This is a genomic window from Streptomyces sp. NPDC031670, assembly GCF_055580545.1.
This window is the reverse complement of record NZ_JBVILC010000013.1, coordinates 56,817-113,004: the sequence shown is the minus strand read 5'-3', so window position 1 is coordinate 113,004 and position 56,188 is coordinate 56,817. Positions and strand designations below refer to the sequence as shown.

General features: G+C 69.9%; 50 protein-coding genes and 2 pseudogenes (1 of these 52 running past the window's edge). 27 read left to right on the top strand and 25 right to left on the bottom strand.

The window, feature by feature from the left end:
- The 9 genes from ACZ5ID_RS23850 to ACZ5ID_RS23810 all read left to right on the top strand — a co-directional run.
- Positions 1-2,713: the 3' portion of an ATP-binding protein gene (locus ACZ5ID_RS23850; protein ID WP_468901376.1), read on the top strand. Its footprint begins 56 nt before the window's first position; the window shows 2,713 of its 2,769 coding nt (coding positions 57-2,769); its start codon lies beyond the left edge, outside the window; the stop codon is at positions 2,711-2,713.
- A gap of 134 nt (positions 2,714-2,847) precedes the next feature.
- A complete protein-coding gene (locus tag ACZ5ID_RS23845) occupies positions 2,848-3,684 on the top strand; it encodes an alpha/beta fold hydrolase (protein WP_468901373.1) in 837 nt (278 codons plus the stop codon).
- 104 nt (positions 3,685-3,788) lie between these two features.
- A complete protein-coding gene (locus ACZ5ID_RS23840; RefSeq protein WP_468901371.1) occupies positions 3,789-4,874 on the top strand; it encodes an LLM class flavin-dependent oxidoreductase in 1,086 nt (361 codons plus the stop codon).
- Positions 4,871-5,485, top strand: coding sequence for an FMN reductase (locus tag ACZ5ID_RS23835; RefSeq protein ID WP_468901368.1), 615 nt, complete (start codon positions 4,871-4,873; stop codon positions 5,483-5,485). The genes ACZ5ID_RS23840 and ACZ5ID_RS23835 overlap by 4 nt, the downstream gene beginning before the upstream one ends.
- 119 nt (positions 5,486-5,604) lie before the next feature.
- Complete coding sequence (locus ACZ5ID_RS23830) at positions 5,605-8,436, top strand: helix-turn-helix transcriptional regulator (RefSeq protein ID WP_468901365.1); 2,832 nt, start codon at positions 5,605-5,607, stop codon at positions 8,434-8,436.
- Positions 8,437-8,572: 136 nt separating this feature from the next.
- Entirely contained in the window at positions 8,573-9,820 is a 1,248-nt protein-coding gene (locus ACZ5ID_RS23825) for a PucR family transcriptional regulator (protein ID WP_468901362.1), read from the top strand.
- 139 nt (positions 9,821-9,959) lie between these two features.
- A complete protein-coding gene (locus tag ACZ5ID_RS23820) occupies positions 9,960-10,811 on the top strand; it encodes an alpha/beta fold hydrolase (protein ID WP_468901359.1) in 852 nt (283 codons plus the stop codon).
- Between the two features lie 149 nt (positions 10,812-10,960).
- A complete protein-coding gene (locus ACZ5ID_RS23815; RefSeq protein WP_468901357.1) occupies positions 10,961-11,782 on the top strand; it encodes a helix-turn-helix domain-containing protein in 822 nt (273 codons plus the stop codon).
- Positions 11,783-11,932: 150 nt separating this feature from the next.
- Positions 11,933-12,646: an alpha/beta fold hydrolase gene (locus ACZ5ID_RS23810; RefSeq protein WP_468901354.1), complete on the top strand. Its 714-nt coding sequence runs from the start codon at positions 11,933-11,935 to the stop codon at positions 12,644-12,646.
- A gap of 56 nt (positions 12,647-12,702) precedes the next feature.
- Here the strand turns inward: ACZ5ID_RS23810 and ACZ5ID_RS23805 are convergent, their stop codons facing one another.
- The 9 genes from ACZ5ID_RS23805 to ACZ5ID_RS23765 form a co-directional block, all read right to left on the bottom strand.
- On the bottom strand, positions 12,703-14,322 hold the full coding sequence (locus tag ACZ5ID_RS23805; protein ID WP_468901351.1) for an ABC-F family ATP-binding cassette domain-containing protein: 1,620 nt from the start codon (positions 14,320-14,322) through the stop codon (positions 12,703-12,705).
- A gap of 101 nt (positions 14,323-14,423) precedes the next feature.
- On the bottom strand, positions 14,424-15,725 hold the full coding sequence (locus ACZ5ID_RS23800) for an MFS transporter (RefSeq protein ID WP_468901348.1): 1,302 nt from the start codon (positions 15,723-15,725) through the stop codon (positions 14,424-14,426).
- Between the two features lie 67 nt (positions 15,726-15,792).
- Positions 15,793-16,956, bottom strand: a complete 1,164-nt coding sequence (locus tag ACZ5ID_RS23795; RefSeq protein ID WP_468901345.1) for a DegT/DnrJ/EryC1/StrS family aminotransferase — start codon at positions 16,954-16,956, stop codon at positions 15,793-15,795.
- 51 nt (positions 16,957-17,007) lie between these two features.
- Positions 17,008-17,946: a CGA synthase-related protein gene (gene blsF / locus ACZ5ID_RS23790; RefSeq protein WP_468901342.1), complete on the bottom strand. Its 939-nt coding sequence runs from the start codon at positions 17,944-17,946 to the stop codon at positions 17,008-17,010.
- Between the two features lie 55 nt (positions 17,947-18,001).
- Entirely contained in the window at positions 18,002-18,994 is a 993-nt protein-coding gene (blsE, locus tag ACZ5ID_RS23785) for a cytosylglucuronate decarboxylase (RefSeq protein ID WP_468901339.1), read from the bottom strand.
- Between the two features lie 14 nt (positions 18,995-19,008).
- Positions 19,009-20,295, bottom strand: a complete 1,287-nt coding sequence (locus ACZ5ID_RS23780) for a hydroxymethylcytosylglucuronate/cytosylglucuronate synthase (RefSeq protein ID WP_468901336.1) — start codon at positions 20,293-20,295, stop codon at positions 19,009-19,011.
- The gene (locus ACZ5ID_RS23775) at positions 20,292-20,966 is read right to left on the bottom strand and encodes a hypothetical protein (RefSeq protein WP_468901333.1); all 675 of its coding nucleotides are present in this window, start codon (positions 20,964-20,966) and stop codon (positions 20,292-20,294) included. The genes ACZ5ID_RS23780 and ACZ5ID_RS23775 overlap by 4 nt, the downstream gene beginning before the upstream one ends.
- Positions 20,963-21,340: a nucleotide pyrophosphohydrolase gene (locus ACZ5ID_RS23770; RefSeq protein WP_468901330.1), complete on the bottom strand. Its 378-nt coding sequence runs from the start codon at positions 21,338-21,340 to the stop codon at positions 20,963-20,965. The genes ACZ5ID_RS23775 and ACZ5ID_RS23770 overlap by 4 nt, the downstream gene beginning before the upstream one ends.
- Entirely contained in the window at positions 21,333-22,403 is a 1,071-nt protein-coding gene (locus ACZ5ID_RS23765) for a GNAT family N-acetyltransferase (protein WP_468901327.1), read from the bottom strand. Before ACZ5ID_RS23765 ends, ACZ5ID_RS23770 begins: the two co-directional genes overlap by 8 nt.
- A gap of 508 nt (positions 22,404-22,911) precedes the next feature.
- Between ACZ5ID_RS23765 and ACZ5ID_RS23760 the strand changes: the two genes are divergently transcribed.
- The 3 genes from ACZ5ID_RS23760 (at position 22,912) to ACZ5ID_RS23750 (ending at position 26,715) form a co-directional block, all read left to right on the top strand.
- A complete protein-coding gene (locus tag ACZ5ID_RS23760; protein WP_468901324.1) occupies positions 22,912-23,109 on the top strand; it encodes a hypothetical protein in 198 nt (65 codons plus the stop codon).
- Positions 23,110-23,374: 265 nt separating this feature from the next.
- Complete coding sequence (locus tag ACZ5ID_RS23755) at positions 23,375-24,640, top strand: helix-turn-helix domain-containing protein (protein ID WP_468901321.1); 1,266 nt, start codon at positions 23,375-23,377, stop codon at positions 24,638-24,640.
- Positions 24,640-26,715, top strand: coding sequence for a hypothetical protein (locus ACZ5ID_RS23750; protein ID WP_468901318.1), 2,076 nt, complete (start codon positions 24,640-24,642; stop codon positions 26,713-26,715). The genes ACZ5ID_RS23755 and ACZ5ID_RS23750 overlap by 1 nt, the downstream gene beginning before the upstream one ends.
- Positions 26,716-26,880: 165 nt before the next feature.
- On the opposite strand, the gene ACZ5ID_RS23745 is transcribed toward ACZ5ID_RS23750, so the two are convergent.
- A complete protein-coding gene (locus ACZ5ID_RS23745; RefSeq protein ID WP_468901315.1) occupies positions 26,881-28,101 on the bottom strand; it encodes a helix-turn-helix domain-containing protein in 1,221 nt (406 codons plus the stop codon).
- 667 nt (positions 28,102-28,768) lie between these two features.
- On the opposite strand from ACZ5ID_RS23745, the gene ACZ5ID_RS23740 reads away from it, so the two are divergent.
- Together ACZ5ID_RS23740 and gntD are read left to right on the top strand one after the other, a co-directional pair.
- Positions 28,769-31,381, top strand: a complete 2,613-nt coding sequence (locus ACZ5ID_RS23740; protein ID WP_468901312.1) for an amino acid adenylation domain-containing protein — start codon at positions 28,769-28,771, stop codon at positions 31,379-31,381.
- Positions 31,382-31,398: 17 nt separating this feature from the next.
- On the top strand, positions 31,399-32,406 hold the full coding sequence (gene gntD / locus ACZ5ID_RS23735; protein WP_468901309.1) for a guanitoxin biosynthesis L-enduracididine beta-hydroxylase GntD: 1,008 nt from the start codon (positions 31,399-31,401) through the stop codon (positions 32,404-32,406).
- Between the two features lie 187 nt (positions 32,407-32,593).
- Here the strand turns inward: gntD and ACZ5ID_RS23730 are convergent, their stop codons facing one another.
- Positions 32,594-32,842, bottom strand: a complete 249-nt coding sequence (locus ACZ5ID_RS23730; RefSeq protein WP_468901306.1) for a hypothetical protein — start codon at positions 32,840-32,842, stop codon at positions 32,594-32,596.
- On the opposite strand from ACZ5ID_RS23730, the gene ACZ5ID_RS23725 reads away from it, so the two are divergent.
- The 4 genes from ACZ5ID_RS23725 to ACZ5ID_RS23710 all read left to right on the top strand — a co-directional run bounded on the left by ACZ5ID_RS23725 (position 32,825) and on the right by ACZ5ID_RS23710 (position 36,136).
- Complete coding sequence (locus ACZ5ID_RS23725; RefSeq protein WP_468901303.1) at positions 32,825-33,958, top strand: ATP-grasp domain-containing protein; 1,134 nt, start codon at positions 32,825-32,827, stop codon at positions 33,956-33,958. The genes ACZ5ID_RS23730 and ACZ5ID_RS23725 overlap by 18 nt on opposite strands.
- A 119-nt stretch (positions 33,959-34,077) precedes the next feature.
- Entirely contained in the window at positions 34,078-35,121 is a 1,044-nt protein-coding gene (locus ACZ5ID_RS23720; RefSeq protein WP_468901300.1) for a GNAT family N-acetyltransferase, read from the top strand.
- Positions 35,118-35,384, top strand: a complete 267-nt coding sequence (locus ACZ5ID_RS23715) for a hypothetical protein (RefSeq protein WP_468901297.1) — start codon at positions 35,118-35,120, stop codon at positions 35,382-35,384. The genes ACZ5ID_RS23720 and ACZ5ID_RS23715 overlap by 4 nt, the downstream gene beginning before the upstream one ends.
- A gap of 56 nt (positions 35,385-35,440) precedes the next feature.
- Positions 35,441-36,136 carry a thioesterase II family protein gene (locus tag ACZ5ID_RS23710; RefSeq protein WP_468901294.1) on the top strand — a complete coding sequence of 232 codons (696 nt, stop codon included), beginning with the start codon at positions 35,441-35,443 and terminating at the stop codon, positions 36,134-36,136.
- Positions 36,137-36,152: 16 nt separating this feature from the next.
- On the opposite strand, the gene ACZ5ID_RS23705 is transcribed toward ACZ5ID_RS23710, so the two are convergent.
- Together ACZ5ID_RS23705 and ACZ5ID_RS23700 are read right to left on the bottom strand one after the other, a co-directional pair.
- Positions 36,153-37,076, bottom strand: a complete 924-nt coding sequence (locus ACZ5ID_RS23705; RefSeq protein ID WP_468901291.1) for a GNAT family N-acetyltransferase — start codon at positions 37,074-37,076, stop codon at positions 36,153-36,155.
- A 163-nt stretch (positions 37,077-37,239) separates the two neighbouring features.
- The gene (locus ACZ5ID_RS23700; protein WP_468901288.1) at positions 37,240-37,680 is read right to left on the bottom strand and encodes a hypothetical protein; all 441 of its coding nucleotides are present in this window, start codon (positions 37,678-37,680) and stop codon (positions 37,240-37,242) included.
- A gap of 463 nt (positions 37,681-38,143) precedes the next feature.
- Here ACZ5ID_RS23700 and ACZ5ID_RS23695 point away from each other — a divergent pair, with 463 nt between their 5' ends.
- Both ACZ5ID_RS23695 and ACZ5ID_RS23690 read left to right on the top strand, forming a co-directional pair.
- Positions 38,144-38,959, top strand: coding sequence for a MerR family transcriptional regulator (locus ACZ5ID_RS23695; RefSeq protein ID WP_468901286.1), 816 nt, complete (start codon positions 38,144-38,146; stop codon positions 38,957-38,959).
- Between the two features lie 4 nt (positions 38,960-38,963).
- Positions 38,964-40,172 carry a glycosyltransferase gene (locus ACZ5ID_RS23690; protein ID WP_468901703.1) on the top strand — a complete coding sequence of 403 codons (1,209 nt, stop codon included), beginning with the start codon at positions 38,964-38,966 and terminating at the stop codon, positions 40,170-40,172.
- A 117-nt stretch (positions 40,173-40,289) separates the two neighbouring features.
- Here ACZ5ID_RS23690 and ACZ5ID_RS23685 read toward each other — a convergent pair whose 3' ends face one another.
- Positions 40,290-41,156, bottom strand: a complete 867-nt coding sequence (locus ACZ5ID_RS23685) for an alpha/beta fold hydrolase (RefSeq protein ID WP_468901283.1) — start codon at positions 41,154-41,156, stop codon at positions 40,290-40,292.
- A gap of 104 nt (positions 41,157-41,260) precedes the next feature.
- Between ACZ5ID_RS23685 and ACZ5ID_RS23680 the strand changes: the two genes are divergently transcribed.
- Positions 41,261-41,740: a CGNR zinc finger domain-containing protein gene (locus tag ACZ5ID_RS23680; protein WP_468901280.1), complete on the top strand. Its 480-nt coding sequence runs from the start codon at positions 41,261-41,263 to the stop codon at positions 41,738-41,740.
- Between the two features lie 92 nt (positions 41,741-41,832).
- Here the strand turns inward: ACZ5ID_RS23680 and ACZ5ID_RS23675 are convergent, their stop codons facing one another.
- Positions 41,833-42,210, bottom strand: a complete 378-nt coding sequence (locus ACZ5ID_RS23675; protein WP_468901277.1) for a TetR family transcriptional regulator C-terminal domain-containing protein — start codon at positions 42,208-42,210, stop codon at positions 41,833-41,835.
- A 317-nt stretch (positions 42,211-42,527) separates the two neighbouring features.
- On the opposite strand from ACZ5ID_RS23675, the pseudogene ACZ5ID_RS23670 reads away from it, so the two are divergent.
- A pseudogene (locus tag ACZ5ID_RS23670) lies at positions 42,528-42,989 on the top strand (MMPL family transporter); the annotation flags it as partial.
- A 229-nt stretch (positions 42,990-43,218) separates the two neighbouring features.
- Here ACZ5ID_RS23670 and ACZ5ID_RS23665 read toward each other — a convergent pair.
- On the bottom strand, positions 43,219-43,830 hold the full coding sequence (locus tag ACZ5ID_RS23665; RefSeq protein WP_468901274.1) for a TetR/AcrR family transcriptional regulator: 612 nt from the start codon (positions 43,828-43,830) through the stop codon (positions 43,219-43,221).
- 255 nt (positions 43,831-44,085) lie between these two features.
- On the opposite strand from ACZ5ID_RS23665, the gene ACZ5ID_RS23660 reads away from it, so the two are divergent.
- Positions 44,086-45,054, top strand: coding sequence for an alpha/beta fold hydrolase (locus ACZ5ID_RS23660; RefSeq protein WP_468901272.1), 969 nt, complete (start codon positions 44,086-44,088; stop codon positions 45,052-45,054).
- Between the two features lie 130 nt (positions 45,055-45,184).
- Here the strand turns inward: ACZ5ID_RS23660 and ACZ5ID_RS23655 are convergent.
- Together ACZ5ID_RS23655 and ACZ5ID_RS23650 are read right to left on the bottom strand one after the other, a co-directional pair.
- Positions 45,185-45,313 (bottom strand): annotated as a pseudogene (locus ACZ5ID_RS23655) (IS630 family transposase); the annotation flags it as partial.
- 7 nt (positions 45,314-45,320) lie between these two features.
- Entirely contained in the window at positions 45,321-45,593 is a 273-nt protein-coding gene (locus ACZ5ID_RS23650; RefSeq protein WP_468901721.1) for a hypothetical protein, read from the bottom strand.
- On the opposite strand from ACZ5ID_RS23650, the gene ACZ5ID_RS23645 reads away from it, so the two are divergent.
- Positions 45,535-45,825 carry a helix-turn-helix transcriptional regulator gene (locus tag ACZ5ID_RS23645; RefSeq protein ID WP_468901269.1) on the top strand — a complete coding sequence of 97 codons (291 nt, stop codon included), beginning with the start codon at positions 45,535-45,537 and terminating at the stop codon, positions 45,823-45,825. The two genes, ACZ5ID_RS23650 and ACZ5ID_RS23645, sit on opposite strands and share 59 nt — an antisense overlap.
- 218 nt (positions 45,826-46,043) lie before the next feature.
- On the opposite strand, the gene ACZ5ID_RS23640 is transcribed toward ACZ5ID_RS23645, so the two are convergent.
- The 4 genes from ACZ5ID_RS23640 to ACZ5ID_RS23625 form a co-directional block, all read right to left on the bottom strand.
- On the bottom strand, positions 46,044-46,646 hold the full coding sequence (locus tag ACZ5ID_RS23640; RefSeq protein ID WP_468901266.1) for a hypothetical protein: 603 nt from the start codon (positions 46,644-46,646) through the stop codon (positions 46,044-46,046).
- Between the two features lie 320 nt (positions 46,647-46,966).
- Positions 46,967-47,098 (bottom strand): hypothetical protein, encoded by a 132-nt coding sequence (locus ACZ5ID_RS23635; RefSeq protein ID WP_468901263.1) that lies wholly within the window; start codon positions 47,096-47,098, stop codon positions 46,967-46,969.
- A gap of 212 nt (positions 47,099-47,310) precedes the next feature.
- Positions 47,311-48,477 (bottom strand): serine hydrolase domain-containing protein, encoded by a 1,167-nt coding sequence (locus ACZ5ID_RS23630; protein ID WP_468901260.1) that lies wholly within the window; start codon positions 48,475-48,477, stop codon positions 47,311-47,313.
- 288 nt (positions 48,478-48,765) lie between these two features.
- A complete protein-coding gene (locus ACZ5ID_RS23625; protein ID WP_468901257.1) occupies positions 48,766-49,140 on the bottom strand; it encodes a winged helix-turn-helix transcriptional regulator in 375 nt (124 codons plus the stop codon).
- Between the two features lie 96 nt (positions 49,141-49,236).
- On the opposite strand from ACZ5ID_RS23625, the gene ACZ5ID_RS23620 reads away from it, so the two are divergent.
- Positions 49,237-50,118: an NAD(P)-dependent oxidoreductase gene (locus ACZ5ID_RS23620; protein ID WP_468901255.1), complete on the top strand. Its 882-nt coding sequence runs from the start codon at positions 49,237-49,239 to the stop codon at positions 50,116-50,118.
- Positions 50,119-50,201: 83 nt separating this feature from the next.
- On the opposite strand, the gene ACZ5ID_RS23615 is transcribed toward ACZ5ID_RS23620, so the two are convergent.
- Positions 50,202-50,624, bottom strand: coding sequence for a WHG domain-containing protein (locus ACZ5ID_RS23615; protein WP_468901253.1), 423 nt, complete (start codon positions 50,622-50,624; stop codon positions 50,202-50,204).
- 402 nt (positions 50,625-51,026) lie between these two features.
- Positions 51,027-51,599 (bottom strand): hypothetical protein, encoded by a 573-nt coding sequence (locus ACZ5ID_RS23610; protein ID WP_468901251.1) that lies wholly within the window; start codon positions 51,597-51,599, stop codon positions 51,027-51,029.
- A 1,847-nt stretch (positions 51,600-53,446) separates the two neighbouring features.
- On the opposite strand from ACZ5ID_RS23610, the gene ACZ5ID_RS23605 reads away from it, so the two are divergent.
- Positions 53,447-53,995: a putative immunity protein gene (locus ACZ5ID_RS23605; protein WP_468901249.1), complete on the top strand. Its 549-nt coding sequence runs from the start codon at positions 53,447-53,449 to the stop codon at positions 53,993-53,995.
- Positions 53,996-54,052: 57 nt separating this feature from the next.
- Here ACZ5ID_RS23605 and ACZ5ID_RS23600 read toward each other — a convergent pair whose 3' ends face one another.
- Positions 54,053-54,382 carry a hypothetical protein gene (locus ACZ5ID_RS23600; protein WP_468901247.1) on the bottom strand — a complete coding sequence of 110 codons (330 nt, stop codon included), beginning with the start codon at positions 54,380-54,382 and terminating at the stop codon, positions 54,053-54,055.
- 277 nt (positions 54,383-54,659) lie between these two features.
- On the opposite strand from ACZ5ID_RS23600, the gene ACZ5ID_RS23595 reads away from it, so the two are divergent.
- Positions 54,660-55,646, top strand: coding sequence for an LLM class flavin-dependent oxidoreductase (locus ACZ5ID_RS23595; protein WP_468901245.1), 987 nt, complete (start codon positions 54,660-54,662; stop codon positions 55,644-55,646).
- The last annotated feature ends 542 nt before the right edge of the window (positions 55,647-56,188 follow it).

Genomic DNA, 56,188 nt, shown 5'->3' with positions numbered 1-56,188 from the left:
CAGCCGGCCCGGGCTGCGGGGCCGCGAAGCCGAGCTGGAAAAGCTGCGCGCCCTGGTCGAGGCGGTGCGCCGCGGCGGGGCAGGAGCGATCGCGCTCCTGCTGGGCGAGTCCGGCATCGGCAAGACCGCACTGCTGCGGGAAGCCGTCTCGCTCGCCCGGGCCCACGGATTCGTCGTCAGCCATGGACGCGCCGAGGAACTGCACGAACTGGCACCGCTGGCCTCACTGGCCTCGGGCCTGTTGCACGGCGAGACGCCGTTGCTGGCCCGTGGGGACTTCGCCGACCTCGCCGTCCACCACGACCAGCGCATCTGGCTCGTCGAACGGCTGGCCCAGCTGATCGAGGAGCGCGCGGCGGGCAAGCCCGTACTGATCGCGGTCGACGATGTGCAATGGGCCGACCCGCTGAGCCGGCTCGCCCTGAGCCTCCTGCCCGCACGGCTGCTCGCCTCCCCCGTCCTGTGGCTGCTCACGGGCAGGCAGGACCCGCAACTGTACGGGCAGGGGCCGCGGGCGACGACCCTTGCTCTGCGTCCGCTGTCCGAGACCGCCCTTGCCGAGCTGGCACGCGACGTCCTGGGCGCGCGGGTGCCGGCGCGGGTCGCGGAGCTCCTCGGCGGGGCGGGCGGCAACCCCTTCCTGGCGACCGAGATGCTCTCGGGCATCGCGACGCCGGGCGGGGACGGGCCGGAAGTGCCCGAGCGGCTGGTCCTGGGCGTCCGCGGCCGGCTGGCCGACCTGCGGCCGGACACCCTGCACTTCCTGCGGATCGGCTCGGTACTCGGCCGCGCGTTCTCGCTCGCGGACGCCGCCGCCCTGTGCGCCCGGCCCGCCTCCACCCTCAGCGCCGCAGTGGAGGAGGCGATCGCCGCGGCCCTCCTGGACGACGACGGCGAACGCCTGCTGTTCCGCCACGACCTGCTCCGGGAGGCCGTGTACGCCGACCTCGCCCCCTCCGTACGCCGGGCGCTGCACCGGGAGGCCGCACGCCGGCTCGTCGCGGCCGGCCGGAGCACCATCGACGCGGTCCCCCATCTGCTGAAGAGCGCCGAACCCGGCGACATGGAGGCGGTCGGACTGCTCGGCACGGCCGCCACGGACGTGATCGCCGTCATGCCCGACCTCGCCGCCGACCTGTCCGTACGCGCTCTGGAACTCGTACCGCCCCATGCGCCCATGCTGTTCGACGTGGGCGAGCGGGCCATCGTCGCGCTGACCCGCGCGGGCCGGTACACGCAGGCACGGGAGACCGGCGACGCGCTGCTCGCCCGGCAGCCGTCCCTGGACGTCTTCGCCCGTCTGCAGTGCGTACTGGGCGACGCGCTCTGGCACCTCGACGACGTCCACGAGCTGACCCGCCGCTCGACGGCGGCGCTGGCAGCCGTCACCGACCCGGTGGTCCGGGCCCGGCTCACCGCCCGGCAGGCCCTGGCCCGCTCCCGAGGCCGCGACCTGGGGGCCGCTCGCGAGAGCGGCGAACAGGCGCTCGCCGAGGCGGAGCGGGCCGGTGACCGCGAGGCCCGCGTCCTCGCGCTGTGGGGGCTCGGCGAGACCGCCCTCAACGCGGGCGACTGCGCAGCCGCCTTCGAACACCACACGGCGCTGAGCGTGTTCGACACGGCCTTCCTTCCCGAGGAGGCCGTCGCACGGATCCACCTGGACGACTTCGCCACCGTAGCGCGACTGCTCCGGACGGCGGACGACGCTCCCTTGCGCCCCGCCATGCTGATCTGGGCCCAGGCAACCCTGAACATGGGGCTGGGCCGGCTCGACGACGCGGACGCCGACTTCGTCACCGCCGAGCGGCTCGAAGCGGACCTTCGCGTGCCCGGCAACCTGGTCAACATCCGCGTCAACCGCGGTCTCCTCGCGCTGCTGCGTGGTGACCGCGAAGCAGCGCGTGCACACCTGGATGTCGTGAGAGCGACCGTGGCCGACCGGCCGAACACGGGCAACCACGCCGCGCACCAGTACTTCGAGGCCGTCATCGCCGACGCCGACGGCGACCACGCGGCTGCGTCCGAACGAATCCGCTCCGTGCAACGGGACCACCCCTTCCTGCGGTGGCGTCTCCTGCGCCCTCACATCGCCCAGGCCGTGCGCATCGCCCTGAACGGCGGAGACCGGAAGCTGGCCGAGGACCTCGCGGCCCAGGCCGGCGACCACGCCACCCGCAACCCCACCGTGCCGACCGCCCAGGGAACGGCCGCCCACACAGCCGCCCTGGTGAGCGCCGACCACCAACTCCTGGAGCGCGCGGTCCACATCCTCTCCACCGGCCCCCGGCCCCTGCCCCTCGCCGCCGCGTCCGCCGACCTCGGGCGCGCGCTGCTGACCGTGAGCGACGCCGCTGCGACACCTCCCCTGACCAGGGCGTACGACATCTACGCCCAGGCGGGCGCCGACGCCGAGGCCGACCGGGTCCGGGCCGATCTGGAACGGGCCACAAGCCGCCCCAACCGGCGCACCGGACGCCTGCGGCCACGCGCCGACCAGGGCTGGGACGCACTCACGGCCTCGGAACGCAAGGTGGCCCGGCTGATCGCCGCGGGTCACACCAACCGGTCGGCCGCGCAGGCCCTCGTCGTCTCCCCGCACACCGTCAACACCCATCTGGCATCGATCTTCCGCAAGCTCGCGGTGCGCTCCAGGGTCCACCTGGCCCGGATCGTCCTGGCGGAGGACGACACCGCGACAACCCCCGGCGGCTGAGTACCCTCTGCACCCCCGTGCAAGGTGTGGTGCGCGGGAGGACAACAGCAGGTGCGCGGCCGGTCCTAGCGTGACGGGCATACCGCGCCGCTTCGACGCGCGGACCAGTCGACCCGAATAGAGGAAGCGCCCCCATGCCGTACATCACCGTGGGCCAGGAGAACACCAACCCCGTCGAGCTGTACTTCGAAGACCAGGGGAGTGGGCAGCCGGTCGTCCTCATCCACGGCTTCCCGCTCGACGGCCACTCCTGGGAGCGCCAGCGCGGCGCCCTGCTCGACGCCGGCTACCGCGTCATCACGTACGACCGCCGCGGCTTCGGGCAGTCCTCGCAGCCGACCACCGGATACGACTACGACACCTTCGCCGCCGATCTGAACACCGTGATGGAGACCCTCGACCTGAACGACGCCGTCCTCGTCGGCTTCTCCATGGGCACCGGCGAGGTCGCCCGCTACCTCTCCACCTACGGCTCGGGCCGGGTCGCCAAGGCCGCCTTCCTGGCCTCGCTGGAACCCTGCCTGCTCAAGAGCGACGACAACCCGCAGGGCGTTGCTCCGCAGGAGTTCTTCGACGGCGTCGTCGCCGCCGTCAAGGCCGACCGCTACGCCTACTACACGGCCTTCTTCAACGACTTCTACAACCTCGACGAGAACCTGGGCACCCGCATCAGCGAGGAGGCCGTCCGCAACAGCTGGAACACCGCGGCCCGCGGCGGCTCCTTCGCCGCGTCGGCCGCGCCGGCGACCTGGTACACCGACTTCCGCGCCGACATCCCCACCGTCGACGTGCCGGCCCTGATCCTGCACGGCACCGCCGACCGCATCCTGCCGGCCGAGGGCACCGCGCGCCCCTTCCACCAGGCGCTTCCGTCGGCCGACTACGTCGAGATCGAGGGCGCCCCGCACGGTCTGCTGTGGACCCACGCCGAGGAGGTCAACACGGCCCTCCTCGCCTTCCTGGCGAAGTGACGCCGCACCGTTGACCCGCCGGGGTGATACCGGAGTCCCCGGCGTCACCCCGCCCCCCGGTTCCCGGCACGGGAACCGGATGAGCTCAGGAGAGCAGACACCCCATGCAGTTCGGCATCTTCACCGTCGGGGACCTCACCCCCGACCCCACCGACGGTCGCACCCCGACCGAAAGCGAGCGCATCAAGGCGATGGTCGCCATCGCGCTCAAGGCCGAGGAGGTCGGCCTGGACGTCTTCGCCACCGGCGAGCACCACAACCCGCCGTTCGTGCCGTCGTCGCCGACCACCCTGCTCGGCTACATCGCCGCCCGCACCGAGAAACTGATCCTGTCCACGTCCACGACGCTGATCACCACCAACGACCCGGTGAAGATCGCCGAGGACTTCGCGATGCTGCAGCACCTGGCCGACGGCCGCGTCGACGTCATGCTGGGGCGCGGCAACACCGGCCCGGTGTACCCGTGGTTCGGCCAGGACATCCGTCAGGGCATAAACCTCGCCAAGGAGAACTACGCACTGCTGCGCCGGCTGTGGCGCGAGGACGTCGTGGACTGGGAGGGCACGTTCCGTACGCCGCTCCAGGCCTTCACCTCGACACCGCGGCCCCTGGACGGCGTCCCGCCCTTCGTCTGGCACGGATCCATCAGGTCCCCCGAGATCGCGGAACAGGCCGCCTTCTACGGCGACGGCTTCTTCCACAACAACATCTTCTGGCCGGCCGACCACACCCGGCGCATGGTGCAGCTGTACCGGCGCCGGTTCGCGCACCACGGTCACGGCCGGCCGGAGGACGCCGTCGTCGGACTGGGCGGCCAGGTCTTCATGCGCAAGAACTCCCAGGACGCCGTACGGGAGTTCCGTCCCTACTTCGACAACGCGCCGGTGTACGGCCACGGCCCGTCGCTGGAGGAGTTCACCGAGCAGACCCCGCTGACGGTGGGCTCTCCCCAGCAGGTCATCGAGCGGACTCTGTCGTTCCGGGAGAGTGTCGGCGACTATCAGCGTCAGCTGTTCCTGATGGACCATGCGGGCCTGCCCCTGAAGACCGTCCTGGAACAGCTCGACATCCTCGGTGAAGAGGTCGTGCCCGTGCTGCGCAGGGAGTTCGCGAAGGGACGTCCGGCCGACGTGCGGCAGGCTCCCACGCACGCGTCCCTGCGAGCCGGCCGGGAGGTGTCCGCCGCGTGAAGCTGACCGTCGTCTCCGCGGGGCTGAGCACCCCCTCTTCCACCCGGCTGCTCGCCGACCGGCTGGCCGAGTCGGCCCGCGACGAACTCACCGCCCTGGGACAGACGGCGTCGACCGACGTGGTGGAGCTGCGCGAACTGGCCGGCGACATCGCCAACCACCTGGTGACGGGCTTCCCGCCGCCGCGGTTGAACGCCGCGATCGAGGCCGTGACGGCGGCCGACGGTCTGATCGTCGTGACTCCCGTGTTCGCGGCTTCCTACAGTGGTCTGTTCAAGTCCTTCTTCGACGTGATCGATCCGGATGCCGTCACCGGGAAACCGGTCCTGATCGCGGCGACGGGCGGTACCGCCCGCCATTCGCTGGTCCTGGAGCACGCCCTGCGTCCGCTCTTCGCCTACCTCCGCGCAGTCGCCGTCCCCACCGCCGTGTTCGCGGCGTCTGAGGACTGGGGCTCGGGCGGGGACGAGTACACCGACGGTCTGCCGGGCCGCATCCGCCGGGCAGCCGCCGAACTCGCCGCGCTCATGGCGGCGCGCCCGGTCGCGGAGGAGCCCGAGGACGACGTCACGGCCCTCGAACGGCAACTCGCCGACCTGCGCTTCGACTGAGACGGGCCGCAGGCCGCACGACGGCGGGACCGTTCATATGGTTCATACTGTTCCGCCGTACCGCATGAGGACCGAGCCCGTCCCGTGCGGCCCAGGCCGGCGGAGTGAGCGTGAACCAAGTGACGACGAGGACCGCTCGCGAGGAGCGCGACGGCCTGCGGGTACCCCTGCGCGGCAGGGACACCGAAATGGCGTTCATCGAGGCGCGGCTCGACGCGCTTGAGCGGGGCGAAGGCGGGATCGTCCGGGTCGGGGGTCCCGCCGGCATCGGCAGGTCCAGGATCCTCACCGAGGCCGCAGGGGCCGCGAGGCGGCGCGGGATGCGGGTGTTCGAGGGGGCGGCGGACCGCGACGAACAGTTCGTACCGCTCGGCCCGCTCCTCGCATGCGTACTCGGTGGCGAGGAACCGCTGTCGGGCGCTCAGCGTCTCCAGGATCTCGCCTCGACACCCGGCCAGCGGTTCTGGCTGCTTCAGGAGCTGGGGGAGCGCCTGCGGGAGGCGGCACGCGGGGGTCCCCTGCTCGTCGTCCTGGACGACCTCCAGTGGTGCGACGACCTGACCCTGCTCACCTTCCACACCCTCGCGGCGGGACTCTCGTCACACCCGATCCTGTGGCTGGTCGCCGTGCGTGGCGGCAGCGTGTCGCCGGGAGTGCGTACGACTCTGGACAGGATCCGTCAGGCGGGTGCACACGAACTGGTCCTCGGAGCGCTGGGGGACCGGGCGGTCGCACGGATCACCGAGGACGTCCTGGGCACCCGCGCCGGGCCGGATGTCCTCCATCTCGCCCACCGCGCCCAGGGGGTGCCACGGCTGCTGGTCGAGCTGCTCGGCTCGCTGCACGAGGAGGCGGTGACGATCGACAACGGCACGGCCGTGCTGTCGGCCGGAGTTCCCGCCCCACCCGAGCTCCCTTCTGTCGTGCGCCGCCTCGACGAGCTGTCCGGTGAGGCGCGGGAGCTGGTGCAGACGGCGGCTGCCGTGGGCGGCCCGGTCACCGTGGCGGTGCTGGCCGAACTGCTGGGCAGGTCCTCGGCGGCGCTCATCACAGCGGTACGGGAATCCCTCGACGCCGATCTGCTCGCCGAGCGCGGCGATCGCCTCGCCTTCCGCCACGACCTGGTCCGTGAGGCGGTCGAAGCCGCGCTCCCCCTGTCCCTGCGGCAGTCCCTTGACCGTCAGGCCGCCGGGCTGCCGTCGGGAAGCACGGCCTTTCCCGTCGGTCGTCCGGCGCTGTCGGCGGGGACAGCGGGCCACGGAGACGCGGCGGAGGCCGAGCGGCTGCGCACCGCCGCGGCGGAACTCGCGGCCACCGCTCCCGGACCGGCCGCGGAACGCAGCCTCAGGGCCCTGGAACTCACCGCCGCGGACGCTGTGGAGCGCCCGCGGATCATCGCCGAGACGATCCCGTTGCTGTGGCAGACGGGCCGCGCCGCCCAGGCGCGCGAGCTGGGATCCTCCGCCCTGGCGGCCGGCACTCTCGGGCCCGAGGACGAGGCGCGCATACGCCTGGCCCTGGCGCGCCTGGCCGTACCGTTCGACTTCTGCGAGGCGGTGAGGCAGGCCCGCGCCGGGGCGGAACTGCCCGGGATCTCCGTGGCCGCGAGAGGACAATTGCTCGCCTTGCTCGCTGTCTGCCTGTCGATGTCGGGCGAGCACGCGGCGGCCGAGGAGGTCGCCGCCGAGGCGTGGCAGAGCGCGGCGGCAGCGGGGGACCGCACCGCGGAGGCCACGCTGACGACGGTCCGCTCGGCCGTCAGTTTCCACCGCATGGACCTGGCCGAGGCGTTCCGGCAGGCCGAGCGGTCCGCCGCGCTGGCCGACGCCCTCGGCGTCAGCACCTCGCTGTGGGTGCCGGAGGCCTTGTGGCACGCTCTGCTGTCGCACACCGTCGGACGCACCGCGCAGGCGCTCGCCGCCGCCGAGGAGGGTATCCGGATCACCAGGGAGCAGGGCCGTACGGCCGCCACCCGTATGTGGCTCATGACCCGCTCCCGCATCCTGCTGGAAGCCGGACGGCTGATGGAGGCCAGGGCCGACGCCGAGGCCGCGTCCGAGGCGACCGACGGTCTCGGCCCGGGCAGCCTCGCCGACGTCACGCTCCGATACGTGATGATGCGCGTCGCCCTCCATACCGACGACCGGACGACCGCACGGGCGTACGCGGCGCAGGCGAGGCGCATGCGGAGCGACGGCGCACGTGTCGTGCGGCACTTCGGCGCCTGGATGCTGGCGCTGATGGCCGACTTCGAGGGCCGGCCCGACCGTGCCATGGCCGAACTCGACGAGGTGATGACGTCGCCCGCCGCGGACCGGCCCGCTTACGCCGGCCTGATCGACCCCGCCGACGCTCCGGTACTCGTCCGTCTGGCGCTGCGTGCCGGCGCGCACGAACGGGCCGCGCAGGCGGTCGACCTGGCCGAGCGGCGTGCGGTGCTCAACCCCGGCCTCACGTTCCTCGCCGCCACCGCGGCGCACGCCCGGGGCCTCCTCGACAACGACCTCGCCACGCTGGTACACGCCGTACGGCTGTACGAGGACTGCCCTCGGGTGCTGGCCCGGGCGTCGGCCCTGGAGGACGCCGGACGCAAGCTGGCGGCCACCCGCAGGTCCCAGGCGGTGCCGTACTTCGACACGGCCCTTGCGCTGTATGCGCGAGCGGGTGCCGAGCGGGACGTCGTACGCGTGCGCCGGCGTCTGCGGGCCGCCGGTGTCCGGCGCCGGCCCTCGACGTCCGGGCTCGGCGGTGCATGGCCCGAGCTGACGGTCGCGGAGATACGGGTCGTACGGCTCGTGGCCGCAGGGCTGACCAACCGACAGGTGGCCGAGCACCTCTCCCTGTCACCGCACACGGTCAGTTCCCACCTGCGCCGGGCCTTCACCAAGCTCGACGTCACTTCGCGCCAGGAGCTGACCCGGCTGGTCAAGCACCGTGACAGCGGAGAGTAGTGGCTTCGTATCCCACGTGGGTGCCGTGGCAATGGACGATTCGTGCGATGTGTCGGCGTCGCCGTTTCCTCAAAATGATCAGGAGTCGCGGAACGGAGAAGTCCGCAGGAACCCCTGGTCGAAAGAGGAACAGCGCATGACCGCAAGGCTCGAACGAGCCCGCCCCGGCAGCCCTGAGCTCCAGGCGCTTGTCGACGAGCTCGCGGAGCGGCTCGGCCGGTCCGTCGCCGTCGACGACCCGCTGGTCCGCATGGTCTGCACGAGCCGCCACTTCGGCGACGAGGACCCGGTGCGCATCACCACCCTGTTGCAGGGCCGCGCCGACAACGCGGCCATCCGCCACGTCCTCGCCCAGGGCGTGACCCAGTGGTCCAAACCCGGATTCATCGACGGCCGTGACGATCTCGGACTGCTTCCCCGCTACGTCGCGCCGCTGCGCCGGCGCGGGCATCTCCTCGGCCTGCTCGTGGTGGTCGCGCCCGAAAAGGCGCTGCGGGAGCGGGAGATCGCTGCCATCGCGCATGCCGCGGATGCGATGGCCGCCCAGATGTACGGGGAGCACATCGCCGCCGACAACCGGAAGACGGACGAGAGGGACCTGGCCCTCGCACTCGTCGGTGGCGACGTCGCCGCACGCACCACCGCGCGTCGCCGCGGCAAGGAACTGGGGCTGCTCGGGGCGGCGGAGCACGTCCTGGTCACCGTGGTCCAGCTGAGCTGCGCGACCGAGCTCGTGCGGCTGTCCGAGGCCGCCCTGGGGGCGGCGTTGGAAGGGTTCCGCCAGACACGCTCCGCTCAGGGCCTCATCGCGATCGGCAAGGAGCGGGCGATCCTGCTCCAGCTCCGTGACCGGCCCCCGGGCCCGGACGAGGTCGCCGCCCAGTCCGCGCGCATCCTCACCGAACTGCGCACCTTCCTGGACCCGTCGGCGGACCCCGCGATCGGCGTCGGTGGCCGGCACGTCGGCCTGGACGACGCGTGGACGTCGTACAAGCAGGCTCTCGTGGCGGCCCGCGCCGCCCGTCGGCTGCCCTCCCTGAACAGAGTCGGCGACTGGGAACTCCTGGGGGAACTCGCCGTGCTGTTGCAGCTCCCCGAGCACGCCCTGAACACGTCCCTGGTCCCCAAGCCGCTCCGCACCTTGGGCGGGGCTCATGGCGGCGACCGTCTGCGGGAGACGCTGCGTTGCTTCCTTGAACACGCGGGTTCGATCCGCAGGACCGCGGACACGCTGGGCATCCACCGCACCTCGCTCTACTACCGCCTGCGCCAGATCCAGGAGATCACCGGACTGGACCTCGACGACGGCGCCCACCGGCTCACCCTGCACCTCGGCCTGCGGATCGAGGAACTCCTCCACCCCGGCGACGGCCGCGCCGCCTGAACGCGTACTCGCTTCGACAAAGCGAGGAGGATACGCGGCCCGATTCCTACAGCTCGCGGTGGTGCGGGCGGCGGGCCCCATTCGATGATGTCCGGGACGGCGGGAACGGCATTTACCGCCTCTGACCAGGGGAGAGGTCATGGAAGAACTGATCACGACGGATGGCGCACGGCTCGCCTACCAGGACAGCGGCGGCGACGGTGTCCCGCTGGTGATGCTGCACGGCTGGGGGCAGACGCAGGCGATGTTCCGTCATCAGACCGAGGGGCTGGCGCCCGGCCGCCGCGTCGTCACCGTCGACTTCCGCGGCCACGGGAAGTCCGGCAAACCGTCTCACGGCTACCGTATCGCCCGGCTCTCGCGCGACGTGCTCGAACTCGTCGACCACCTCGGCCTGGCCCGTTTCGACGCACTGGGCTGGTCCATGGGCGTCTCGGTGTGGTGGAGCTTCATCGACCAGTACGGGACCGGACGGATCCGGCGCTTCATCGCCGTCGACCAGCCCGCGGCGGTCGCCGCCGTGCCCTGGATGACCGAGCGGGAACAGCGCGAGTGCGGTGCCATCTTCGACGTGTCGGGGCTGTTGTACCTGGGTGCGGCACTGGCGGGGCCGGAGGGCGACACGGTTCTCGCCGACTTCGTGCGCGGCATGTTCTCCGGCGAGCCCGACCCCGGGATGCTGGCCTTCGTCGCCGAGGAGGTCAGGTCGACACCCGCCTACGCGGGCGTACCGCTGCTGTTCGACCACTGCGCGCAGGACTGGCGTGACGTGCTTGCCCGGATCGATGTACCGGCCCTGGTGATCGGCTGCGAGGGAAGCCATGTGCACCCCGATTCGCAGCGCTTCGTCGCTGAGCGGATTCCCGGCGCGCGCCTGCACGTCTTCGCCTCCGACGTGGCGAGCTCACACTTCCCCTTCCTGGAGAACGCGCCGGCCTTCAACGCCGTGGTGGAGAAGTTCCTGGCCGAGGAGCCGGTGACGTGGGTGTGAATCCCGTCCTGCTCCCCACCAACCCACGGCTAGGAATCCCCATGACTCCCACACTGATGTCACCTGCGCCCCAACAGGTATCCCGGCAAGTATCCGATCCGACCTCACCCGGCTCCCGCTCAGGGGGGCTGGTCCAGATGCTTTCCGCAATGCCGGACACCAACGACCCGAACCACGTCTACCTCGGTGTCCACGTCCGTGGCTCCGTCACCGCCGTCCACGGGCGTGCCACGACCCAGCTGGAGCCGAACGACCTGGTCTTCTGCGACCCGGCCCGACAGCACCCGCTGCGGTTCGACGAAGACTGCCAGATGATCTTCTTCCGGGTGCCCCGCTGCTATCTGGGCGTGACGGAGGCGGAACTGAACCGGGTGCTCGGCGTGCCCGTACGCGGCGGGGACGGGATCGGGGCGCTGGCGTCCGACTTTCTCACCGCGCTCGCCGCCAAGGCGGAGTCGGGCCGGTCCACGATCGGGGACCGGCGTGCCCGGACGGCCGTGCACCTCCTTTCCGTCCTGGTCATGGAGCTCCTCGAAGCGGACACGCAAGACGAGGCCGACGACTCGTCGACGGCCGGCAAGGAGATGCTGTCCCGCATTCACGCCTACATCGAAGAACATCTGATGGACCCGGACCTGTCACCGGAGTCGATCGCACGTGCCCACCACATCTCCGTCCGGTACCTGCAGAAACTCTTCCAGAACGACGGCAGCACGGTGAGCCACTGGATACGCCGGCGCAGGCTCGAATTCTGCCGGTTCGAGCTGGGCCGCTCCCACCGGAGAACCACCATGGCCGCGGTGGCAAACCGCTGGGGCTTCAGCAGCCCCTCGCACTTCAGCCGCACATTCCGCGGCGCCTACGGCATGAGCCCCAGCCAATGGCAGGCGCTGGCCACCTCGGCCTTCGCGCCGACCAACGCCGGTACCCAGGACGGCCGAAGGAGGCCGGACGCGTGTGCGGTGTCATGACAGGGCGGCTGCACGCACGGACAAGAGGAGCCGTTCCCACACCTCTACCGTGGGTGAGAGCCGCACGGACCTCCTGCCCTCTTTCGGGCCGCGCTCTGGGCGCCGTGACGACGCCTCACATGGCGGCCCGATACTGAGAAGAGATTCGCGATGACCAACCCCACCGTCGTTCTCGTGCACGGTGCCTTCGCCGACGCGACAGGCTGGATAGGCGTCATCTCGGAGCTGCGGAGCAGCGGGATCCCGGTGATCGCTCCGACGAACCCGCTGCGGGGCTTGACGTCCGACGCCGCCTACCTCGCCTCGGTCCTGGCGCAGGTAGAGGGGCCGGCCGTCCTCGTGGGCCACTCGTACGGCGGTGCGCTGATCACCGTGGCCGGCGTCGCGGAGAACGTCGTGGGGCTCGTCTACGTGGCCGCCTACGTGCCCCACGAGGGCGAGAGCCTCGGCGAGCTCGACGGCGGCTTCCCCGAGTCCCCGCTGACGGGCAGCCTGAAGAAGTGGACGTACCCACTCCTCGACGGCGGCTTCGGGGTCGAGGTCACCATCGAGCAGGCTGCCTACCCCGGCATCTTCGCGGCGGACGTGCCCGAGGACGTAGCCGACGTCCTGGCGGCGACCCAACGCCCCCTCGCCCAGGCGGCGTTCACCGAAGGCGCGTCAGCGGCGGCGTGGCGCACGAAACCGTCCTGGGCCCTGGTGGCCGGGGCGGACCGCGCGATCAGCCCCGAGGTCCAGCGCTTCGGCGCCGCACGGGCGGGAGCGGTCGTCGTCGAGCTCCCGCACGCCTCCCACGCCGTGGTCCTGTCCGAGCCCACGCGGGTCGCCGCTCTGATCAGAGACGCCGTACGGGCGACGAGCTGATCCGGAGTCGGCCCCGGCCCCGGGCGACGCTGTCGAATGCCGCCCGCTCCCCTCCGTCAGCGTGCCCGCTCCACGCGGCGCTCGTCCCATACCGGCTCCGGCGTCTCGCGTACCCGGCCGTCGCTGCCGAACACCAGGTAGCGGTCGAAGGACCGGGCGAACCAGCGGTCGTGAGTGACTGCCAGGACCGTCCCCTCGTACGCCTCCAGCCCTTCCTGGAGCGCCTCCGCCGACTCCAAGTCCAGGTTGTCCGTCGGCTCGTCCAGCAGCAGCGCGGTCGTCCCGGCCAGCTCCAGCAGCAGGATCTGAAAGCGCGCCTGCTGCCCGCCGGAGAGCCGGTCGAAAGCCTGGTCACCCTGCCGGTCCAACTCGTAGCGGCGGAGCGCCGACATGGCCGCGCCCCGGTCCTGGGCGTGCTCGGTCCACAGGATGTCCACCAGGGTGCGCCCCACCAGTTCGGGATGCGCATGTGTCTGGGCGAAATGCCCCGGCACCACCCGTGCGCCCAGCTTCACCGTGCCCGTGTGCGCCACGTCCTCCCCGGCCAGCAGCCGCAGGAAGTGTGACTTGCCCGAACCGTTGGAGCCGAGTACCGCCACCCGCTCGCCGTAGAAGATCTCCAGAGAGAAGGGCTTCATCAGCCCGGTCAGCTCCAACTGCGTACAGGTGACGGCCCGCACCCCGGTGCGCCCGCCGTGCAGACGCATCCGGATCTCCTGCTTGCGCGGTGGCTCCGGCGGCGGACCGGCCTCCTCGAACTTGCGCAGCCGGGTCCGCGCCGCCTGGTAACGAGAAGCCATGTCGTCGCTGCGCGCGGCGTACTGCTGCAGGTCCCGCACCAACTTCTTGAGTTGGGCGTGCTTCTCGTCCCAGCGGCGGCGCAGCTCCTCGAACCGGGCGAACCGCTCCTGCCGCGCCTCGTGGAAGGTACCGAAACCGCCGCCGTGCACCCAGACGTCGGAGCCGGCCGGGCTCGGCTCCACCGCGACGATCCGTTCGGCGGCCCGGGCCAGCAGCTCCCGGTCGTGCGAGACGAACAGCACGGTCTTGCCGGTGTCACCGAGCCGGTCCTCCAGCCACCGTTTGCCCGGTACGTCCAGGTAGTTGTCGGGCTCGTCCAGCAGGAGCACCTCATCGGGACCGCGCAGCAGCGCCTCCAGGACGAGCCGCTTCTGCTCACCACCCGAGAGCGTGCGGATCTGACGCCACTGCGCCTTCTCGTACGGCACGCCGAGTGCGGCCACGGTGCACATGTCCCACAGGGTCTCCGCCTCGTAGCCGCGTGCCTCCGCCCAGTCGGCCAGGGCCTGGGCGTACTTCATCTGGGCGGCCTCGTCGTCCACCGTCATGATCAGGCGTTCGGCCGCGTCCACGGCCCGCGCGGCCTGCCGGATGCGCGGCGGCGCCACCGACACCAACAGGTCGCGGACCGTGCTCTCGTCGCGCACCGAGCCGACGAACTGCCGCATCACCCCGACACCGCCGCTCGACGTGACCGTGCCGCTGTGCGGCTTCAGCTCGCCGGACAGCAGCCGCAGCAGGGTCGTCTTGCCGGCGCCGTTCGCGCCGACCAGGGCCGCCACCGCTCCCTCGCCCACCCGGAACGACACGTCGCCGAGCAGTGTCCGCCCGTCGGGCAGGTAGTACTCGAGGTGCGAGGCCTCCAGATGTCCCATCGTCGCTGTGTCCTTGTCTGCTGTACGGATAGGGCGGGGGTGCGCTGTGAGGGCAGGCGGCTCCCGGACCTCGGTGCTGGGCGGGCTCGGCCGAGGCCTGCTCACGATTTTCCGGAGTCGTGCAGCTCCCGCTCGGCTGGGTCGGGGTGGGTGGAGCCGGGGGCGCCGGCCGGGGCCGTGAACCGGTGGCGTACGGCGAAGGCGACGGCGGCGCCCACCAGCAGGGCGGCGACCGCGGCGACGAAAGCCGCCCAGGTGCCGTAGGCGCCGACGAGGAGACCGCCGAGCTGAGCGCCGACGGCCGTGCCGACGACGTTCACGGTGATGACCCAGGTGAAGGCCTCGGTGATGGCGCCGGACGGGGCCGTGCGCGCGACGAGTTCGTACTCCACGGCCGTCACCGGGGCGATGACCACGCCGCCCAGGGCGAGAGCCACGCCCATCGACCAGTTGTCCCAGGCGAGCAGGGGCAGAGCGGTGAGCGCGGACAGGATGAGCAGGCCGACGGCGAAGGTGCGTTCGGCGGGCCAGTCCCGGGTACGGCTGCCGTACCAGAGCCCGCCGACAAGCCCGCCGACGCCCCAAGCACCGAAGATCAGGCCGATGCTGTCCGCGGAGCCGTGTTCCTCGGCAAAGGCGGGCAGGACCAGGTTGAACACGCCCATGGACACGGCCGCGCAGACCAGGACGGCCAGCAGCCGGACCAGGCCCGGCGAGCGCAGCGCGCCCAGCAGGTCGCTCTCGGTCTCCTCGGCGCGCCAGGTGCGCGAGGCGTGCGTGGTGGCGAAACCGATGGCCCCCACGCCCGCCAGAAGGCCGCCGACGACCAGGGCCGTGGCCGGGGTTCCCCAGAACAGTACGGCGCTGAGCAGCAGCGGTCCGCCGATGACGAAGACCTCGCTGAGCACCGCTTCCAGGGAGAACGCCGCCTCCCGGCCACTGGGCAGCGCGCTCCACAGCGACCGGACACAGCCGCTGACCGGTGGGATCGTGGCGCCCGCGACGCTCGCGCACACCAACTGCGGGATGCGGGCGTCGGGCGCCGTGCACACCAGGCCGATCAGTGCCAGCGGGTGGACGACACCGGTCACGAGGAGCAGGGGAGTCTGGCCGTATACGTCGACGCGGCGGGCGACGACCGGCGCGAGCACCGCACCGCCCAGCGTGTAGCACGCCAGCAGCAGGCCCGCGGAGCCGTAGCCCGTGCCGCGCGAGGTGGCGAACACGACGAGGGCGAGCGTGACCAGGTACAGCGGGAACCGGCCCATGATGCTCCACAGCAGTGGGGCGCGCATGTCCTTGTCGCTCAGGACGGTGAGGAACCGGTTGCCGGCGGGCGGGGTGGGGGAGTCGGTTTCGGTGGACGGCTCTTCGGTCGGGCTGTCGGATGCGGCGTGGGTCATGGCATTCTCTCGGTTCTCGTGGGGAGGGTCCACGAGGAGGACGGTTGGCCGGGCAGAAAGGTGCCGTTCAGAGCGCGGCAACGACGGCCGCGACCTCCTTGGCCAGCAGGATCTGTTCCGCCTCGTCGAGTTCCGGGGTGAGCGGTACGCACAGGGTGCGGCCGAGCCTGTCGCGAGTTGCGGCGAAACCGTCCCGGCTCAACGGCGCGTAACGGTCGTCGCCGTCGGCCAGGTTCCACGGGAAGCCGTCCGCGTACAGCGAGGCGCGGCCCGCCACCACGGGGTGCTCGGGCAAGAGGTACTTGTCCAGGCTCCAGCACGGCAGCTCCCGTTCCTCCAGCCGCTCTATGGCCCGGTCTCGGAGGTCTCGCGACTCCAGCAGCAGCCGCACGCTGGTCTTGACGTCACCGGGACGCTTGGGGATCACGGTGACGTCCGGGCGCTCGCCGAGTGCCTCCAGCGTCAGGGCGTAGTGCCGCTCCAGAGAGGAGAGGATCTCGTCCAGCCGCCGGAACTGCTGGAGCTGTACGGCGGCCACGGCCTCGTTGGCGCACAAGTTCTCGCCGTAGAACGCGCCGGGGTTCCAGCCCGGGTACTTGCCCTGCTCGCGGGCCGAGCCGTGGTCGGTGTAGGAGCGCAGGACGTCCCAATGGGCGGGGTCGCGGACCACGACCAGGCCGCCCTCGCCGGAGGTGAGGATCTTGGCGTGGTGGAAGCTGAACGTGCCCGCGTAGCCGACGGTGCCGGCGTGCCGCCCGTCCGTGTGGCGACCTCCCATGGCCTGCGCGGTGTCCTCGATCAGGTACGGCACCCGCTCGGGCAGGTCGACGACGGTGCCTTCCATGTGCGCCACCACCACTCGCTCCGCGTCCGCGGGCAGCAGCGAGGCGTCCAGGCCGAACCGTTCATCGACGTCGACGAGGACCGGAACCAGTCCGCAGGACAGCACGGCACCGGCCACCGCGACGAACGTGACCGCCGGTATGTACACGGGGTCGCCCATCCGCGGTCGGGTGCCCATCAGCGCCACGCGCAGGGCCTGTGTGCCGTTCGGGACGGTCAGCGCCCGCCCCGCGCCGAGCCGCTCGGCCGCGTACGCCTCCAGCAGGTCGGCGTTGCTCGGCGCAGGGGCGCTGTAGCGGAAGAGGACCTTGCGGTCGAGGGACCGGCGCAGTTCGGGGGTGTCCTCCAGGGAGAGGTAGTTGGCGCCGTAGGGGAAGGGACGCAGCATCAGCAGGCTTCCGTTCGAGAGGGGTGGACAGGGGCTGGGGGAGAGGCCGCGTCAGAACGGGGCGAGCAGGAGCTGACGGACCTGGCGGGCTACGCGCTGGGCGCCGCGCCGGTCGTCGCCGGCGTGCTCCAGGGCCCGGGAGACGCTGTTCCAGAGCGGCTCGGCACCGCGGACGGCGCGGGCGGCGGAGGTGTCCGGTGCGGCTGCGTCGAGCACCTCGATGCCGGTCGCCTCCGTGATCCCGGCGAGCCGACCGGCCTGGTCCGTGTCCAGCGCCGGGAGCAGCAGCAGCGGGACCCGAGCGGCGTGCGCCTGGTTGACGGCAGTCAGCAGGGGCGAGGAGACCAGCAGCGACGCCTCGGCCAGCAGCCGCTCCGTGGTGGCCTCCTCGACCCCGATGACGGGCAGCGAGCCGGTGCTCTCTCCGGCCGCGGACAGCAGGGCGGACCGTGCGGACACCGGCGCGTCCAGGACCACACCGAGCAGCGGCTTCCCGTCGTACTGTGCCGCTTCCGCGGCGGCGCGCAGGGCCGCGCCCGCCCGGGCGAGGGCCGCGTGGTCGGCGGGGTGCAGATCCGGTGTGGACAGTTGGACGACCGCGCCGCGCGCCGCACGCGCCCGGGCGGCCCGGGGTGGCGCGATCGTGCCGACCGTGTGCACGCCAGCGGCGCGCTGCCCGCCCAGCCAGCCCGGCCGGTGCAGGCAGCGGACGGCCGACGGCGGCCAGGTGTCGCCGGGCGGGGGGCCGCCGGAGGCGACGAACACCACGGGCACGTTGGAGGCGCTCAGGCGCGCGGCGAGCACATCGTCGTCGCACACCACGGCGGCGCCGAGGGCGGGGCCCGCGTCCGGCTCAGCGGTCAGTTCGACTTCGGTGAGGTGGGCGCTGATGTAGCGCAGCGCGGCCTGGGACTCCAGCGTGGGTCGGGCGGCGGCGAGAACGCGCAGCCGCGGCGGGGCGGGACGCGGGGCTGTGGTGGGTGAGGACATGGTGGCTCCGGGCGCGGTCGGTTCCAGACGCGGGCGTGAGGGGAAGGCGGGGCCGTCAGTAGTTCCAGGCCGGTACGGCGCCCATGCGGGCGAGGTCGTCGCTGTAGCCGGCGGCGGTGGCGGAGCAGCCGCCGCACATCGTCGGACCCTGCTGCTTGAAGAGATCCGCGTGGGTGCGGAAGACCGGGCTGTCGAGCATGACCTTGCCGTCGTCGGTGCGCAGCGGCGCGCCGCCGGGGCCCTGGTCCCCCTCCTTGTGCGGAAGGCAACTGCACGAGAACATCCGGCCGTTCTTGCCGTCGAGGTAGATCACGTCGTCCGTGACCAGACACAGCGGCTCCGAGGCGCGCGGCGGCAGGGACTCCTCGAAGAAGGCCTTCTGCTCCTCGGGTGTGTCGCCGTAGAAGCGCTTGCCGAGCGGTACGAGCGTGGTGGCCGGGTCGGCGGTGTAGATGGGCTCGCAGGCGGCGATGACCTCCTCCGCCGACGGATAGCGGATCTCACGGTCCAGCTTGATCGCGGACAGCTCCCACTGCTGGACGCCGAGGTCGGTCAGCACCCGCTGCAACTCCGGCATCTGCGCGAAGTTGTGCGGTCCCACGACGGAGTTGACGCGCGGGATGATCCCCAGCTCCTTCGCCCGGCGCAGCCCTTCCAGACCGTTGTCGAACATGCCGGGGGAGCGGCGGTAGACGTCGTGGGTGGCAGCGGAGGAGCCGTCCAGGCTGACGATCACCTGGGCCAGCCCGGCGTCGGCGAGCCGGTCGACGAAGCGGGGCAGGAACATGCCGTTCGTGATCAGCGACATGCGCATGCCGTGCTCCGTGCCCATGCGCACCAGTTCGACGACGTCCCGGTGCATCAGCGGCTCGCCGCCGGTGAAGCGGACGTACCCCACCTCCTTCGCCACCGCCTCCGGCAGCAGTTCGGCGAAGTCCTCCGGGCTGAACCGGTAGGTGTCCCGGGACAGGGCGAACTCGCACATGAAGCAGTCGGCGTTGCATGCTTCCAGCACACGGATGAACAGGTACCGGTGTCGTTCCTGCATGATCGGTCAGCCTTTCAGGAAGGGAGGTCGGCGGGGCGGTGACTGGTGCCTCGGCGAGCCGCGGTGGCCAGCACGATGTCGGCGACCTGGGCCGCGCCGCCGGTGCCGACCAGCCGGGCCAGGGCGGTCCATTGGCCTTGCTGCCGCTCGACCGCGGTGAGGCAGCCGCCGATGCGCTCGGTCAGGGCCGCGCGGACCGGCGCGGGGGCGCGGGCGGCGCGCGCGATCCCGCCGTAGATCAGTTCCAGGGCGGCGTCCTCGCCGGGCGATCCCCCGTCGTCCGTGACGTCACCGGGTGTGGTGACCAGGCGGGCGTCGAGCACCTCCTGGGCGCGGAACACCTCCTCGGGCCACTCGGCGACCGGCGCCTCGGTGGCCTGCGCGTAGAAGGAGGCGTTGAGGATCTGGCTGATGTTCTGCGGGGGCAGGCACACCGCGGGCACCCCGCGCGTGCTGGTCTCCAGCAGCGTGGTCAGACCGGGGGAGGTGAGCAGGACGTCGGCCTCGGCGATCTCGGTCAGGAAGCTTTGGTGGCCGAGGGCGCCGCTTCGTACGTCGAGGCCCGCCGGAACGGTGATGCCGTCGAACAGCCCCTCGGGCACGTTGCCGCAGAGCGTGACCTGCCGGGCGCCCCAGGCGGCGAGAGCGTCGAGCGCGGCCGGAACCGTCAGGGAGAGGTAGGCGGAGGGATCGTCCAGCAGTGGTGACAGCAGGCCGCCCAGGCTGACCACCGCGCGGCGTTCGCCGGCCGGCCGCATCTCGTGTCCTGTACGGACCGGCCCGGGGACGACCACCGACTCGACCCAGCGCAGGTTCTCCACACGGGCCAGCACGGGCCAGGCCGGACCCGGCAGCCCGGGAACCAGTTGCGCGCAGTAGGCGCCGGCTCGCAGCGGCAGGCTGTCCAGATCGTCCTTCGTCCACAGGAACGGCAGGCTGTCGACGAACACGACGGGGCAGCCGGCGTCCTCCAGCGCCGCTGCGGCGGCCCGGTCCAGGACGCACACGGCGGCGTCCAGGGACCGCTCGTCCACCAGGGCGCGCAGCGCCCGCGCATCCGTGAGGTCGACGTCGTGCCACTCTTCGACACCGTGGCCGCGCACGAGCTCGCGGCCGAGCCGCGAGCCGAGCCCGACGAAGCGCACGCGGTCGCCGTGCTCGGCCCGCAGCGCGTGCACGATCGCACCGAGCTTTCCGGCGCTGCCCCATCCGAACTCGACACCGCACAGGGCGACGGTCACGGTGGTGGGCGGCCGGCCGGGCCCGGCGGCCTCAGGGAGTGTCCGCGGTGCGGTCGTCATGCCGGCACCACCGTTTCCGCGGCGGCCGGCTGTGCCGGGGGCGTGTCGGGGCGGTCCGTCGCGTGCCGGTAGTAGGCCAGGGCCGGGTCCAGCTCCGGTGCGCTCCACGGCCCCGGCCGGACGCCGAGACCGGCCGCCCAGTCCAGGGCGGTGCGGACCGCGCCGTCGAGGCACTGCGCGGACCAGCTTCCGTCGAACGGCAGCCGCAGCACCGGGGAGATCTCGTCGAGTGCCGAAATCATCGGGCTGTAGGTGGTGCCGGGGTCGAGGAGCAGGGCGACGGGCTTGCGCAGCGCGGAGGCCCAGCCCAGTTCGAGCGCGACGCCCGTGGAGGGCGGGGTCCCCGGGTAGGCGAGCACCAGGTCGGCGCACTGCATCGCGCGGAAGTCGGAGGGGACGCACTCCTGTGGGGGCAGACCCCACTCGCCCCACCCCTCGTTGTGGTGGGCGTTGAAGACCGCGTGCCCGGCGTCGAGAAGTGCCCCGCGCAAGGCCGACAGCCGCTGCCGCCACTGCGGACGGACCACGCCATCGGCCGGGTCGATGAACTGCACGAACGGCGCGGCGAGAAAGACACGCAGCCCACCGGTGGGGCCGTCGCCGGTGCGCCGCCCGGCCGCGGTGTGCGCCGCGGCAGCGGACGCCTGGGGCAGGGGAGTGGTGCCGCTCATGCCTGCTCACCCGTCCCGGTCAGCCGGTCGTACTTGAGGGCATTGCCGCGTGCCAGCTCCACGGGGTAGCGCTGCTCGTTGATGGCGAGCTTCTCGCGGGCGGCGGCGAGCAGGTCGATACCGGCCGAACGGGACAGTCGCAGAAGGTAGTTGAGGATGTCGGCAAGCTCGTGGGCGAGTTCGCGGCGGAACCCGGGGTCCTCGAAGGGGCGTGCCGCGGCTTCCTCCGGGGTGAGCCACTGCAGAAGCGCCAGCAGTTCCCCGCTCTCGCCGCCGAGGGCCATCGCCAGGTTCTTGGGGTTCTGGAAGGCGTCCCAGCCGCGTGCGGCTACGAAGGAGTGCAGTTCGTCGGCGTACTGGTCCAGGTCACTCATGTGCGTCTCCGGTGCGGTGGGGCGCTGCGGGCAGGATCAGGCCCCATTGAACGATGCAGGTGTCGGGGTGGTACGCGGCCGGCATCAGGCCCTCCAGGGACCAGCCGCGGCTCTGCATGAGCGCGGTGATGGCGGGATCCGGCGGCTGGTGGGTGTAGAGCTTGCGACCGAGCCCGCGGTACAAGTCGGGCAGCTGGTCCAAGAGGTGGGCGAGGACGGCTGGATGGTCCGCGCACAGCGGCATCAGCTTGACCGACAGGCCCTTCTTCGGGCCGGCGGCGACCACGCCGCGCACGGTGTCCGTTTCGTCCACCGCCACGTGCACGATCTTGAACTTCTGGTTGAGATCACCCTGGCGGCGCCGGTTGTGTCCGGCGATCAGCGCCTCGACCCAGTCCTCGTTCACGCCCCGGTACGCGGGCTGCATGGCGCGCAGCACGAGCTCACGCAGCCCGGGCGCGTCCTGTGGCTGGAACAGGCGGATGTGGGTGCCGCTCACGGCGCCGCTGTGGTCGTCTCCGGCGGGCTCCGTGCGCAGGGTCAGGTCCTTGTAGAGCATGTGCTCGGTGCTGTCCGACTTGTACTGGCCGGGCGCGCCGCCCGCCAGTACGAAGCCATGCCAGAGGAAGAAGTCGATCGCGGCGTTGTTGGCGGCTGCGACCGTGCAGTAGAGCTGCCGGGCGCCGGCCTCGCGGGCGAAGTCCTCCGCCGCGCGCAACAGCGTGGTGCCGAGTCTGGAGCGGTTGCGGTGCTCCGGCACGAGGATCAGCGGACTGATCTTCACCGTGCCCTGGCGCTTGACCACCAGGTGCAGCACACCCAGCCGCTCGGCCTCGGGTGTGTCGTCCGAACACAGCATGAAGGTGTGCTGGGAGTGGGAGAAGTGGCCGAACGGGTCGCCTCCGGAGGCGAGGTGCGCATCGAGGACGCGATCGGCGTGCGCGGCGTGGTCACCGTCGTAGAACGGGCTGAGCGCGCTGGTGAAGAGGGACCTGAGGAAGTCCCGGTCGTCCTCCCCGGCCGCGCGGATGCGCGGGGAACCGGCCCGGGACGGCTCAGTCATGGGCAAGGGCGTGTGTGTCAGGGCTGTCACCGTGTGATCACCTTGGTCTGGGTCGCTGGGCTGCCGTCGCTGTTCACACCGGGTGCCGTCCGGCCGGAAGGTCCCGCAGGGCGCGGGACTTGCGCGGGTACCGGGTGGGCGGGGTCTTCTTCAGCCAACGGTCGGTGCCATGGGACTCCGCATCGTGGGTCGCCGTCTGCCGCGGGACCACACGCCCCGTCGGCACCGCGCGCCCGCTGCGGCGGGCGCCGAGACATCCGGGACAGGGCCTCGACATCACCGCGGCTCTCTCGTTCGTAGCAGGACGCTAGGCGGGGCCGGACAAGTTTGTCAATCACTGATTAAGGATTGTCAAACTTTGGCAAGTGATCTAGCTTCGGAGCTGACCGAGCGGTCGCCGCCGGCTTCCTGGAACTCCCCGTTCCGGTCCGGTCCGGCCGCGTACATAACCAGCCTCCGGTGGGCCTACAGACACCACCGCATTCGACATTCCGGGGGAAGACTCATGATGAACGCCCGTCGTCGCACCACCACCGCCGTCCTGACGGCCGCCGTCCTCGCACTCGGGGCCGCCGTCCACGCCGGCCCCGAGGGGCGTGCGGTACAGGCCGCGCACGTGAGGATCGACTGGCCGCTTCACGGCGGGCACGACGTCCGCGTGCAGTCCGCCACGGCCGCCGTGGCGGACCGCATCGACTGGCCCTGACCTGCGAGGCGCCCGGTTGCGGTGAGGGTGCGCGCCCTGTGCGGTACGGGTCGCGGCGACCGGCCTCGACCTGTGCGGCATCTGCGGTGAGGGGCTGACCGGCAGCAGCCGGGCGGGGCCTGCAGTCGCGGTGCCCGGCCCGGTTTGCCCGGGCGCCGCCCCCTCACAGGGTCAGAGTTGCCAAGAGTTGACAACCCTGTGTCCCACACTGAATATGGTGCCGTTCACGGGGACCAACAGGCTCAGGGATGGCAGGGATGGCTAAGTGCTCGAACAACCCGAGTTCGGACAGCTGTTGAAGACCCTCAGACAGGAGCAGGGCCTGTCCCAGGCCGAGGTCGCGGAGGGAGGCTTGTCCACCGCGTATCTGTCGCGCCTGGAGTCCGGGGCCCGGCGCCCGACCGCCAAGGTGCTCGACCACCTCACTCGGCGACTGGGCGTGCCCGCCTCCGTTTTCCAGGGCATCCACACCTCGTTGCTGGGTCAGGCCCTCGCCTCCGCCAGTTCCTCGGACGACACCGACGACGCCATACGGCTGCTCGGCGAAGCCGTCCAGGCGGGGAGCGGCGAGGATCTCTCCTTGCGCTGGCTGTCCCTGTGGAAGCTGGCCCAGTTGCACGCCAAGCAGGGCAAGCGCCAGGACGAGCTCGCCGCGGCGCGCGAACTCATCGAGCTCAGCGACCGCCTCGCGGTGCCCACCCTCCAGGTGCGCTCCCGCACGCTCCTCGCCCGCTGCCTGCGTGCCGTCGGTGATATCGACGAAGCCCGCGCCGTCGCCCAGACCGCCCTCGGTACCGCCGACAACGGGGCCGTCCCCGTGGCGGACACCATCCGCGCCCAACTGGTGCTGGTCTCGGTCGCTGCGGAGTCGGGCCTGATCACGGAGGCGCGCCGACTCGCCGACCAGCTGCTGGAACCGATCGACGTCCTGCCCCCCGTGCTGCGGGCCGAGGCTCTGTGGTCGGCCGCCAACGTACGCATCCGCCAGGGTGAGTACCCGGACGCCGCCGAGCTGTTGCAGCGGGCCCTGACCGAACTGCCCAGCCACGACGACCTGATGCTGCGGCTGCGGCTGGCCGCCTCTTCCCTGTACCTGCAGATGACCCCGCGCCGGGTGACCGAGGCCCAGCGGTGGCTTGGTGAGGCCGAACGCGCCCTGGGTGTCTTCGGAGGCCCGCTGCACCGTCAGGAACTGCTCGTCATCAAGGCCCATCTCGCCTTTCACCAGCGGGACTTGGCGCAGGCCAAGGGGCTGTGCGAACAGCTCACGGACGCCCTGCCGCAGCTGACCTTCCGCGACCGGATCCGGCTTGAGGTCCTCGCCCACCAGATCCGCATCCTTGAGGGCGACCGGGAAGCCGGCGTCCGCCGTATCGAGGAACTCGCCCAGGAGGCCCAGAGCGCCTCCAACATCCACCTGGCCTCCGAGATCTGGCGCACGCTGGCCGAGACCCTGGCCTGGGCCTCGGAGAGGCAGGCCGCCCCCGGCCTCCGGGAGCCCTCGAACCTCCCTGAAGGAGTTACCCGCTAATGCAGTCCGCGCTCCACGCTGACGCCGACGGGACGGCGGTCCCGGCCTCCTCCCCCTTCCTGACGGTGGACGACCCGGCCGCCTACACCGCGGCCGTCGAGCAGTTCCTCACCGACCCCTCGCCCGCGACCGTCCCGGTGTGGACCGGCGGCCGTCCGGACCTCGTCGCCTCCGTCGGGCGCGCGGCCACGGTGTACGCGGGTGTGCGCCGCCCGGCCCCCCACGCACGCGGCATCCTGCTGAGCCCCGACACCCTGCCCGCCGGGCTCGCGGCACTGATCGCACCGCTGGCCGAGGAGTGGCTCGACGAGAAGGAACTCACCGCCGCGCTCTTCGACGACTTCGGCGCGCGACGCCGTTCGCCGGACGAGGGGGAGGGGCAGCCCGGCGACGGCACCACCGCGGACGGGCCCTGGACCACGGGGGCGGCGGAGAGCCGTCCGGATGCCGGCCCGGCGGACGGGCCTGGCGCCGGGGGCACGGCGAAGGACGGCGGCACCCTGGAGGGGAGCCGGGACGGGGGTATTTCGGGCCCAGCCCGACCCGCACCCGCGCGTTCCCTGGTGGTCGCCGGCCTGTACGAGCACTTCACCCTCGACCCGCTGTGGAACGCCCTGCTGGCCGCTGCCCACCGCGCCGACGTGTCGCTCACCTTCCTCACCGGCCGTGACGCCGCGTCCCTCGCCTGGTTCACCGCCAAGCAGTACGCCCGTATCGCCGTGGACGTCCAGCAGCTGGGCCTGTACACCTCCACCGACCGCCCCCTGGCCCCGGAGGGCATCCACCTGCGCGACGAACGCGACGTGGAGAGCGAGGACATCAAAACCGAGATCCTCGGCACCCGCTGGAGGCGCGTCTTCTTCCAGGGCCACGGCAAGGACGACTCGCTCAACCTCGCCGACTTCACCGTGTGCGGCCTGAACGCGACCGCCCCGCGTGCCCCAGGGCTTCTCGGTCCGGCCTGCGCCTACGGTCCCACTTGCTACAAGCCCATGGACAAGCTGATCCAGCTGCGCGAGGTCCGCGCCGCCGAGATCGTCCTGAGCTCGTGCAACAACGCTCCCTTCGCCGACGCGGCCATGTACGACCCGAAGTACCAGCTGATGCTCAACGCGATCGACGGCACCGCCAAGGACGTTGTCGCCGCGGTCACCATCCATGACTCCGACCGCGTGGAGAACCGGGTCTGGATGGACGCCGCCCTCTCCGGAGCTCCCTCCGCCCCGAGCCTCAACGCCGGCATCTCCACCGCCCAGCCCTTCCCCGCCTATCTCCACTTCGGCATGGCCGCCGACGACGCGGGCCGCATACCCGAGCCGCCGTCCGTGGACCCCGAGCCGCTGCTCCTCACCACCTCGGCCCGCCTCACCGCCTACCTCGCCGGCGGGCTGCTGCCGCCCAACAACCCGCTGCGTCCCCGGCTGGGCAAGCTCGCCGCCAAGGTCGAGGGACTGGTCACCCGCCGCTCACTGGCGGTCCGTGACCAGACTGGCACGACACGCAGTCTCCTGGACGATCTGCAGTCCTTGGACCAGGCCATAGCCGCCCGGATCGCCGAGGACCCGGAGAACGAACTCAGCGACTACCCGGCCCACTTCGGCGACCGCAGTCGCATCGACACATCCTCCGCGGCCCAGGTGATGTGCCACTGCGGCCGGCCCGCCGAGCGGTACACCCGAAGGGCCCTGGTCCCCACCGCGCTCGACACCGAGTGCGTCATCTGCCCGCGCTGCGGGGACGTCTCCCTGCGCCTGCCCGGCGCGCCAACGGTGCGGATCTACGCCGACGACGAGGTGTCCCAGGGCGGCACCCTCCAAGTACGGCTGGTGGTTCGCGGCGCCCGCACCGGCCCGCTGCGCCTCGGCGTTTACGTTCCGCGCTACCTGCGCGCCGACTGCGCGGTGGAGCCGGCCCTGCACAGGATCCGCGTCACGCCCGATGAGGACCGTGAGGCCGAGTTCCTTTTGAGTCTGTCCGCCGACACCTCGCCCCAGGCCTACTACCTGACCGCGTACGCCGTGCAGGACCTCGCCGTATCGATGGCTCGCCGCCACTTCGGAGTGGTACCGAGCTGATCCCCGAGCCCTCCCGGCTTCCGTCATGGGTGGTCGGCGTCGGAAACCAGGGCGGCTCAGGGTACGGCCCTTGAGCCCCCCTGGTTCCCGACGCCCACACCTGCCTCACCAGGCAGCGACCGCCCGCCCCCGGGCCAGACACCCCCCAGCAAGATCCACCTCGACCTAATGAAGTCCTGCCAGTGCCTTGGCCAAGAGGCGCCAGATGTCGGCGGCGAGGTCCAGGTTGCCCTCGTCACGGGCGTTCGACGCCACCCGCTCAAGAGTCTCCGAACCTTCGGTGGTCTTTCCTTCACTGATGAGGAGAAGGCCGTCGAGCGCCGCCAACCGCGATCTATCACGGTATGTAAGCAACAGTGCGGAGTCGTGAAGGGCTTGGTAGCCCGCTCTGGCGTCGGCCAACCGGCCCTCGTGGTAGGCCAGGTAGGCACAGAGAAGCTCCATCTCCTGGCGGTACAGGGGGCTCCCGGTGATCTCCACCGCGTGGGAGACCTCAACAAGTCGGCGGCGCGCCATCTCGGTGTTGGGCGGGGACAGTTGCAGAAGCAGGGAGGCGGTCGCGAGCCTGGCGCGGAGCCAGAGGTTCGGATCGTGGTGAGTGGTGAGCAGCTGCAGCACTTCTTCCAGGTGCCGCTCGGCCGTAGCGTAGTCGCCCAGCCGCACCCGGACGGTTGCCGACGCCCACAGTGCCTCGACCCGCAGGTCGAGCCTGTCGTCCGGGACGAGTTCGCGCAGTTCGTCCGCGTAGGAACTTGCGGTAGTGAGCTGCCCGTCCTCGGCCTCGATGGAGATCATCGTAATGAGAGCAGCGGCGACCTCGGGCGCGTCCAGCGGCGTTCCGCGAGCGATCTCCAGGGCCCCTGTTGCGATCTCCCTCGCCCGACGCATCGCTCCTGTCGCCCGGAGGGAGCGGCCCAGCCGGGACCGGGCTCGGGACCTCAGCTCATCGAGCCCCAGGTCATCACTGAGCGTGACGAGACGTTCGAGGTAGTCCTGTTCCCCTTCTCGGCGTCCGGTCCGTCCTGACAGATCAGCCAGTAGCCAAAGAGCCTGGGCGCGAAGCAGCGGGTCCTCCTCGGGGTCCAGGGCCCCCTGGTCCGCCAATGCCTCCACTGCCGCGTCAGACCCCGCGGAGGTCGCGGAAACGAGTGCACGTGCAAGCGAACTGACGTCACTGGGCCTTCCTGAGAGCTCCTCCACAGTGATGTTCAGTCGCTCGGCGATGTAGGCGACCACCTGCGCGGTGGGCGGCCTGGCGCCGGATTCCAGGCGGGAGAGATAGCCCGTCGAGATGCCTTCACCGGCGAGGGCCGCCTGCGACAGGTGTCGCTCGGTTCTCAGTTGCTTGAGGCGGCGCCCGAAGTCGGGTTGCTTCAGAGATTCCACGTTCCACCGTCAGATCGATTCGCGTACGTGCAGGGCGGCTGTTCCAGATCGCTCAGAGCTCGCCACCTCGTTGCCAGCTTTGGCAAGATGTGGGAAATTGCTGGCACCACAGTCGTGCTAAGGGGCCTGTGCCTACTACTTTAGGACACCCGGTGATGAAGCTTCGCAAGCTTGCCACAGTGATCCTCCTTGCCGGGGGCAATGTGCGTTCCGCCACCTGAGCCGAGGCTGCGGCTGAGGCACTGTCACATTGAGCCGGCCCCGCGAGCTTCGGCTTCCGCCTGCCGCTCTCCTGCCGCGAGGTCGAAAGCTGACGCCCGAGCGCGGCATCGAGGTCCCCTGTGAGACCGTCCGTCGCCGGTACGCCAGGAGTGCGGGGGTCTGCTGTGCCGACGCCGGCCCGCGGCCCGGGGACATGGGGCAATGGGCGCGGTCTCCGTCACGATCACGGGCAAGTTGCCTTCTAGGCACATCTCAGGCAAGAGAAGTTGTCAAGTATTGACATCACTTTGGCAAGTGAAGCAACATCGTCTCCGTGCCGAGGATCTCCCAGCTGTACGGCCGGGGCTCCTTTCGGCCGAAAGGCAACTGTGGCAGGGCTCGACCGCTGCCGCTGGACCACAGGAGATACGGAGGAGGGTCTCGATTGTCAGCCCTTCATGCACACGTGGAGCACCGGACGACGGCGGACGCTGATCGGCGTGGCGCACCAACCCTGGACAACCCGGGGCAGCCGGTCCCCAGGACCCTCGCCGACCACCTGGCGAAGTACGCTCTGCTCACACCCGACACGCCGGCCATCCAGCAGGGCGATGCCGTGCTGACCTACGCCGAGCTCGACGAACAGGCAACGCAGCTCGCGATCCGTCTGCGCGACCTGGGCCTCGCGCATCGAGCGCGGGTCGCGGTGGAGATCCCGCGCTCCATCGACCACTTCGTGGCGCTCCTCGCGATCTTCCGGGCCGGCGGGACCCACGTCCCGATCGATCCGGACCAGCCGGCCGAGCGCAGGCAATCGATCGTTGACGCCGCACAGGCCCACGCTCGCATTGGCCGAGACCTGAAGATTGAACGACTGTCGGCGTTCGCGGCGGCCTCGCTCGATACGCGTGATCTCGCCTACGTCATCCACACGTCCGGCTCAACCGGTACGCCGAAAGGCGTGATGGTCAGCCATGAGGCGTTCCTCCACCACCTGACGAGGGTCCGGGACGTCTACGGCTGCAGCTCCGGCGATCGGATCCTGATGCTGGCGGGCCAGGTCTTCGACGTGTCACTCGAGCAGGTAGGCCTCGCGGTCCTCAGCGGGGCCACGCTTGTCCTGCCCGATGCCGATTTCTGGATGCCGCAGGAGATCCCCGACAGGATCGCGGAGTTCGGCGTCACGGTGGTTGACATCTCTCCGGCCTACCTTCGCGAGACGCTCGCCCATGTCGAACCCCGCGATCCCCGGCTGCGCACCCTGCGGCTGCTGAACATCGGCAATGACGTCATCCGCTACGGGGACCTCCAGGAGTGGTTCGCCAAGGACGTTCCGGCGGATGTCATCTGCTGCTACGGGCCCACTGAGGGCACGATCACCGCCACGGTGTACCGGGTCGATCCGGCGATGGCGGAGGGGAAGGACCCGTCAGTGTCGGTCCCGATCGGGTCGCCGCTCCCCGGAACCCGCGTCCATGTGCTGGACGAACAGTTGCACCCCGTCGAGGACGGTGCCGTCGGGGAACTGTTCATTTCCGGGCCGCGAGTCGCCGCCGGCTATCTGAACCGCGCCGAGGAGACCGCCGCTCGCTTCCTGCAAGACCCGTTCGCGGGTGACTCCGGCACACGCATGTACCGGACGGGGGACATGGTCCGCAGGCGGCCGGATGGCGTTCTTGAGTTCCACGGCAGACGGGACGGCCAGGTCAAGATCCGTGGTTTCCGCGTCGAGCTCGGCGAGGTAGAGCACGCTCTGCGTACTCATCCGGGCGTTCGCGCGGCTCACGCTCAGGCCGAAAAGGACCGCGACGAGGTCGCGATCACGGCGTACGTCGTGGGAGAGGTGGATGTGCGGGAACTTGCCGAGGACCTCCGGAAGCGGCTCCCAGCCCACATGGTCCCGGCGAAGTGGGCAACGCTCGACGCGCTGCCGCTCACGCCCGGGGGCAAGGTCGACCGGGCGGCGCTGCCCGCTGCCGGGCCTATCGTTGCCGACCCCAAGGGGGCCCGGTCCTTCTCCCGCACCGAAGCCGAGCTCTCGGACATCTGGGAGTCGCTGCTGGGCACTGCCCCGGCCACGGGTGAGGATGACTTCTTCGATCTTGGTGGCGATTCGCTGAAGATCGCGCGTCTCAGCGCCCGAATCGGCGAGGTGTTCGGAGTCCGGGTTCCGCTGCGTCAACTCATGGAGCACAGCCGTCTGTCGGATCTCACGGAGCTGGTGGAGGACCTGGTACGGCGCGACTCCGGTCCCGCCGCCAAGGAGAACTTCAAGACGCGCTCCGCGGCGTTCGACGTGACGGTCTCGGTCAGCGATCCGAAATTCCTCGGGACGCCGATCGGTCACCGTCGCACCTGGATGCTGGAACGTTCTCTCAGCGAATTCCAGTCCGACCTGGAGCATCTGGACCGGCTCGTCGCGTCGCAGATACGCGGCGTCGACCGACCGGTCATCAATGGGGCCTGGGATCGGAGCGGAGCTCAATACACGCCCTCGCAGCTGGTCATCGAGGGCCAGGAGGTCATGCAGGACTGGGAGCGCCCGCTGATGCGGGCGATGGCGGCCCACGTCACCGAGAGCCGAGGGCATGTGCTGGAGGTGGGCTTCGGCATGGGAATCTCGGCCACCTATATCCAGGAGTTCGGAGCAGCTTCCCACACGGTCATCGAGCCGAACGAAGACGTCATCGTCGCGTTCGAACGGTGGCGCGAAGGCTACCCGGACCGCGACATCCGGCTGGTTCGCGGGTTCTGGGACGACGTGATCGACCAGCTCGGACAGTTCGACGCGATCTTCTTCGACACCTATCCGACCAACGAGCGCGAGTACCGCGACACGGTCGTGCACAGCACCAACTACGCGGAGAGCTTCTTCGAGGCCGCCGCCGCCCATCTTCGGACCGGAGGAGTCTTCTCCTACTACACCAACGAGATCGACACGGTCGGTCGCTCCCACCAGCGCAGCCTGCTCAGGCATTTCTCCTCGTTCTCGGTGGAGGTGGTGCGCGACCTCGCACCGCCGAGTGACTGCACCTACTGGTGGGCCGACTCGATGGTCGCCGTCAAAGCCGTTAAATGAGAGAGGCGGATACACACATGCCCCCCAAGACGCTCGTGACCCATGTGCTGAGCGAAGAAGATGTCGAGGCGCTCGACGCTGTCATCAATGACATCGTGCGAGCGGGGCACGACCCGAGGTCCGGTGACCTGTACGACCTTGCATGGCGGTATCTGGCCGACGTCCCCGCGGGTCTGCGCGAGGTGCTGAGCGGTTTCCGCAACGCGGAGACCGGTAGCGCGTTCGCGATCCGAGGCTTCCGCCTGGACCCGACCGGGATCGAGCCCACCCCGGTGAGCTGGGCCGAACCCGACTCGTTGCGGAGGGAGGAAATCTTCCTCGCGCTCACCGGTATGTGCCTCGGCGAGGTCTACGGTTGGTCGACCCTCCAGAACGGCAGTCTGATCCAGAACGTCCTGCCTCTGCCGGGCGTCGAGCAGGAGCAGAGCGGCCACAGCAGTGACGTCCTTCTCGGGTGGCACACCGAGGACGCGTTCCATCCGTACCGATGCGACTATGTCGGCCTGCTCTGCATCCGTAACCTCGACCGCGTTCCCACGACGGTTGCCTCGGTTCGGGACATCGAACTCAGCGAGGATGCCAAGAAGATACTCTCCGAGCCCCGATACGTGATCTACCCCGACACCGAGCATCTGGGTCAGACCGTCGACGACGGAACCCATTTCGGACTGTCGGAGATCCGGAAGCTGCGCGACAACCCGGAGCCCGTGGCCGTCCTCTTCGGTCACCCGGATGAGCCTTACCTGCGGCTCGACCCCTTCTACATGTCGACCTTCGGGACCGACCCCGAGGCCGAGGAGGCGCTCAAGGAGATCTGCGAGAAGCTCATGACCGTTGAGTACGACGTCGTTCTCGAGCCTGGCGACATCGTCTACGTCGACAACTTCACCGCGGTGCACGGCCGGCGTCCTTTCCGCGCGAAGTACGACGGAAGTGACCGCTGGCTCAAGAAGCTCACGGTGACAAGGAACCTGCGCGCTTCGCGCGGCCTGCGCCGCTCATCCTCCTGCCGAGTGATCGGCTGAGGTAGGGGATCCGTGCTGCGAGCGGGTGACTCCGTATCCGCTTCGCCATTGAGGACTGCGCCCAGGCCGTGGGCGCAGTCCCCCCCGTCGGTGCCAGGCCATGGGCGGCACCGAGGGACGCGCGGGAGCCTACAGCTCCACTACGCCGAGTTGCTTTGCTTTGCCCCTGGAACCCGCCGCGGGCGACTCATGCGCGATCTCCCGTGACGTATTCGCCCGGACCAGGGCCCTGCCGGCCCGCACGTTCAGCATCCCGGTCGCGCCCGCGTACTCGTCCGAAGAACAGATCCGCTTCAGCGACCTCGTCCGCTTCGTCCTCCCCGGAGAAGTCATGCGCCCCTGTCTCCTGCTCGTCGATGGCCGGCCCGGTACCTTCACCGATCACGTCCTGAGCCGAGACGATCTCGACCTCGTGCTCTTGAGGTTCGAAGAGCACCTCTCCGCACTGCCCGCTGACCACCTCCTGCGCACGGCGGACATCCCCACGTTCACCATCGCCGCCGACGCCGACATCGAGCGAGAGGCTGAGCGCTACCTCACTTGGGTGGCGGGGCTTCCGGCACGACCGGCCCACTTCTGCAACCCACAGGAGCCCCTCCAGGAGATCTCCCAGCAGTTCGCCGGCCTCGTCGGCCTGCCGCACCTCGACGCCGAGCAGGTCGCCTGGGTCCGGGACAAGACCGCAATGAAGCGGCGGTTCCGGGAAATCGGCATCCCCTGCGCGGAGTTCGCTGAAGTCGCCGACGGCGACGACGTCCTCGGCTTCGCGTCCGTGCACGGATGGCCGCTCATCCTCAAGCCGGTCGATGGCTGGTCATCCATCGACACCTACAAGCTCGAAGACGAGCACGACCTCGCGAGGCTCCTTCCCCTGCCTCCCTCACGGCGGTGGATGGTGGAGGAGTTCCTCACCGGACGTGAGTACCAGTTGTGCGCTCTCGTCGCTCACGGACGGGTCCTCGACACCTACGTCTCGTGGACGCCGTGCGCGCTGCTGGAGACCGTCTACGGCGGCATCAACGGCTCCATCAGCCTCGGCGTCGACAATGAACTGGGCCTGGACGCGAAGGAACTGGTCCAGCGCCTCGTCGACGGTATGCGCATCGACCACGGCTACCTGCACATGGAGTTCTTCCGATCGGACGACGGTGGCATCCACATGAGCGAAGTGGGAGCCAGGCTCGCCGGATGCGAGCTGCCCTCCAACCATGGGCTCGCCCGGAACTTCGACATGATGGCTGCGACACTCGACACCTACCTGGGCCGCGTGCCATCGCTGGAGTACTCGGCTCCGCGCTGTGCCGGAGACCTGTTGCTCCCCTACAAGCCCGGTCGCGTCGTCAAGGTCACGCCCCTGGAGACGCTGCTCTCCATGCCCGGGGTGGTTCACGGCCGGATGAACGTGGCGAGCGGCGACTACCTGCCCGATCAGCGGGCCTCCCACGCCTCCGCCGGTTACGTGCAGATTGTCGGCCCCTCCCGGCAGATCGTGGAGGACCGGATGACCGAGGTCTTGGACGCCTTCGAACTGGTGACGGAGGACGTGTCGTGAAGGTCTCGGCCTACGGCCGTCTCTTCGCGAGACCGGACCGGTCTGACGCGCCGCTCGCGCGTCCCGAAGGTCACCCAAACGCGCCTTACATTACCCGACCAGGCAAGGGCTGATGTTTGATGGCAATCCTCACGAACAATAAATTCAGCGATAGAGCCTCTCGATGGCCATCGGGTCCCGTCGTAGCGCTCGCGACCGAAGACGACCGGGAGTTCTTGAGAAGCCTCTTCGCGTCCAGTCTCGACCCCTTCTACGACGGAGATCACAAGGCGCACGCGGACAGGGTCCTCGACGCTCATCTCGCCGCGGGAACTGACAACTACGGCCATTTCTCAGTGGCGCAGCGAACCTTCGTTCTCTGGTCGGACGGCTCGCCGCAGGCGCAGCGACTCGGCGTCCTGCACCTCGCGGTGAAGCGGCAGGGGACTGTCAAGATCAGCCCGCTGATCCTGATTCCGAGTCATCGTCGGCGCGACGGTTTGGGGAGCGTGCTCCTGCGCACCGCTCTGGCTTTCGCCTGGGAGCAGGGCGCTCGGCAGCTCTACTGCACGGTCGCCGCGGAGAACACACCGGCCATCACGTTCTTCACGCGCCATGGGTTCAGGATCGCCGGGGAGTCGCCGAGCCAGTACAAGCCCGGCATGACCGAGCTGATTCTCTACCGCGGGCTCGTCGCGGCAGACGCCGAGTCACCGTGTGACCTGCACATGCGTTTGTTCGAGGACGGTGACGCGGCCGAGGTGCGCGATCTCATCCTGGATTCGATGCCCAGCGCCTTCCAGGGCGTGGACGAGGACTGGGTCCGGGCGCTGTTCGATGGCCACGACCGACGGTTCGCCAGGGACCTCAATCAGAAATACAAGATCATTTATGTGGCGGTCGACTCGTCCGGGGCGGTCCAGGGAACCGTCGCCGCCGGCCCCAAGAAGGGCGACCCGGTGAAGCTCATGCCGCTGTGCGCCATGTCGCCCGAAGCGTTCGGCTTCATGCTCAACGAGATACCCCGACTCTTCGGAACCCTGGGCCGGAAGCTCTATACACATCTCCCGGCGTCGCCCGCGACCACCGCTCTCATGCAAGGGGCCGGATGGAGGCTCGAAGGGCTTATGCCCGCTGCCTATCATCCGGACTGGTGCACCGTCCAGTGGAGCCTCTGCTTGTGAAAACCTCACTGGTGATCAGTCACGGGGGAGCGGTCCGCAGAAGCGGGAAAGAATTCCTGTGGCGGCGGATCGCCAACGAATCCCTGGGGGAATTCGCCACCGCCCGTCGCGGATTGGGGGGCCATGTCCGCCCGTTCGGCGGTGGGAGAGTGCGCATCAGTACCCGCCCTTCTGAGAAGAACAATGCGGTGCTCGCCGTCACCGCTGTTCTCGCGAAAGGCCGGGTGCTGCACGTGGAGATGGAAGAGAGGGTGGGGAGTTGAGAGTTCGTCACGCACCGCGGACCTCGTCCGAGATCTGGTTCCGCTGCCCCCGTCCCATGCCCGGTGCCCAGGTGCGGCTCGTCTGTTTCGCGCACGCGGGGGGCTCGGCTGCGGCCTTCCGCTCCTGGACCATGGGATCCGGCGTCGAGGTGGTCGGTGTCCAGTATCCGGGTCGGGGCGATCGTTTCGGAGACCCGTTTCCCGAGGATCTGGAGCAGCTCGGCCGCGAAGTCGGCGAAGCGATCGCCACGCTGGACGAGCGCCCGACGGCCCTGTTCGGTCACAGCATGGGCGCTCTGGTCGCCTATGAGGCGGCTCGTCATCTTGAGGAGATCGGTCAGGCACCCGTTCACCTGTTCGCCTCGGCGTGCCGTTCGCCGCAGGGCGCCGACAGCAGACCATCCATGGCAGGGCTGGACGACACGGCTTTCGCGGCAGAACTGATGAAGATGGGAGGCACCGATGCTCTGGTCCTCAAGGATCCGGAGCTGCGCGATCTGGTCCTGCCCTATATCCGTGCAGATTTCACCCTGCTTGAGGCCTACGCGCCACTGGGGACACCGCTCGCGGTGACACCGGTGCTGGCGCTCAACGCGGTTGCCGACCCTTACGTGACCGGCGCGGAGATGGCCGGGTGGTCGGAGGCCACCCAGGCCGGGTTCCGGGCGGAGAGGTTCGCCGGAGACCACTTCTATCTGGTTCCGAGGCAGGAGGAGGTGCTCGCCACGCTCCGCGCCGCCCTGGGTGTGTAGGGGCCTCTGCGGGCTTTCACACCCCGAGCCGCAGTTCCCAAGTGTTCACCGCGTAGTGCACACCCATGCCATGGGCCTCGTACAATCGCAGCGCTCCTGTCACGTTTTCGGTGTCGACGCCCAGGCCGACCGTGTCGCGACCGCGCCGCGCGTACACGGCGAAGGCGTGGCGCAGCAGATGGCTGCCGAGCCCGCGGCTGCGGGCCTGTTCCAGGACGCCCAGGGTGCGGATCCAGCCCATGCCCTCGCGGTCGTCGCGGGTGATCAGGACCGCCGCGTCCCCGATGCCGTCGACGGCCGCGATCCACACCAGGGACCAGTCCATACCGGTGTGCGGGGCGATCCGGCCCAGCCACTCCTCGTACCCCTGCGGGCGGAAGTCGAAGTGGCGGGCGAACGTCTCCTGGTGCAGACGGTGGGCGGCCCGCCGGTCGGTCTCGTCGGCGCACGGGCGCAGCCGCACCCCGAGGGGCGGCTCCGGGACCGGGTCGTTGTCCGGGGAGACCGGGCGGGTCAGCACGTGGTGGCGGCGTACCGTGCGCCAGCCGCGGCCGGCGAGCAGCGTGGTGTCGAGGGTGGGGGCCGCGTTGAGGTGCAGGTGGAGTACGGCCTCGCGGGCGCCCGCCTCCGCGGCTAGTTCGCGCGAGCGGGCCTCGGCCAGGTCCAGCAGGCGCACCCCCGCGTCCTGGTGGTCGGGCAGCACGTAGTGGTCGACGTCGATGGCCCCATCCGCGCCCGCGTCCAGGACCGCCGCGTACGCCACGGTGCGTCCGCCCTCGACGGCCACCCATGCCTTGCGTGCCGTGGCGAGGTCCTCCTCGACCTCCTTCAGCGCGGTCTCGGGCGCGCCGATCTCGATCTCGTCGACCGCGTTCAGCAGTGCACACACCGCGGGCGCGTCCTCGCTCGTCGCGTCCCTGACCCGACCCCCGTCATCCATCCGCCCACTGTCGACGCCGGCCGGTCCGCGTCGCAAGGCATTTACCCGCCGGACGCCGGAGGGGTGCCCCGAGCACCGGGGTGTTTATCGGGGGGCGGCGGTGAACTGGTTCCCGTTGGCGCGGGTGCAGGTCACGGGTGGCCCTTCCGTACGCGTGACGGTGTCACGCATCATCGCCGGCCCCGCACGGACCTGGTTGCGGGTTCGCAGTGCCGGTGGCCCCGGCTCGAACGGCGGCTGCCGCCTCCAGCAGGGACCAACCGTCGATCTCCACCGCCCGCCGCCCCATCGGCCGCCATCCCGCCCTCGACGCCGCGTCGAGCAGCGCTCGGACGGCGCCGGGTTCGTGCAGGTTCAGGGAGGCGCCCCGGACGTACCCCACGTCTCCAGAGCCCAGAGGGGCGCCGCCTGGGACGTACCGGCCAGGGGTTTCGGTGAAGACGATGCGCAGAGGGCCGCCCGTGCCGGCCGGCTGCGGGTACAGCGTCAGTGTCTCGCGGCATGACCGGCTGCCCTCCGCCACGCTGTGGCTGTGACGGAGCGTCCACAGATACGCCCGCCCGTCGGCAATCAGTTGACGGGGCCTCTTCGGATGGCGCGGCACCCAGCCAAGGGTACGCGGTCACGAGCCACCAGCGGTGACCGGACCTCGATGAGACGAACAGGACGGTCGTGACATGTAGGTGAGACCGGGCAAGGAGGAGCGGTGTGCTGCTGTGGGCCCGGGGAGGAACTTTGCGCGGGGACGACGCGCTCCCCTCCTCGCCCCTGGACAGCCGGATAGCCCCAACCCCCCGACAGATAGGGACCTCCCATGCGTCTGCGACAGACCGCGTTGTCAACGCGAAGATCACGATCCGCGTCCATGTCCGGCCGATGGCGGCCGTGTTGCAGGAAGCCCTGCGCGGGCTGTGCCGTACGACGAGGACGCCGAGTCCGGCGGCCATGCCAAGGACCGCCAGGTCGGGCATCCGCGGACGGTGCCGTCCTCGACGAGGGCGGCGCCGACGACTTGACCCTCCCGCTACGTCAGGCCTGAAGCTGGAGGCGAACGGAAGGGCAGGTTCATGGGGTACACCGTGGGTCAGGTCTCGGCGCTCGCCGGGGTGACCGTACGCACTTTGCACCACTACGACACGGCGGGGCTCCTCCGCCCACGACAGCGCAGCAGCGCCGGGTACCGACGGTACGACGACGCCGACCTGGCACGGCTGCAACAAATCCTTTTCTACCGGGAGCTGGGGTTCTCGCTCGACGACATCGCCGAGCTCCTCGCGGACCCGCAGGCCGGCGCGCTGGAGCATTTGCGCGCCCGACAGCGGCAGTTGACCGAGGAGATCGCCCGGCTGCAACGGCTGGCCGAGGCGGCACAGCGGGCCGCCGAGGTCCAGGCGACCGGGATTTCGCTGACGCCACAGGAACGCTTCGAGGTGTTCGGCGAGATCGCCTTCGACCTGAGCTACGCCACCGACGCCCGGCTCAGGTGGCAGGACTCGCAGGGGTACCAGGAGGCGATGGCGCGGGCCGCGGCCCACACCAAGGAGGACTGGGCCCAGCTGATGGCCGAGAGTACCGCCTGGCGGGAGGAACTGCTGGCGGCCTTCGACGACGGTGAACCCGCGGACGGCGAACGGATGATGGACATCGCCGAGGGGCACCGGCTCCACCTGAGCCGCTGGTTCATGCCGTGCCCGCTCCGGATGCATCAGCGGATCGCCGACGACATCGTCACCGATCCGCGTGCCTTCGCCCTTCTCGTCCCGCCATCACAACAGCGGCCGGGCCTGGCCGGCTACCTGGGCGAGGCGGTACGCGCCAACGCCTGCCGCCGCGCCCCAGCCGGAACATCTCAGACGCCGTCCACTGCATACGAGGGTGAGTGACCCCATGAAGGTCCTGATCGCCACCGCCGGGTCGCGCGGTGATGTCTCGCCGTACACGGGGGTGGGAGTGGCCCTGAGGCGGGCCGGGCACGAGGTCGCGCTTGCCGCGACGCAGTCCTTCGCGCCCCTCGTCGAGGAAGCGGGCCTGGCGTTCAGGCCGTTGCCGGCGGACCACCGGGCGCACGGCGGCGTGCGGGGAACACGCGCGCTGATGCGTGCGGCCGGTACGTTCGTGGCCGACCTGGGCGCGGCGTTCGCGGATGCCGTGGACAAGGACACGGAACTGCTCCTGCTGTCCACCACCACCGCCCCGCTCGGCTGGCACGTCACCGAGGCCACCGGCATACCGTCCATCGGCCTCTATCTGCAACCCACCGCTCCGACTGGCGATTTCGGCCCCACGGTGGCGGGGACCCGCTCGCTGGGCCGTGTCGGCAACCGGGCCGCGGGCCGGCTCGCGCTGCGTATGACCGACCGTGTCTTCGAGCCCGCGGTGAAGCAGCTGCGCGAGCGTCTGGAACTTCCCCCGCTGACGGCCGCGTCCATGCGCCGGCGCATGGACCAAGCGGGCTGGCCGGTCCTGCACGGCTTCAGCACGGCGCTGCTGCCGCGTCCCACCGACTGGGCACCCCGCCTCCAGGTCACAGGCTCCTGGTGGCCCCACGTCGATGCCACCCGCCAACTGCCGCCGGAGATCGCGGCCTTCCTGGAAGCGGGACCGCCGCCGGTCCTGATCGGCTTCGGCAGCATGGGCGCCGGCCAGGGAGAGCGTCTGAGTGAGATCGCCGTGCGCGCCGTGCGACGGGCCGGGCTGCGCGGCCTGATCCAGTCCGGCAGCGCCGGACTCAGCGCCCAGGGCGATTCCATCCTGACCATCGGCGATGTGCCCCACTCCCTGCTCTTCCCCAGGCTCGCCGCTGTCGTCCACCATGCCGGGGCAGGAACGTCGGCGGCGACGCTGCGCGCGGGGGTGCCGTCGGTCACGGTCCCGGTCGCCGCGGACCAGCCCTTCTGGGCCGCGCGGCTCGCCGCGATCGGCGCGGCGCCACCGCCCATACCCTTCCGCTCGCTGACCGCCGACAGCCTCGCCGACGCGATCGGGAGCGTGTTGCGGACACCGTCGTACGCGAAGGCCGCGTCGGCAGCCGCCCGGCACATGTCTACGGAGGGCGGGACAGGCGCCGTCGTGACGACCGTCGCGCGCGGGACCTAGTACTCCACCAGTACTTCTCCATTTGTGCTGGTCAGGGCTGGGTGGGCGTCGAGGAGGCAGAGGGCGGCGGCGCTGACGAGGTGGGGTCCGACCCGGGCGAGGCCCCCATCCGACCCGTTAGCCAAGCACCCGTCCGAGGAAGCCGCGCAGGTATCCCGTGACGACGTCCAGGTGACTCTCCAGCAGGAAGTGACCGCCGTTGATCAGGTGCACTTCGGCGTCCTTGGCATCTCGGGCGAAAGCCTGTGCGCCGGCCGGGCCGAAGATTTCGTCGTTGCGGCCCCACACGGCGAGCACCGGGACCTCGCTGGTGCGCAGGAACTCGTGCAGCAGCGGGTAGAGCGGGCGGTTGTTCCGGTAGTCGCGGAACAGCGCCAGCTGGACCTCGTCGTTGCCCTCGCGAGAGACGAGGGCGAAGTCGTGCTCCCAGGTGTCCGGGCTGACCACGCTCGGGTCGGGCACGCCGTGCAGGTACTGCCAGCGGATGGCGTCGATGCCCAGCGCGGCGCGGACGGCGGGTTCGGTATCGGGGCCGGGGTTTGCCCCGTAGGCCCAGACGTCGGTCCAGAACGACTCGACGAAACCGTCCTCGTAGCCGTTGCCATTCTGGGTGACGAGGGCGGAGATCCGTTCTGGGTGCCTGAGCGCGAGGCGCCATCCGATGGGAGCGCCGTAGTCCTGGACGTAGAGGGCGTAGCGGTCCAGGCCCAGCTGGTCGAGGAGTCCGGAGGTGATTTCGGCGAGGGCGTCGAAGGTGTAGGTGAACTCCCCTACGGAGGGGGCGGCGGAGTGGCCGAAGCCGACGTGGTCCGGGGCGATGACGTGGTAGTCGTCTGCCAGCAACGGGATGAGTTCGCGGAACATGAACGAGCTCGTCGGGTAACCGTGCAGCAGGACGACCGCGGGGGCGTCGGCGGGGCCCGCTTCGCGGTAGAAGATCTCGTGGCCGTCGACGGTGGCGGTCCGGTGATGCACTGAACTCATCGTAACCCCTTCGAGTGCTTGATCCGGTTAGTTCGCCGTCATGCAAGCACGGGATGGGATAACCTGTCAAAGGATTCAATCTGGTTAGAGGGAAGTGGTGACCGATGGACGTGCTGCTGGACCTGCTCAACAGCAGGCCACTGGTCAACGGCGAGGAACAGGACGCGCTCGGCGACCGGGCCGGCGGCAGGCGCTGGGCACGGGAGCACGGCGGCGACGGCAGCCTCGCGGAACTCGCGCTGCTGCGCGAGGCACGGGACGCCCTACGGGACGTGGTGCGCGGAGAAAGCTCACCCGCCGTGCTGAGCCCGCTGCTCGATGGGGTCCACCAGATTCCGGAGATCACTTCGGATGGTCTTCAGTGGACGGTCAAGACGCCCCCGCACGCCCGGCTGGCCGTCGAGGTGGTCCTCGCCTGGGCCGCCACCGAGCAGCGATTGCCCGGCCGGCTCCGCCCCTGCGCCAACGCCGAGTGTCAGCTGTTCCTGCTCGACCGCAGCCGCGCCAATCGTGCGCGCTGGTGCTCAATGGCTGTCTGCGGCAACCGCGAAAAAGCGCGCCGCCACTATGAACGCACCCGCTGATCCCGTCCCGCGCGCCAACACGCGTTCCCCGCGAGTCGAAAGATGATCACCCGCCCGACCCGCACGGCACGGCCCCCCCAAGCTCGCCGGTGTCAGGACAGGGGCCAGTGGCGCAAGGCGGCGTCGGCCAGTTCCTGCAAGTCGTCGCGCGCGACACCGCTCGCGGCTTGGACAGCGATGCCGTAGGCGAGGGTGGTGAGGTAGCGGGCCAGGAGGCCGGGATCGGTCTGCGGGGGCAGATCGCCGTCATCGACGGCGCGCTGGAACCGCTCGCGGATGCGGGTGTATCCGGCAGTGCGCCAGTCGACGAGGAGCGCGCGGACGTCCTGGCCGGAGTCGCTGGTGGTCAGGGCCCCCTGGACGCCCAGGCAGCCGTGGGGGTAGGCCGCGCGGGTGGTGGTCCGCACGGTGCCGGCCAGGATGGCGGTGGCGACACCGAAGGCGGTCGGCTGCTCCAGTGCCTGAGTCAAATAGCTTCATCACCGGTTCGAGCCTGTACGTCGACGGCGGCCTGAAACATGCGTCCCCACGCCTCCATGAGCAGGCTGATCGCGGGCGGCGGGAGGACCCCCGGCCCGTCAGGGGCAGTTGGTCCAGGTGTGCCCGCAACTGGGGCGACAGCGAGGGGATGTCGGCCGCCGCGAGTTGCTCCGGGCTGAAGCCGCCGAAGAGTTCGTTCTGGAAGATCGTGCTCATCCGGCGGGCGGCAAAGGTGGAGGCGCCGTCGGCCGGGGCCGCGTAGCCCCGCAGCGGTGTCCCGAACAGGAGCTTGAACCGCTCGGGGTGGTCCTCCCTGCTCGGATTCACGGCGCAGCCCATGGAGATGTCGATGACCGTGTTGATGTTCTGCATCGTCTTCGGTCTGTCGATGGACTACGAGGTGTTCGTCACCAGCCGGATCAAGGAACTCCACGACCAGGGCGAGGACACCGAGTCCGCCGTCACCAACGGCCTCGGGCACACCGGACGCATCGTCACCGCCGCCGCCTGCCTGCTCGCGGTGAGCTTCTTCGCCTTCGGTACGGCCAAGCTCAGCTTCATGCAGATGTTCGGCCTGGGCAGCGGGCTGGCCATCCTCATCGACGCCGTCGCCATCCGCGGTGTCCTCGTCCCGGCCGCGATGCGCCTGCTCGGCGACTCGGCCTGGTACGCACCCGGCTTCCTGCGCAGGTTCCACAGCCGGTTCGGCCTCAGCGAAAGCGCACCCGAACCCGCTGCGGCGCCCGAACCCGCAGTCTCACGGGGTTGACTCCGGCCCACAGCGTCCCGGCCCGGCGCGGAGCCCGGCCGGGGTGACACCGCCCAGCCGGCCGCGAGCCCGCTGACGAGGCGGCGCCCCTGGCCGTTCTCCGCGTGCGGGGAACGGCCAGGTGCACGGCTGCGGCGGGGCCACGGTATTCCGGCTGGGGCACGCCATTCCATGCCCGGCGATCGCGGTGCCGGATCACCTTGGCGGAGCACTTTGCGGGCCGGCCTCGTCAGTCACAGGCGGCATGCTCCGGTGTTGCGCGAAGGGTGTCTGCCACCGTCTGACAGGCGAGCCGCGCCACGGCCCGTAGCTCCGTGTCCGAGGCGCCGGCGCGGCTGAGGACGGCCAGCGACTGATTGACTGCGACGACGAACATGGCCAGCTCGTCAGCCAGTTCCTCGGAGGCGGCCGAGGGGCCCGTCAGAGCTGTGCGTACTCGCCGGCGCTGGGTGTCGAGCAGGGTTCGCACGCGAGCGCTGTTGTCCCCCTTGAGTACCGGCGCCTGCGCGGCGGACTGGGCGATGAGGCACCCCGCAGGGACAGACGGATCGGCGATGCGCGCGAGGACGACGTCGAAGAATGCCTCGATGGCGCGTACCGGGTCGCCGGCATGGGTGGCGAGGGCCTGCTCGTATCGAGTGCCGTACGTCGAGGCGTAGCGGTCGAGGCACTGGCGGAACAGCGCGTCCTTGCCGCCGAAGGTGCCGTAGAGAGAGCCGCGGCCCAGACCGGTGGCGGACCCCAGGACGTCCAGCGAGGCGTCTGTGTACCCGCGTTCCCAGAACACGCGCATCGCTTGGTCCAGAGCCGTGTCAACGTCGAACTGCTTGCGGCCTGACATGTTCCTCCTACGTCCCCCCGTGATCCTACACACATGCTGTACCAACCGATCCAAGATTCCTTTACCGATCGTTCCAAGATGGCTAGCGTGAGGGTGCTCGTACCCGAAGTCGGAAGGTGCCGCCGTGATCGCAGATCCTCGGCCAGGACGTCGCATCCCCGCTGCTGCTGTCCGTCGCCGTGGCCGCCACGACGCTCGCCACCGCCCGAAGGCGACCCGCAACGCCGCACTTGTCGCACCCGCAAAGGAACAATCATGAGCTGGTCCACAATCGGCCTGCCCCCACTCGACGGCCCTGGCTCGGTGTCGCAGGCACCGAAGCTTCCGGCCGGATTCACCGATACGTTCACGAGCCACCGCATCGACACCGGCGAACTGCACCTGCACGCGGTCATCGGCGGTGAAGGACCCGCCCTGCTGCTGGTGGCCGGCTGGCCCCAGACCTGGTACGCGTGGCGCCTTCTCATGCCCGCGCTGGCCAGAGACTTCCAGGTCGTCGCGGTCGACCCACGCGGCGTCGGACTGTCCGACAAGCCCGGCGACGGGTACGACACCGGCACCCTCGCCGACGACCTCGCCGCGCTGATGACCGCGCTGGGACACCGACGATTCGCCATGGTCGGCCACGACATCGGAATGTGGACCGGCTATGCCCTGGCCGCGGACCACCCCGACCGGCTCGATCGTCTGGCCGTCGCCGAAGCCGCGATCCCAGGGCTGTCCCCGTCGCCACCTCTTTTCGGCAGCGCGGAGTCCAACGACCGGCTCTGGCACTTCGGCTTCAACCGGCTCGGCGAGATCAATGAACAACTGGTCAAGGGGCGCGAACACCTCTACTTCGGCCACCAGTTCGCGACCAAAGCCACAAAGAAGTTGCCCGACTATGCCGTGCAGCACTACGTCGACATCCTCGCGGCTGACCCGGTCGCCCGGCGTGCCAGTTTCGAGTTCTACCGCGCGCTCGACACGACCATCGCGCAGAACCAGCGGCGCAAGTCACGGCCGCTCGCCCTTCCCGTCCTGACGATCGCAGGAGCGGACAACTTGGGCGAAATGGTCGGCGCCACCATGAGGCTCGCGGCCGACGACGTGCAAAGCCTCATCATTCCCGAATGCGGCCACTACCCGCCGGAAGAGGCACCGGAAGCGATGCTGGCCGCCCTCACCGCTTTTCTGGCCCCGTACCGGGACAACCTCAACAGCCCCCCGGCAATGTCACGGTAGAAGGGCGCCAAGACGTGTACAGCCGCCTGGGAAGAGCAGCTTCAGCCTGAGGTATCCCGAAAACGGACACACCACCCACGCCGACCACCTCCGGCCCGAGCGGTTCTCCCAGCACGCCTCCGGCACCGTCGCGGACCCGCACTCTCATCACGGGAGTCTGCCCGCGCCGGTCCCGGGTGCGGGTACGCGGCGGCGCCATCGCGAACTCGGCCTCGTCCTCGACGATGATCCAGGCCCCGAGCGCCGCCGCGGTCCTTCCAACGGGCTCACGCCCACTTGGGGTCGCGGCCGGTGAAAGCGAGCAGCCGGTCCAGAGGTGGTGCGCTTGCTTCGATGGCGACTTCGGGGCCGAAGGGCATGCCGGGGCCACGGTATTCCGGCTGGATCACGCCTTCGAGCACGGTGAGGGCATGCTGGCAGGTTTGCGGGTCCGGGTCCCATGGCTGGCCGGTGGCGCGGGCCAGGTCCCAGCCGTGGCCGATGGCCGCCGCGGCCTCGGTGTCGCGAGCGACGCTGTCACGGCGGTTCCAGTCGAGCATGGCTCGAAGCCCCGCGAAATACCTCGCTCAATGGCGGATGGATCTCGCGGCGATCCGCCTCCGCGACACCGCAGAGACCGTGGAGGACATCTCGGCGCAGGTGGGCTACCGATCCGTGCCGTCATTCACCCGTGCCTTCGCACGCGATCGCGGATGTTCCCCCGGCGCTTACCGTGCACAAGTGCGTGCAAGCAGAGCACTGGAGCCCCGCGCGCCTGGCCGCCGCCCCTGAGGTCGGCGGCATCGCTGTCCTCACCCAAGCGTGTGCTCGGTGGTAGTGGTGCAAGGAGCATCACCGCGGCGTGCGGCGGGGACGCGCTCCATTGGCAGTGTGAGCGTGACGTGGAACCCTCCCGACGGCGGAATCATCGTGGTCGTGCGGGCGGCGAGCACGGGACGGAGGGACCCTGCCGCAGTGCCACAGACGACATTCTGGTGCCGGGCGGCGCGTCAATGAGCCAGATGCCAGTCGGGTGCGGAGGGCATGTTCATGTGGGGTGCGAGGGAGCGAGCGCGTTGCCACATGCCGTGGGCCTGTTCGGCAGGGCGCTGCTGTTCGCCGTGCAGGGCGTTGAGGATGAGGAGGCCGCCGGTCAGGGCAGGGACAGTCCACTGCATGCAGGCCAAGTGCCGCTGGGCTTTGTCGGTGTCGATGGGGTGCTTGGCGGCCTTGTCGGCGTCCTGCGGGTTGGACGAGGCCGCGAGCTCAATCTTCTTGCCCAGCACGCGGCTGTAGGCGGTGGCCGCGAGGGCGGCGCCGGTCAGGGCGGTCTTGGCGAGGGTGGAGGCGGCAACCCCCTGCTGGGTGACCACCCGCGGGGCGTTGGCGGCGAGCAGACCGCCGGAGCCGAACAGGTGCGTGGCGATCGCCGCGGCGTTGACGGGGGTCCATTTAGCCCAGCCGGAGCTGGCGATCCTCGCTGTGGTGGCCCAGGTGCCTCCCTCGTCGCGGGCGGCACCATTCAGGCCGACCGCGCCCATGAGGGAGCCGCCGAACCAGGCGGCCAATCCGACATCGTGCAGGCTGCGCAGCATCGTGTTGCGTGTCGACATGACCGGCTCCCTTGGCCCAAGTGGATGAAGCCCGGGCGAAGCGGCCGGGCGCGTATCCACCGTTGCCGAGGAGGCGGCCGGCCGCCATCGCGGTTGGTGCGAACGGAGCAGGCCGGCCACGGAAGGGCAGCTGGGCCGGGTGGCGGACGCCTGTGCGCGAGCGGTCGGAGAGGAGGGGGACCGGAACAGCCGGCCCGGGTGAGTCGCCGACGCGCCAAGCCGCTCGGGTACGTCACCAGCCGCATAAGCAAACCGCTGTTCTACTCCAGAGCGCCGCGCTATCCGACCGGCGACACGCCATGCGAAGGCCGCTGGTCGTCCTACTGGGGCGGACGGCCGGAGACGGCGCCACTGGGGTCGGAGACGGCGCCACTGGGGTCGTCGACAAGGGCACGGCGGACGGTGATGCGCTTCCCGCCCGGCTCGCGCTGCACCTCTGAGACCTGGGCCACGGCCATCCGGTCCGGGTTGCCCGGGACAGGCAATGCAGCACTGCCTCGCCCAAGCCGGACGGGCCCGAGGCGAACACCCGCTGCCGTCCGGCCAGGAACGCACGACCCTGGGGCCCCTGTGCTCCCAAATTGCTGCGGCGCCCGGCACCCTGCCGTCTGCGCGTCCTGGTCCGCGCACCGCGCGACGTCACGTGCGATGACCTGACGTCACCTCAGTCGCAAAGAGCCGTCATCCGCGCCTTCATCAGTCCTTTGCTTCGCGGGACGGGCGGTTCACCTTTCAAGTCCGCGCCGAGGTCATAGACGTTGACTGCGAGGACCAGCTGCCGCTCGCCGTCGGCGGTGGCGAGGGACACGCTGGTGAAGCCGGGGCCGCCACCGTCCGTCTCCCAGACATTGATCAGCCTGGTGCCCGGATCCGAGCCGCAGGCCACGTCCATGCGCTGCACACCGAGTCCGTACGCCGGTGCGTCGGGGAACTGCACCGTGGTCAGGAGTTCGCGCTGCTGGGCGGGGTGCAGCAGCTTGCCGGCGAACAGGGCCCGGTGGAAGCGGGCCAAGTCGCTGACCGTGGAGATCATGGCGCCGGCAGTCCAGTCGTACGACGGGCTGAATCGCGTCACGTCACGTCCCGTGACGTCGTACCCGTGCAGATGAGGGCCGTGAATAGCCGGGTCGGTCAGAGGGAACGACGTGTCCTTCAGGCCGAGCGGTGCGAGAATCCGCCGATGGATCTCAAAAGACGCGCTGTGATGTGTGGCTGCCTCGATCACGAGACCGGCGAGTAGGTAGTTGGTATTGGAGTATGACCAGCTCGTGCCAGGCACGAACAGAGGCTTGTGCCGGACGGCGCGGGCGATCACCTCCCGCGGCCGGTATACGTGGTCCCATTCGTGTCGTTCCAGGTAGGGGGCGAAGAACTCCGGCTCGGTGGTGGGGTCGTAGATGCCCGAGGTGTGGTTGAGCAGTTGCCGGATGGTGATGGACGCACCGGCATTGCCGTTTCCCTGAACGACGCCGGGCAGCCATTTCTCCACGCTGTCGCCAACTGAGAGCCGTCCTTCGCCCTCCAGCTGCAGAAGCACCGTCGACACAAATGACTTGGTGTTACTGGCAATCCGGAACCGCTGGTACGGCCGGGCTCGTTCGCCGCTCGCCGTATCCGCGAGCCCGGCCGCTGTCCGTGATTCGCGCTCTCCATGCCTGACATACGCAACGACGCCTGGGAATCCGTCGGTGACCGTCTGCTCAAGAGCTTCCTCAAGGCCGGCGGGCGGCGAGGCCGGCGCTCGCTCCGCCGCAGTCACCGGGACGATCCCTGAGAGCGTCGCCGCGCAAATACCCGCCCACAGGGCCGCAGCCCCTGCACGTGCCTTCACCGATTGCTCCTGCCTTCTGTTGCCTCTGCCATTCCTGCCCTCAGCGTGCTGGGCCGCGCACCAGGCACCCATCCAGCTGACGCCCGTATTGCAACGGGGGCTGGCCCCCGCCTCGCCGCACAAGAACGACTAAGAAGCAAGGACGACTACAAAGAGCGCCATGCCGTGGAGTGCAGCACCAACGGCTGACGCCACCGCGAGGTGGCCAAGCGATACGGCGAACTCGCGGTCCGCTACGAGGCGACCGTGCTGGTCGCGGCCATCAACAAGTGGCTGTGACCAGCCCGTTCACAGCAGACCCTGGCCCGCCTTCTCTTCCAGCCCTCGATTGGCCGGCCGCTCGCGTCCCCAGGCTGCCAGCGGCTGGAGTGCGTCGTTGAGGCGCATGCCGTCCTCGGTCAACGAGTACTCGACGCGGGGTGGCACCTCGTCGTAAGAGACGCGGCGCACGACGCCGTCCGCTTCCAGCTCCCGTAGGTGAGAGGCCAGCACCTTCTCGGTGATGCCGGGAAGCAGCCGGCGCAGCTCGCCGAAGCGGCGGCACGGGTGCTCGTGGAGCGCCCAGAGGATCAGCACCTTCCACTTGCCGCCGATCACCTCCATCGCGGTGTCGATCCCGCAGACGTGTCCCTCTGGTGCGCTCGGCCGGTTCAGCGTCGTCATGCCCTACCCTTCTGACGTGCTCGCTCACCCCAGGGTAACCACCCACTCCGAAGTGCGTACTTGATCACTTCCAGGCCTGCGACCAGCCTGATCGGCATGGCACACAACACTGTTGAGAAGACTTCCGTCACGCTGCTGGGCCTCGGCGCGATGGGCACCGCGCTGGCCCGTACCTGGCTTTCCGCCGGCCACCCGCTCACCGTTTGGAACCGCGCACCGGCCCGCGCCGCGGCCCTCGCCGCCGAGGGGGCACGGGTCGCGGACAGCGCCGCTGAGGCGGTCGCGGCGAACCCCCTGGTCATCGTCTGTCTGTTGGACGACGCCTCGGTGGAGCAGGTGCTGGCCGGCACCGACCTGGCCGGCCGGGACCTGGTCAACCTGACCACCAGCACCCCTGCCCAGGCCCGCGCCCGCGCCGAGTGGGCCCGCGAGCGCGGCGCCCGCTACCTGGACGGCGGAATCATGGCCGTCCCGCCGATGATCGGCGTCCCGGAGGCCGGCGGCTACGTCTTCTACAGCGGCTCGCGAGAGCTGTTCGAGCGGCACCAGGAGACCCTGGCCGTCCCGGCCGGTACCACCTACGTCGGCGAGGACGCGGGCTTCGCGGTCCTGCACGACGTGGCCCTGCTCAGCGCCATGTACGGGATGTTCGCCGGTGCCGCGCACGCCTTCGCCCTGATCCGCAGAGAGGACATCGATCCCGCGGCGCTCGCCCCGCTGCTCGCCGACTGGCTCGTCGCGATGGCCCCGGCGGTCCACCAGACCGCCGACCAGCTGCGCAGCGGCGACTACACCAAGGGCGTCGTCTCCAACCTCGCGATGCAGGTGGCCGGCACGCCGACCTTCCTGAGCACCGCCGAGCAGCAGGGTGTGAGTCCGGAACTGCTCAGCCCGTACTTCGAGCTGATGCGCCGTCGCCTGGCCGAGGGCAGCGGCGAGGAGGACCTGACGGGCGTGATCGACCTGCTCGTGCACTGACCAGCCACTTGCCACCCCAGAAGGCGACCGTGCTGGTCACAGTCCTCAACGAGGCGCTGTGGCCAGCACTTTCACAACACGCCCTAGATGCCGCGTTCGATCATGCCGATGAGGTCCTGTCCTGCGTTGCGGGCCTGATCGGGGTGCGGGCCGCGCACGGGGCTGTGGATGAGGAGGACGGCGAGACCGTGGACGCTGGACCAGGCGAGGAACTCAGCGCCGGGGCGCCGGGGCGCCGGTCTTCGGGCAGCTGGCCGGTTTCCAAGAGTCCGTCGAGGGCGGTGCCAGGAGGTCGAAGGGGGACTTGCCCCCAGTTCCGCGGCGTCGGCGTCGGCGTCTGAGGCGTGGGTCGTGTCCCCGGGAACATGGAAGGCGACGTTGAACAGGCCGGGTTCCTCCTGGGCGAAGCGCAGGCAGCTGGTGCCGACCACGCGGAAGCGGGCCCGGGTGGCTGCCTTGCGGTCGCGGCCGTCTTCCACGGCGGCCTCTCGCCTTTCATGGTGCATGCGACTTGGGTCAAGGCGGTCTGGGAGACGGCGTGCGTGAGCGCGCCGCAGCCGGCGAAGTGGCGATAGGCGGCGTTGGGGGCGTTGGGAGCGACGGTCGCCAATACTCGGCGGAGCCCAGCCCACCGAGAGAGTATGGGCAGGCGATCACCCAGGGGAGGGCCTTCTCGATGCGTCAGAACGCACTCGTAACAGTACCGGGCCCGCGCAGCCTCACATGCGGGGATCTCAGCACGTCGACCTCGCAACCCGGCGCGAACGGGTCGAAACCGTGCTCGACCAGCCGGCGAGACGAAGAGATGCGCGATCGGGTGTCGAGGCTGCACTGCGCGACGACCGCCACCCTGCGCCGCGCGGGCTCGCGCCAGTTCCCCTGCCTGGACGCCGACTCCGCACAAGCCGCTACGTCTGTCCCCTCTCGAGCAGCTCGTTGAGGACCGACATTTTGTCGGGCCGTGCCTCCAGCAGGATGAGGCCGAGCACGGCGACCGGGTCGAGCGCGGGATCGCTGCGGGTGACGTATGTGTGGACAGTGCGGTCGGGCCGGGACGTCTCCCTGACGTCAAGGACGGTTCGTTCTGCGGATGTTACGGAGAAGTGCAGCTTCCTGCGGAATCGAGCACGGCGGATGTGGTACTCCGCTTCCCACAGCAGCACGGTGTTCCCATGACGCTCTCCCACCGGCTGCCCATGTGCCGACAGCAGGGGGTGCCCCTCATTGAAGTCGACGAGCAGACGCGGGTCGTCGCCGACTCGGTCCGTGCTGCCCAACACATGCTGACGACCAGGGCCGGCCTGCGAAGCGAACGCTCCGACGGGTTCGCCGTCCACTTGGAAGAACGAACTGACCATCCACATCATCGACTGGCCCGGTCGAAGCCCACCGCTCGTCGTCACCGGCGCCTCACCCAGTTCCTGGAAAGCACATTGTCGTTTCGCGCATGGTCGCTGAGCCCCCATCGTCTGCTGGGACATGACGTTCACCAACGGAGACGTGAGTATTCCCGACGCGGTTCTTGATGCTGCTGCTGTGCCTCCCGTCCGTGGCTGACGCGTGCGTGCACAACGTTCGGGGTCCTGCTGCCGGGGCCGTACGTCAGGGCGACGCGGCACGGCGATGGCTGTACGGCATGGAACCGAACAAAACGCACGGTGCCCTTGCCTGAACGGGGGATAGCGCCACACCTGTTGCACGCGGCAGCGTCCTTCGCGCAACTGCTGAGCTGCACCGACCCTCACCGGATCACGCTGTACGACAGTTAAGGAACGTTGCCAGGCGGTGTCCCCTGCGGGGCACCAGCGAGGGTCGATGTCGTCGAGGGCTCAAGTCGTGCTGGGGGCATGGCGCCGGCCGTGTCGATGAGCAGTCGGCTTTGCGGCGGGCGATGTTGGCCAGGGCTTTGGCTGGTGGCCGGCTGTGGCATCGAGGACCCTTGCAGCTTCCTGGATACAACCTGCCCTGTGCGCGTACGTGGCCGCCGGTTGGGCACCACGAGCACAACGATGAGCACCCCGTTTGCAACGAGAGTGGTAGGAAGGCGCAACGATGAGCACCCTGCCTGCAACGAGAGTGGTAGGGGGCAGTGTGAGTACTCCCGGTGGTGGAGCTGGTTGTTCAATCCCTTGCGGGATGCCGCAGCTCTGACGCGTTCCCTAGCCTTTATCCACCGAACCGGCGCGGTGCGGGCCGGTTCTCCCAGGGCCGGGCGCTGCAAGTTGCCCGTTGCTGTGTCGGGACAGGCCCGATGATGAGGGAAAGGGAGATTGAGCATGGGAACAAGGATTTTCAAGGCTGCCACGGTCCTCAGTGGTCTGATGCTGTTGGGCGGGGGTGTGATGACGGCGAGCCCCGCGATGGCGACACCGGGAACCGCACCCGTCCGTACGACCGTACAGCCTGCGGACCAAGGTGCCGGTGATGCCTTAGGGACCGCGCAAAGTGCTGCGGTGCACACGACATCTGCGGCGAAAGGGAGTTGGAAGGGGAAGTGCTACCCCTATCACAAGGCGGGCACTAACTGGGCCGGTGGTTGGTGCGACGGAAATGGGCCCAACTGGCAGTACTGGGCCTATGTGAACTGCTCGGGCGGCCATCGCTACTTCGGGCCGCATCACTGGATGGGTGACAGGCGAGGCTCCTACGTAGCCTGCAAGGCGGGGCAGAAGTACAAGTCCGGTGGGCTGTATACGTACTACTACGTCAATCCATGACGTGGGGTGCCCGGCCCGGTCCAGGTGAAGGATGCTGCCTGAGAGATGACCGGAACCTCCAGGCTCCACGGCCCAAGCACCGGCGCCTCACAGGTACCTAAAACCTGATCGTTGCCGAGGCCGCCCGCACACGACGTCTCGTGAGCGCGCTCGCCGCCCACGACCTGCGCACGGCGCCACTAGAGATGATCTACAGGGCTCAGGCCCCGCCGACCTCAGTGCCGTCGGTCGGCGGGGCGCCCCCCTCGGCGCGGTACGGGCCGTTGGTATTCAGCCGGGGCATGTGTTGCGATGTGGGAATGGGCTGGGGCTGGGGTGTTGCAGGTGGGACCTGGTCAGAGTGGTCGAGGTGAGCGGCTTTCGGTGGTGTGGTGGGTTTCGGCTTGGTGGTCTAGCCGGATCTGATCCAAACCGGTTTTGGTAAGGCGTACTCCACCAGGCTGGCTCATGCGGCGAGTTGGGACCGGTGTACGTCGGCTCAGCGGTTCCTGCCCGCTGTGCCCGGGTGGCCTTCCACGATCCGGTCTGGAGGGGAGTCGGTGGGATAGAGCCAACCCGGAGCCGCCGCCCCAGCCGCCTGGCCGTCCAGCGCAATGGTCGAGGATGGAGTCATGACAGGGGAAGTGAGCGGGATCGCTCTGAGTAAGCAAGATCTTCGTGAGGTCACCGCGTTCGCTGCAGCGTGCGCCGAAGCGGTGCTCGACGTGTTCGAGGGCGATCAGCCGGACGACTTGCGGCCTCGAGACGCTATCGGCGCCGCGTGGGAGTTCGCTCGAGGTGGTGAGCGAGGGAAGGTTCTGCGCGACAGAGCGTGGGCGGCGCTCAGGGCAGCCAAGAGCGCAGACACCGGGGCTGCGCGCGAGGCGGCTCGGGCTGCGATGTCTGCGGCAGGCGCCGCCTATCTGCATCCGCTGGCCAAGGCGACCCAGGTCAAGCACATTCTGGGAGCTGGCGCTCACGCGGCCAGAGCGGCCGAACTCGTTGCCGGCGACGATCGGAGTGTTGGTGCCGGACACCTTCAGCAGACGCTGCATCGTGCGACGCCGATCGTCGTTGACGTGCTTAAACGCTTCCCGGCGGCGCCGAGTGGCGGCGGACGGGTTGGTGAGTTGATCCGCATGCTGGACGCTGATCTTCGTTCGCTCACCCGCGCTGAGTAACTTTGAACGCTCAGACGGTGCGGCCTCACCTCCGTCAGCGGTTGACTTCGAGGTTCGTCAGGACAGGCAGGGCGCGCAGGAGCTGGGTGGCGCGGGCGGCGCGGGCGGGTCAGTGCGGAGCTTGGCGAGGATCCGCCCGTTCTTGAGGTGGGCGAAGCCGTGCTCGACTGACGCGCGTCCGATGGCGAGGACTCGGTGGGCGTTCTTCTGACCAGCGGTCAGCTTGTGGGTGCGGCTGGCATGGAAGTGCGTGAAGATCACGGGGTCGCGTACGTCGTTGTCCAAGCTGCGGAAGCCGAGGTCCGCGAGAGCACCGAGGCCGACGGCGCGCAGGTGGGCCAGAATGTGATCGTGGCAGACGGCATCGGTGATCTGAGCCCGCGTCATGCGGCTGGTGTCAGGGACGCCAGGTAGCGGGCGAACTCCGCCGCAAGGGTTTTCGCGGTCGCCCCCAGTGGACCAGCAGGTACGCGACGGGCACCGGTTCCTGCACGCGAGTGTCCGGCACCGGGGGTTGCTGGGTGTGGGCGACGTGGCAGGTACGCCCGACGGGTCAGACCGCCCCAGCGGGGTACCCCATCACACCGGCATACACCCACCAGCGAGATCACCGTCAACCTCAACCGGAAACCACAGCAGCCGATTATTTCCCTATGCTGGCGGCATGATCGATGTGCCGATATCAGCGCTGGAAGTCGCGGTGGTCGAGTCAGGGACCCGTGGCGTGGAGACCCTGCGGGACACCGCCGTCTTCGCTCGTAAGCTCGAACTCCTGGGGTACCAAAGGATCTGGTACGCCGAGCACCACCATTCGCCCGCGATCGGTGCTTTCCCGCCCGTGGTCCTGATCGCTCACGCGGCGGCCTCGACCTCATCGATCCGGCTCGGCTCGGGCGGAGTACTGGCGCCCAACCATGCGCCCATCACGCTCGCCGAGCAGTTCGGAACACTGGCCGCGTTGCACGAGGACCGCATTGACCTGGGTATCGGCCGCGGCCCCGGCACCTTCGACGAGGCCACCGCGCGCGCACTGCGCCGCGGCGCCGGGCCGGCGACGGACGAGCAGTACCACGACGACGTAGCCGCGATCCTGTCCCTCCTGGTCGACGAAGTGCCACTCGGTTTCCTGCCGGAGCCCTGGCTGCTGTGCTCCAGTACCACAGGTGCCGCCCTCGCCGCGCGACTCGGCCTGCCGATCGCCGTCGCCCACCACATCCGGCCCGACAACACCCTCGAGGTGCTGGAGCGCTACCGGGCCGAGTTCGTGCCGTCCCGTTGGTGTGAGCAGCCCCGGGTCCTGGTGTGCGTGGAGGTCATATGCGCTGAGACGGAGCAGGAAGCGGCATGGCGAGCCGGGCCCATGGACGTTGTGAAGGCCGGGCTGCTCAAGGGGCTGAGCGACATTCCCTTCCCCACCCCTGCGGACGCCGCGGCCCATCCCTTCACGCCGGAGGAACGGCAGGCGCTCGCCGGATTCCGTGCACAGCAGGCATGCGGGACGCCCGAGACCGTCGTGCGCCGGCTCGCGCAACTGGCTGCCGAGACCGGAGCGGACGAACTCATGCTGACCACGCCTGTTTACGATCTCGACGCCCGCGTCCGTTCCTACGAACTCGTCAGGAAGCACTGCGAGGCCCCGACAGCACCGTGAGAGGGCGGGACCTCGGCTTTTCGTCACGACTGTCTCGCTGCGAGCAGGCACAACAGAGGCTCTCCGGGATGAGGCAACGCATGCTCTGACGCTTACAGCTCACGACTCGCTCTCGGTCCTCCAGGCCTGAGGCGCTCCACGGTGGACCAGGCGCTCGCGGCGCAGGCGGACCTCATCCAGGGCAGAGCACGGACCTGCGGTAGCGATCCCGTACGCGACCCCTGGGCGGAGCGATGCGCACCGCCCTCGGGGAGGCCGGGCGGGCTGCGTAGAGCGCCGTCGAGTGTGTTGTGTTGCAGGTGGCACACAGGTGCCGCGCGGTGGACGGCCGGTCATCGAGCGGCGTGCCGCAGTAGCCCAGCAGGTGCCCGGGAATCGGCCGGTGCGCGGGGGCGCTCCCACCCCCGCGCCCCCAGCGGGGCGGAAGTCCGGCTCACCGTCAGGGTGCGGCACCGTGGTAAGGACGCGCCAGGCGCGCGTGCAGGTCTGGCACAAGGTATGGGCCGCGTCCGCTCTGGCTGCCTCGGCATAGGCCCTGTCGC

What these genes read in the sequence shown, in the direction of transcription:
- ACZ5ID_RS23845 (WP_468901373.1), top strand. Translation starts at nt 2,848, where the DNA reads ATGCCGTACATCACCGTGGGCCAGGAGAACACCAACCCCGTCGAGCTG.
- ACZ5ID_RS23840 (WP_468901371.1), top strand. Translation starts at nt 3,789, where the DNA reads ATGCAGTTCGGCATCTTCACCGTCGGGGACCTCACCCCCGACCCCACC.
- ACZ5ID_RS23825 (WP_468901362.1), top strand. Translation starts at nt 8,573, where the DNA reads ATGACCGCAAGGCTCGAACGAGCCCGCCCCGGCAGCCCTGAGCTCCAG.
- ACZ5ID_RS23820 (WP_468901359.1), top strand. Translation starts at nt 9,960, where the DNA reads ATGGAAGAACTGATCACGACGGATGGCGCACGGCTCGCCTACCAGGAC.
- ACZ5ID_RS23815 (WP_468901357.1), top strand. Translation starts at nt 10,961, where the DNA reads ATGCCGGACACCAACGACCCGAACCACGTCTACCTCGGTGTCCACGTC.
- ACZ5ID_RS23810 (WP_468901354.1), top strand. Translation starts at nt 11,933, where the DNA reads ATGACCAACCCCACCGTCGTTCTCGTGCACGGTGCCTTCGCCGACGCG.
- ACZ5ID_RS23805 (WP_468901351.1), bottom strand. Translation starts at nt 14,322, where the DNA reads ATGGGACATCTGGAGGCCTCGCACCTCGAGTACTACCTGCCCGACGGG.
- ACZ5ID_RS23800 (WP_468901348.1), bottom strand. Translation starts at nt 15,725, where the DNA reads ATGACCCACGCCGCATCCGACAGCCCGACCGAAGAGCCGTCCACCGAA.
- ACZ5ID_RS23795 (WP_468901345.1), bottom strand. Translation starts at nt 16,956, where the DNA reads ATGCTGCGTCCCTTCCCCTACGGCGCCAACTACCTCTCCCTGGAGGAC.
- blsF (WP_468901342.1), bottom strand. Translation starts at nt 17,946, where the DNA reads ATGTCCTCACCCACCACAGCCCCGCGTCCCGCCCCGCCGCGGCTGCGC.
- blsE (WP_468901339.1), bottom strand. Translation starts at nt 18,994, where the DNA reads ATGCAGGAACGACACCGGTACCTGTTCATCCGTGTGCTGGAAGCATGC.
- ACZ5ID_RS23780 (WP_468901336.1), bottom strand. Translation starts at nt 20,295, where the DNA reads ATGACGACCGCACCGCGGACACTCCCTGAGGCCGCCGGGCCCGGCCGG.
- ACZ5ID_RS23775 (WP_468901333.1), bottom strand. Translation starts at nt 20,966, where the DNA reads ATGAGCGGCACCACTCCCCTGCCCCAGGCGTCCGCTGCCGCGGCGCAC.
- ACZ5ID_RS23770 (WP_468901330.1), bottom strand. Translation starts at nt 21,340, where the DNA reads ATGAGTGACCTGGACCAGTACGCCGACGAACTGCACTCCTTCGTAGCC.
- ACZ5ID_RS23765 (WP_468901327.1), bottom strand. Translation starts at nt 22,403, where the DNA reads ATGACTGAGCCGTCCCGGGCCGGTTCCCCGCGCATCCGCGCGGCCGGG.
- ACZ5ID_RS23760 (WP_468901324.1), top strand. Translation starts at nt 22,912, where the DNA reads ATGAACGCCCGTCGTCGCACCACCACCGCCGTCCTGACGGCCGCCGTC.
- ACZ5ID_RS23750 (WP_468901318.1), top strand. Translation starts at nt 24,640, where the DNA reads ATGCAGTCCGCGCTCCACGCTGACGCCGACGGGACGGCGGTCCCGGCC.
- gntD (WP_468901309.1), top strand. Translation starts at nt 31,399, where the DNA reads ATGCCCCCCAAGACGCTCGTGACCCATGTGCTGAGCGAAGAAGATGTC.
- ACZ5ID_RS23720 (WP_468901300.1), top strand. Translation starts at nt 34,078, where the DNA reads ATGGCAATCCTCACGAACAATAAATTCAGCGATAGAGCCTCTCGATGG.
- ACZ5ID_RS23710 (WP_468901294.1), top strand. Translation starts at nt 35,441, where the DNA reads ATGCCCGGTGCCCAGGTGCGGCTCGTCTGTTTCGCGCACGCGGGGGGC.
- ACZ5ID_RS23705 (WP_468901291.1), bottom strand. Translation starts at nt 37,076, where the DNA reads ATGGATGACGGGGGTCGGGTCAGGGACGCGACGAGCGAGGACGCGCCC.
- ACZ5ID_RS23695 (WP_468901286.1), top strand. Translation starts at nt 38,144, where the DNA reads ATGGGGTACACCGTGGGTCAGGTCTCGGCGCTCGCCGGGGTGACCGTA.
- ACZ5ID_RS23690 (WP_468901703.1), top strand. Translation starts at nt 38,964, where the DNA reads ATGAAGGTCCTGATCGCCACCGCCGGGTCGCGCGGTGATGTCTCGCCG.
- ACZ5ID_RS23685 (WP_468901283.1), bottom strand. Translation starts at nt 41,156, where the DNA reads ATGAGTTCAGTGCATCACCGGACCGCCACCGTCGACGGCCACGAGATC.
- ACZ5ID_RS23680 (WP_468901280.1), top strand. Translation starts at nt 41,261, where the DNA reads ATGGACGTGCTGCTGGACCTGCTCAACAGCAGGCCACTGGTCAACGGC.
- ACZ5ID_RS23665 (WP_468901274.1), bottom strand. Translation starts at nt 43,830, where the DNA reads ATGTCAGGCCGCAAGCAGTTCGACGTTGACACGGCTCTGGACCAAGCG.
- ACZ5ID_RS23660 (WP_468901272.1), top strand. Translation starts at nt 44,086, where the DNA reads ATGAGCTGGTCCACAATCGGCCTGCCCCCACTCGACGGCCCTGGCTCG.
- ACZ5ID_RS23645 (WP_468901269.1), top strand. Translation starts at nt 45,535, where the DNA reads ATGGCCGCCGCGGCCTCGGTGTCGCGAGCGACGCTGTCACGGCGGTTC.
- ACZ5ID_RS23650 (WP_468901721.1), bottom strand. Translation starts at nt 45,593, where the DNA reads ATGCTCGACTGGAACCGCCGTGACAGCGTCGCTCGCGACACCGAGGCC.
- ACZ5ID_RS23640 (WP_468901266.1), bottom strand. Translation starts at nt 46,646, where the DNA reads ATGTCGACACGCAACACGATGCTGCGCAGCCTGCACGATGTCGGATTG.
- ACZ5ID_RS23625 (WP_468901257.1), bottom strand. Translation starts at nt 49,140, where the DNA reads ATGACGACGCTGAACCGGCCGAGCGCACCAGAGGGACACGTCTGCGGG.
- ACZ5ID_RS23620 (WP_468901255.1), top strand. Translation starts at nt 49,237, where the DNA reads ATGGCACACAACACTGTTGAGAAGACTTCCGTCACGCTGCTGGGCCTC.
- ACZ5ID_RS23615 (WP_468901253.1), bottom strand. Translation starts at nt 50,624, where the DNA reads ATGCACCATGAAAGGCGAGAGGCCGCCGTGGAAGACGGCCGCGACCGC.
- ACZ5ID_RS23610 (WP_468901251.1), bottom strand. Translation starts at nt 51,599, where the DNA reads ATGTCCCAGCAGACGATGGGGGCTCAGCGACCATGCGCGAAACGACAA.
- ACZ5ID_RS23605 (WP_468901249.1), top strand. Translation starts at nt 53,447, where the DNA reads ATGACAGGGGAAGTGAGCGGGATCGCTCTGAGTAAGCAAGATCTTCGT.
- ACZ5ID_RS23600 (WP_468901247.1), bottom strand. Translation starts at nt 54,382, where the DNA reads ATGACGCGGGCTCAGATCACCGATGCCGTCTGCCACGATCACATTCTG.
- ACZ5ID_RS23595 (WP_468901245.1), top strand. Translation starts at nt 54,660, where the DNA reads ATGATCGATGTGCCGATATCAGCGCTGGAAGTCGCGGTGGTCGAGTCA.